This is a genomic window from Peribacillus sp. GL_122 (genome assembly GCF_057835005.1).
This window is the reverse complement of the sequence record NZ_CM174415.1, coordinates 4,040,390-4,098,060: the sequence shown is the minus strand read 5'-3', so window position 1 is coordinate 4,098,060 and position 57,671 is coordinate 4,040,390. Positions and strand designations below refer to the sequence as shown.

Sequence of the window (57,671 nt, the reverse complement as noted above, 5' to 3'; positions counted from 1 at the left end):
AACACACTTGGGGAAATTGCTTTTGAGAAGGCGGGCATCATTAAAAGCGGGGCGCCGATCATTAGCGGAGTCACAGCCGGGGAACCAGCAAAAGTAATTGAAGAAAAAGCGTCGTCATTAGGCGTACCTTATTACCAATTAGGCAAAGACTTTCATGTAGGCAAAATAAAGCAAAGTGAACGTGGGCAAAGTTTCTCCTTTTCGCTTGCAGACAGGTCCATAGAAAATGTGGAAATGCGGATGTTAGGCCGTCATCAAATGGAGAATGCGGCACTGGCCATTGCTGCTGTCACATTAGGAATGGAAAATATCGATGAAAAAAGCATACTTAAAGGAATAGGGGAAGCGAAATGGGATGGCCGCTTTGAAAAAATATCGGATGGGCCGTTGGTGATCATTGATGGTGCACATAATCCTGCCGGCATCGACGTACTGAAGGAAACGCTAAAAGTGCATTACCCCGACTATAAGTACCGATTCGTATTCAGTTCATTTAAAGATAAAAATTATTCCGAGATGCTTCATGGACTGGAAACGGAAGCGATGGAAATCATCATTACCGAATTCGACCATGAACGGGCGGCGGATGCGAAAACGCTTTATGAAAAGTGCAGTCATCCAAATAAAAGGATAAACAGGGATTGGCAGGCGGCAATAACGGAAGGCAGAAGGAAAACAGGGGAAAAAGAGATTCTTGTCATCACAGGGTCCCTTCATTTCCTTTCACTTGTGAGGGAGTTCCTGATCAGAGAAGATGCCTAAAGGGAGGTGTCTTTACCGGCGGACTAATTAATTTTCCCGAATGCATATTTAGAAAGCATCCTCTTCACCTCAAGTTTTATTAATTCTATTTTTAAAACAATAAAGACTTTAGGCAAAAGGATTCTATCTATAAGTTAAAACAAAGTTGATTGGAGCGGGTGTTCGAGACTCCTGCTTAGAACAGCGAGTCCAGGGGAGACCCCGCAGGCGCAAAGGCGCCGAGGAGGCTCACGGACCGCCCGCGGAAAGCGAGTGCCTCACGTTCCAATCAACGTTCAAATTGCACAAACGCCTAAAGAAACTGTAGACAAACTCGGTTTTCATCGAGTTTGTCTACAGTCTGGGAAAGGGATCTTTTCAAAGGTCCTTTTCTATTGTAAACAGAGTCTCTTGAAAAGAAAAAACTCTAATAGAGTGATTGATAACAAATCACCAAGTATATTTGTTAAAATATGTTTATATATTGATTCTATTTGACTGGTGAATAGTAGGATCTACTTAATAAAATAACGGAAGGAATGATAATCATGAAGAACCTAAGTGATTATTACATAGCGGAAGGGACTTTTATATTAGGGTTTCAAAGAAAGGCAATCGAATCCTCATGCACTATGTATAAATGATGGTTATCCATATCTATCTCTTCGTTTTGGGCTTAATTTTAGGCTCATTCTTCAACGTTGTCGGTTTAAGTGTTCCAGCTAGTCATTCATTTGCTAATCGTCGCTCCGCCTGCCCTTCTTGCGGGCGTACATTGACATTCTTCGAGTTGATACCGGTTATTTCTTATATGTTGCAAGAAGGGAAATGCCGTGGCTGTAAAACAAGGATTTCACCCCTTTATCCGGCAGTGGAAATGCTGACCGGTGTTTTGTTTACCTCTGCTCCCATATTCCTTGGCTGGTCGAACGAACTCTTGATTGGCTGGACATTGATTTCATTATTTATGATCATCTTCGTGACTGATGTCGCCTATATGCTCATTCCTGATAAAATACTGCTTTTCTTTACGGTGATTTTTATCGTTCTAAGAGTCCCATTTCCGCTGTCGCCCTGGTGGGATTCAATTGTCGGGGCAACGGTTGGCTTTAGCCTGCTGTTATTGATTGCTGTCGTGAGTAAGGGTGGCATGGGTGGTGGTGATATCAAGCTATTTGCAGTGATTGGTTTTGTACTGGGAATGAAGATGGTGCTATTATCGTTTCTTTTTGCGTGCTTTTATGGGGCGTTCCTTGGCATCATCGGGTTGCTGACCGGAATCCTAAAAAAGAAAACACTTATTCCTTTCGGACCTTATATCGTTTTTGGGACATTGACTGCTTATTTTTGGGGCGATGTCCTTTTACATTGGTATGTAACCTTTTTAAGATGAGTTTAAAGGGCCATCCTCATGCAAGAGGAATTTGTCAAAAATCACCTGAATAATAGCGGAGTTGGGAACTATCCCCAAATGGCTGCAAGTGAAGATTACATGAAAGAGGAATGTATGTAATTGGTGAGAGGTGATATTGAATGGTTCATGAACCAGAAGTACCAGTACCTGGAAACCTTGTTTAGTTACCCATATATGAATAGGGAAATTTGACGAAACCTATTAATGACAAGACGACAAAAGTCTTGTTATTTTTTTTTACCTCTATGTTAGGATGAACAAAATGATCTGGAGGGGAGGAAAAAAATTGGGCAAGCCGGAACAAAGCAAGGGTGTAACGATTAAAATAAATGGGGAAGAAAAAGTATTTCCAGATAAAAAGATTGAAAGTCAAGAGGCGGCGAGTAAGGAGCAGGGGCAGGAACACACTGATGAGAGTTTCGAATGGATACTCCCTGAGGATTCAAACGAAAACAAAATCGTATTGGTTCCCTCACCGCCGAAGAAGAAAATGCCGAAGTTCATCGGTTTTGGCACCAGTTCGCTGAAAAGCTCGGATAACAGACCGATCAAGACATTCATGATCGCTGTCATTTGTGCCGTCTTTTTTGGGTCGATTCTTGGCTTGATCGCCGTTAAAACGATTACAAAGGAAAAAGCAGAAGTATCTTCGGTCGAGACCCCGATTCCAACGGAAGCCACTGTTGAGGATAAAAAAGCGGCAGTGACTGAACCAGGAAACCAGCTGAAGACATTCCTTGTACAGGGAGGAGTATTCAGCAGCGAGGATGCAGCAAGGCAAATACAAAAGAAAATCATTGAAAAGCAGGTTCCTGCTGAAATTTTCAAATTGGAAGACAGCTATTATCTATTCTTGGGAACGGCAGAGAGTCTAGCTGCAAGTAAGGAGCTGGCCTTGTTCTTAAAGTCCTATGATGTGGACGTATATTGGAAGGAAATCAATTTTGAAGCGGCCGGGACAAGCCAGGAAGATGAGAAAACCCTCGATAAGATGAAGGCGATATACGCTTCGTTGGCAGAAACATCCGCAACAAAGCTTCGTGGAAAGGGAGGGATGGTAAACGAAGAAACCCTGAAAAAAAACATGGATGAACTGAAGACGGTGAAATTATCGCCGGAGTTTTCGAAAATGAACGATGACCTGACTGCTGCCGCAAAGTCGATTGACGAATATGGGACTTCCAAAAATGAAGAAAAGCTATTCCAGGCTCAAGAAAGTCTGCTTGATTTTTTATTGAATTTCCAAAACATATCGAGTTAAGTAAAGAAAAAAAAGGGGAGCTGCCTAATGGGACAAGCTCCCCAATATGAAACCATCTGTGACACCTTTTTTATTTTCCGGGAAATACTTACAGGCATTTGTCGATTCCTAGTAAACAATAATTGTGGATTGCAACATAATTTGGTAGGATAGATATTGTATCTCCCTATGTAAAGAAAGGTGACTTTTATATTATGCATCCATTGATTTTAGCTTCTTCATCACCACGTCGTAAAGAACTTCTACAATTTCTTCAAATCCCCTTTGAAAGCATGAATTCCAATGTCGATGAAAGTATTGATGAAAACATGTGTCCTGATGCAGCGGTGAAAGAACTGGCCTCCCGTAAAGCGGAAGCCATCGCAGCAAAATTTCAGGAAAGCTGGGTGATCGGCTCGGATACCGTTGTTGTCCTTGATGGTGAGATATTGGGTAAGCCGACAAGCCGGGCGGATGGAAAAAGAATGCTGGAAAAGTTATCAGGACGGACACATGAAGTATACACAGGTGTCGCCATCCTATTCGGCAAGCATCGCAGAGTATTCGCAGAAAAAACGGAAGTGACATTTTGGGAGCTGCCAGAAGCTGAAATCGAACGTTATCTGGATAGCGGTGAACCCTTTGACAAAGCTGGCGGCTATGGGATTCAAGGATACGGATCTCTTCTTGTCGAACAAATCAAAGGGGACTATTTCTCAGTCGTTGGGCTTCCGGTCTCAAGACTGGCCCGGGAACTTAAAGCGATGCAGGAAGAGTTAGGATAAGATAATTTGATTTCGTCTGGCATCTTCCCTTTTCTAAGGAAGGGTTGATCTTTTGAGCGAAAAAATGTTAATACGGGATTACCCGAAAGAAGAGAGGCCGCGCGAAAGGTTTCTGCAGGACGGGCCGCAAAGTCTCTCCAATCAGGAATTGCTTGCTTTGCTACTCAGGACGGGGTCAAGGGAGGAATCAGTCCTGCAACTATCCGGCAGGCTCATCAATTCCTTCAAGGGCCTGCGCTTGCTAAAAGAAGCCTCTGTGGAAGAACTGACCGTGATCAAAGGGATTGGTGAAGCAAAAGCGATTCAAATCCTGGCCTCTGTCGAACTTGGCAGGAGAATTAACAATTTGAATGATCAAGACCGTTATGTGATTCGATCTCCTGAAGATGGAGCCAATTATTGCATGGAAGAAATGCGGTTTTTATCACAGGAACATTTCGTCTGTCTCTATTTAAATACGAAAAATCAAGTGCTTCAAAAAACTACGGTATTCATCGGCAGCCTCAATGCCTCGATCGTGCATCCGCGCGAGGTTTTTAAAGAGGCTTTCAAAAGGTCCGCTGCCTCTATCATCTGTCTTCATAACCACCCCTCCGGAGACCCCTCTCCCAGCAGAGAAGATATTGAAGTGACGAAAAGGTTAGTCGAATGTGGTAAAATAATCGGGATTGAAATATTGGACCACATCATTATCGGGGAACATAAATATGTTAGTTTGAAGGAAAAAGGTTATTTATGACACTATCAAAATTTTTGACGATACGATATAATATTGTTTATGATTTTTAAAAGAGGAAACTTTTTCAAAGGGTCTTATTGTCAAAAAACGACAAATTATTATTTGAACTTATAAAAAGGCATTTTTGTTTACGAAAGGGAGATACCATAATGTTTGGAATTGGCGCTAGAGATATAGGGATTGATTTAGGAACGGCGAATACGCTTGTTTATGTAAAAGGAAAAGGTATCGCTGTACGTGAACCATCGGTTGTAGCTGTGCAAACAGATACAAAGCAAATCGTTGCAGTCGGAAACGATGCGAAAAACATGATCGGCCGTACACCTGGTAACGTGGTAGCCCTTCGCCCGATGAAGGATGGAGTAATTGCTGATTATGAAACGACGGCTACCATGATGAAGTACTATATGAAGGAAGCTCAAAAGAAGGGCGTATTCGGCAACAAGCCATATGTCATGATTTGTGTGCCTTCTGGAATTACGGCAGTTGAGCAGCGTGCAGTCATCGATGCAGCTAGACAAGCAGGAGCCCGTGACGCATATCCTATCGAAGAACCGTTTGCAGCAGCAATCGGTGCAGACCTTCCGGTTTGGGAGCCTACAGGAAGCATGGTCGTTGATATCGGCGGAGGAACGACGGAAGTGGCAATCATTTCCCTTGGCGGAATCGTTACAAGCCAATCGATCCGTATTGCCGGTGACGAAATGGATGATGCCATTATCGTTTATATCCGTAAGAACTACAATTTGATGATCGGTGAGCGGACTGCTGAAGCGATCAAAATGGAAATTGGTTCTGCTGGAGACACGGAAGGCGTAGAAAACATGGAAATTCGCGGACGTGACCTATTGACTGGATTACCGAAAACGATCGAAATCACAGCTGAGGAAATATCCAAAGCATTAAGCGACACAGTTTCTGCAATTGTGGATTCCGTGAAAAACACTTTAGAGAAAACACCACCTGAATTAGCCGCTGACATCATGGACAGAGGCATTGTATTGACAGGCGGGGGTGCTTTGCTGCGCAATCTGGATAAAGTCATCAGTGAAGAAACGCAAATGCCGGTGATCATCGCTGAAAATCCGCTGGATTGTGTTGCAATCGGAACGGGAAAAGCGCTTGACCACATTCATTTATTCAAGACTAAATCAAGAGATTCGCGATAAGCATTACTTCTCAAATAGGGCCGGCTCAACAAAAGGTGCAATTTTGAGCCGGTTTTTCTTATGTTTTGCAGTTTAATTAAATCAAAGTGTAATTTTAAGACAATAGAGTAAATTTTAGATAGAGGTGTAATCACCATGCCACAGTTTTTTAATAAAAAGCTCCTTCTCTTGCTCGTTAGTATTATCGTTCTCGTGGCATTGATCGGTTTTTCATTAAGGGAGAGAGAAGAGTTGACTTGGCCGGAGCAATTCCTGAAAGATACGACTGGCTGGGTAGGAAATGTGTTTAATAAGCCAGTATCGGGTATAACAGGTTTTGTAGGGGGCTTAAAAGACCTTCAACATACATACGATGAAAACAAAAAATTGAAAGCCCGCTTGGATGAATACGTATTATTGAAAACCCAAGTCCAAGATTTAAAGGAAGAAAATGAAGAACTTCGCGATAACCTCAAAAAAGAAGATGACCTGCGGAAGTATTCGCCCACTCAGGCGACGGTCATTGGACGTAATCCTGACCGCTGGCATGAAATGCTGACGATCAATAAAGGGAAGCGTAATGGGGTAGAAAAAAATATGGCAGTCATCACGTCCAATGGGTTAGTCGGTAAGGTGAAATCAGCGACGGATTTCACGGCCTCGGTTCAACTTTTAAGTTCGATCGATAAAGCCAACCGTGTCTCAGCCATCGTTCAAGGTGATGATAAAGCATATGGCTTGATTGAAGGATTCGATGATAAAAAGAACCTTTTGCTGATGAAACGAATTCCATATGATAAAAAGATCAAGAAAAATTCATTGGTCATCACATCCGGTTATGGAGGGATCTTTCCGAAAGGTCTGCTGATCGGGAAAGTTGTCGATGTCAAAGTGGATCAATATGGATTGAACCAGACCGCATATATTGAACCTTCGACGGATTTTTATGATATTAATAATGTTATGGTCGTTCAGCGCGAAGTGGACGGTGTACCGAAAGAAAGTGAAGGGGAGGATGAAGCTGAGTGAGATATTTCATCCTTTCTTTTATAGCCTTGGTTTTTTTTGTTTTTGAAAGCATCTTCGCCCAGATGTTCGCTGGAGATGCATTCGGGTCCGATAAAATCCTCGTGCCCCATTTCATGATGATTTTCGTTTTTTTCCTGACCATGTACGGGTCCAGGAAAATGGGTATGCTTTATGGGGCGATTCTTGGGTTGACTTATGATGTTGTATATACGGAAATCCTTGGGACTTACATGTTCCTGCTGCCTTTTCTTGCCTATCTGATATCGAAAAGCATGAAAATCCTGCAAAATAATATTTTGATTGCCTGCCTTACTGCGCTTTTATTCACGGCAGTTTTAGAGGTCGTCATTTTTCAGATGAATATCATCCTATCTTTTGCAGATATGGGATTTGGTGAATTTGCGGAACGGAGATTGATTCCGACATTATTATTGAATCTAGCGTTCATTATCATCAGCTGCTATCCTTTAAAGAGAATGATTGAAAAGCTTGATTTGCAAAGAGAAACGGAATAACGTTCCTGTGTCTTAAGAAGCAGGTGGGAAATGTATTTTCTCTTTTCCGTGTACGTAGAAAAAGGAAATTTGTTTTCCTATGTCGAATTATATTTCATTGAGGTGAAACAAACGTCATGAATAAAAGAATTCAGCAAAATGTCATGATTAAGGGAACAAAAGACGGGTTTATGCTTCATCTCGATGATTCTTGCTCATTTTCCGAATTATTGAAAGAGTTAGAAGTGAAGCTTTCGGCAAACTATCAGTTTCAAGAAAATGACCCGTCCATTTCCGTAAAAGTACATACAGGGAACCGCTATCTTGATGAACAACAAGAAGAAAAGATTAAAGAGGTCATCCATAAAAAGAAGAAGCTTTTCGTAGATGAGATGATTTCGAATGTCCTGACGAAGGATGAAGCGAAACGATGGAAAGATGAAAACCAAGTGACGACCGTGACCAAGGTCATAAGGTCGGGACAGGTTTTTGAAGTTCCCGGAGACTTACTTTTAATTGGGGATGTCAATCCCGACGGAACGGTTCGTGCGGGTGGCAACATATATATCATGGGACAGCTAAAGGGAATAGCCCATGCCGGTTATAAAGGGAATAATGAGGCCATAATAGCAGCCTCTGTCATGAAGCCTGCCCAACTGCGCATTGCCGGACAAGTGAATTTATCTCCTGACCAATATACGAAATGGGGACATGACTTGGAATGCGCCTTCATGGATGAAGAAGAAAATATCATTATAGAAAAACTGCAAGTCTTAAAGAAATATAGACCTAATTTAAATAGATTAGAAGGGGGTCTCTAATCGTGGGAGAGGCAATAGTTATAACATCCGGTAAGGGTGGTGTCGGGAAAACGACCACCTCCGCCAATTTAGGAACATCTTTAGCTCTTCTAGGTAAGAAGGTTTGCTTGATTGATACGGATATTGGTCTTCGGAATTTGGATGTGATCATGGGATTGGAAAATCGCATCATCTATGATTTGGTCGATGTGGTCGAAGGGCGCTGTAAGATACACCAGGCGCTCATTAAGGATAAACATTTCGAGGATTTGCTTTATTTGCTTCCAGCTCCACAAAATAGTGATAAAACAGTGGTGAATGAAGAGCAGATGAGGAAACTCATAAGCGATATGAAGCCTGACTATGATTATGTCATCATTGATTGCCCTGCAGGCATTGAACAGGGCTTCAGGAATGCCATAGCTGGTGCAGATAAGGCAATCATCGTTACGACTGCAGAGAGACCGGCTGTCAGGGATGCAGACCGTATTATTGGCTTGCTTGAAAAAGAAGAGCATATTGAACCGCCTCAATTGATTATCAACCGGATTCGCGGCCATTTGCTACATGAGGATGAAGAAATGGACATCGATGGAGTTGCCGATTTTCTTAAGATTGATTTGATCGGCGTTATTCCTGATGATGACCAAGTCATTGTGGCAGCGAATAAAAAGGAACCCATTGCCTATAATCCGGACAATAGAGTTTCGCTTGCCTATCGGAACATTGCCAGAAGGATCCTTGGTGAATCTGTGCCCTTGACTCCAATTGGCAGCGAACCAAAGGGCTTCATGTCCAAATTGAAAAAATTCTTTAGCGTGCGGTAAATCTATATTCTTTTGTCAGGAAGCGGGGAGCATTTGATGCCCTCGCTTTTTTTTTATGCTTCTTGCAAAATAAAAAAGGCAAGCCATATACTGGCCTGCCTGATCTATATGCTAAAAATGCAGCGCGGGTTATCCGCGTCTTCCGCCTCTTCCGCCGCGTTTTGACTCGGTGCTGCGTTTAAGAGTCGATAAATTTTCTTCACTAGTCTTTAAAAAGCGAACCATTTTATCTTCGAAATTTTCCTTTGGTTGGAAATTACCTTTTGAACGAAAATCTTTAGAACGGCTATCCCCTTGGCGTGGTGGGCGTTTGGTATAAGAAGAGGTTTGCCCTTCGGGTCTATCTATAGCCTTTTTGATGGACAAGGCAGTTTTTCCGTCTTTCTCACTAATCACTTTTACTTCAATTTGGTCGCCTACTTTAAGATGGTCATTTACGTCTTTTACATAGCTATCTGCTACCTCACTGATATGCACAAGACCTGTTGAGCCTCCTGGTAATTCTACGAATGCTCCAAAATTAGTGATACCTGTTACTTTACCTTGTACTTTGCTGCCTATTTCGATTGACATAAAAAAATGTTCCCCCTCGATAATGTTAAAACCACTTTATTATAACAAATTTCGGGGAACAATATCAATCTCAATTATTCGATTTTCTGAATCAATAACCGAATCTCCTTGGAAATTCATAAGTTTCCGGATGATTTTTCATTGGAAAAAAATTTTTCAGGGATGTGAAGAAAGAAAATCTTTTCTCCGTCATAGTCTGGACAAGTTGCTCATACGTTGTAATATAGCGCTTTGACATGAGCAGGGGGGAAATCTGGAATGGATGATCGCAGGAAAGATATCCGAAATCGTATCGCCAAGAGACGCAAGTTCAATGATAAACCGGCAGGTGGCAGTAGTTGGACGGAGATCAATAATGAGGAACCATATGGGATTGATTCATATAACGGGTATTCCGAGAAAGATCATCCGCTCTTCAAGAAAGAATATTTTTTCTTTAAAATCCTTGCCAGTGTATGCCTGTTCTTGATTATCGCTGTGATGTTCAAACACCCTTCTGTAAGGCTGGACCCTGCCAGAAGTTTTGTCACGGAGAATATGAACAAGGAATTTCAATTCGCTTCAATCTCCAACTGGTATGAAAGTGCGTTTGGTAAACCGATCGCTTTTTTACCGAATGAAGCCGATAAGGAAACCGTTGATTCGAATGGAGAATATGCAATGCCAGCCTCTGCGAAGATTACCCAAAACTTCGAGACGAACGGTGAGGGAATCATATTGGAAACGAGCAAAGGCTCAAAGGTCGAGGCCGTCAATGAAGGGGTAGTCATTTTTGCCGGTGAAAAGGAGGGGATTGGAAAGACGGTCGTCATTCAGCATGCCAATAAAAGTGAATCTTGGTATGGGCAGCTGGAAGGAATTGATGTGAAATTGTATGAGTTCGTTAAAAAGGGCAATGAAGTCGGACAGGTTACACTAAGTGAAGATGGATCCAAGGGCAGATTTTATTTGGCGATAAAAGAAAATGATGCTTTCGTCGATCCTAAAAAGGTGATTTCCTTTGAGTGAATATGGGAAATTACTGTTTAAAATCAGGGTGCACCCGACATTGTGGTTTGTCATTGGCATCGCCATCCTCACTGCCCATTTCGTTGAAGTGATGATGCTGTTGCTCATCGTCTTCATTCATGAAATGGGGCATGCTGTCTGTGCCCAGCATTTCAAATGGCGGATAAAGTCAATCCAGCTGCTTCCTTTTGGCGGGGCTGTCGAGACTGAGGAGTACGGAAATAAGAGTTTGAAGGAGGATTTGGCGGTGGTCCTTGCCGGTCCGCTTCAACATGTTTGGCTCATTGGTGCAGCTTTTTTGCTCTATTTCTTTTCTATCATTCCATATGAGCTGTATCAGCCCTTTTTGTATATGAATCTTATGCTGCTGATTTTTAATCTGCTGCCAATTTGGCCCTTGGACGGGGGACGGCTGCTATTCATCGGTGTATCCCTATACTGCACCTTTCTGGAAGCGCAGAAACATACACTTCACTTTTCTGCAGTATTCGCTGTCCTGGCTTTTTTGACCTGGATCATTCTGGATCCGCTCAATTTGAACATCTGGCTCATCATCTTTTTCATAAGTCTCTCACTCGTCATGGAATGGCGGCAGAGGTATTATGCTTTCATCCGCTTTCTTTTGCAGCGCCATTACGGGCATACGAATGATTTAGCGAAACTGAAGCCAATCTCGGTGGATTCACAAGAACCGATTTATAAAGTGCTGGAACTGTTTCAACGCGGTTGTAAACACCCCGTCATCATCATGAAAAACGGGAAAGAGAGCGGCTCGTTGGATGAAACGGAAATCCTTCACGCCTATTTTTCCGAGAAAATGACAAACGGGAAAATCGGCGACCTATTATATTCTTATTAAATATGTTATCCTTTCTTCAAATTGAGGAGAGGATTTTTTTTGATGAAAAAAATGATCGCGAACCTAGCTTCACGCGAAAAAAGAGTGGCTGTACTAGAGAATGGTGTTTTACGTAAACTTGAAATCATGCCGCCTCAAAAGCGCAGTACGGTCGGTAATATTTATCTTGGGAAAGTGACGAAGGTTTTACCGGGAATGGATGCCGTCTTCATTGATTATGGTGCAGAGAAGAATGGTTTTTTACACCGTGACGAGATTCCCTCTTTCCAGCTGACAAAAAAAAGTGATGGGAAAACATCCATCGGTCAATTTGTCCATCAGGGAGAAAAGCTGCTAGTTCAGGTGACTCGGGATGAAACGGGCACCAAAGGAGCTAAATTGACTGGGTTGATCGAGTTTTCAACAGATTCCCTCGTATACATACATGGAATAGATTATGTTGGTGTTTCAAAGAAATTCAAAAACAATGATCTTCAAAAGCAGTGGCGGGAAACGGCCTTGCAGCATAAAAATCCTGATGAGGGATTGATTGTCCGCACCTCGATGGAGAACGAAAGTGAATCGGTATTCCTTGACAGGTTAACTGGATTGCGGGAGCTCTATAAAGGGCTTGAAGTTAAGGCTGCGTCCTTTAAAGCCCCGTCCATACTCTATGAGAGGGACGCATACCTTGACATGATCATTTCTGAAATGTCGGGAACGGCGACCGGGGAACTTGCCATCGATGATTTCGAGGCTTATCTGGAGTTGAAAAAGTGGATACAGGAAAACCGTAAGGAGTGGGATATATCCCATGTATCGGGTCCAAAGAATATTTTTTCCGAATGGAATGTCGAAGCGCAAGTTGAGAAAATGGCCAAGAAAATCGTTTGGCTAGAGAATGGCGGATATTTAATTTTTGAAGAAACGGAAGCTTTCACCGTAATCGATGTCAATTCAGGTAAGTTCACCGGCAAGGTGGCGAAGGAAGCAACATTGTTTGCGGTTAATCAGGCTGCGGCGAAAGAAGTCGCCCGTCAACTGAGATTGAGGAATATCAGCGGGATCATCTTGATAGATTTCATCAATATGGACAATTCACGGCATGAGCAGGAAATCATCGATATCGTCAAAAAGGAAGCGGTGAGGGATGAGAAGCGAATCCAGGTCATCGGCTTTACGGAATTGGGCATTTTACAAATGACGAGAAAACGAACCTCCCCGTCTTTAAGTGAAATGATGTCGGTACCATGCCCGGTGTGCAGTGGAAGCGGTAAAATCGAGAGCCCGGAAACGGTGGCCTTCCGGTTGGAACGGGAACTGCTGGAACACAGGAAGACGGATGATGAAGCAGTCTGGGTGGAGGTCAGTAAAGCGGTGGCGGACGTGCTGCTTGGTGAAAAAGAATCATATCGGCCGACACTGGAGGAATTGATCGCTAAAAAGATATACCTATCTTTTATCCCAGGTTCGAGGAATGCCTATTCCATCAAGCGCTTCGGAAGCATTCAGGAAATCGGGAGGGCTTTCGAGTGAAGAGCGGGAATTCTAATAAATATATTGACAGCCTTTCCTGTTTCATGTTAGGATTTTAATGTTATGTTTGTAGCACCCGTGCTACAACCGCTCAACAACAGGTTTTAAGCTTTTGCCTTTCTGGTAAAACGCCTGTGATTGGCGAGTCTGAGACATTTAAGGAGGTGCAAGTATGTACGCAATTATCGAAACTGGCGGTAAACAAATTAAAGTAGCAGCTGGCGAAGCGGTTTACATTGAAAAATTAAACGCAGAAGCAGGCGAAACTGTTACATTTGACAAAGTTTTATTCGTAGGTGGCGAAGACGTGAAAGTCGGTGCTCCACTAGTTGAAGGCGCTACTGTAACAGGTACTGTCGAAAAACAAGGTAAGCAAAAGAAAATCACTGTTTTCAAATACAAAGCGAAAAAGAACAATCGTAAAAAACAAGGTCATCGTCAACCATACACAAAAGTTGTTATCGAAGCAATCAACGCGTAAGGGCTGATTCTAGATGATTAAAGTTGTATTTGATGCTCCGCAGGAACGGATTGCTTCGTTCACCTTAAGCGGACATGCTAATTTTGCTAAAAAAGGTTCTGATATCGTTTGTGCAGGTGTATCGGCTGTTTCCTTCGGGGCAGTCAATGCGATCATGTCCTTAACGGACGTAGAGCCTGAGATTGAGCAAGGGAGAGAGGGCGGCTATCTTCGCTGCGTTATTCCGGGGAATCTTTCACCGGAATCCGAAGAAAAGGTGCAGCTGCTCTTGAACAGTATGCTCATATCGCTGCAAACTATCGAACGTGATTATGGTAAATACATGAAAATTATCCTCAACCAATAGGAGGTGGAACAAATGTTAAGATTAAATCTTCAGTTCTTCGCTTCGAAAAAAGGAGTAGGTTCTACAAAGAACGGACGTGACTCTCAATCTAAGCGTCTTGGCGCTAAACGTGCAGATGGTCAATTCGTTTCTGGTGGTTCTATCCTTTACCGTCAACGCGGAACAAAAATCTATCCAGGTGAGAACGTAGGCCGTGGTGGAGACGATACTCTATACGCTAAAGTAGACGGTGTTGTTAAATTCGAACGTTTCGGACGTGACCGTAAAAAAGTAAGCGTATATCCAGTTGCACAAGAAGCATAATTGGCATCTTTGAACAGAGGCTGACTCAAAAGGGTCTGATTCCTTCTACAAGACACTATATACCGCGTCATTTTTAATAATGGTATGCTATATAGTGATGAAGGGGTCCGGCCCTTTATTTATACTATAGGAACGAACCAGCATTTTGCAGGAGACTTTAGTCATTAGTATAAGGAAAACAACCTCTGACTTACAAATGGCTCGCCAATAGGCGGGCTTTCTTAAACTTTCAGGGGGGAAATCCAAGAATACTCATCCATCCGATTTGGTTAAACCAAATAGACACTCCAATTCAACTATAATATCTCCAATTGGTGCATAAATAAGGCCCATTCTCTTTTTTAGTTCAAATGGCTCTACCATCGTCCAAAGAACTCAGGGTGTGCGGCTGTATTTTTTGGACGGGGGCTTTCATGTGAAGGCATGTGAATCAAGCTTCATTTCCTGTTTGTTGTTTTTTTGATATACTGTACAAATGGAAGTATTCAACATGATAGAGCTGAAAAAAAGTTTCTTTATCATAATTGAAGGTGTTAATAATGGATAAAAATTGGACGACTATTGAAACTCTGCGTCAAACCAGGCATGACTGGCTGAATAAAATTCAAATCATCAAAGGGAATCTGGAGTTGAACAGAATCGATCGTGTCAAGGGCATCATTGATGAAATCATTGTTGAAACCCAGAATGAAGCACGCCTTTCCAGTTTGAATTTACCTAAATTCACCGAGATGCTGTTGACGTCGAATTGGAATAATGGATCCTTTTATTGCGAATATGAAATCATTGATGTTTTTGAAGGCTCAACTGAGATGGACGGGCTGATGTATCGCTGGACAAACGATTTCTTCAAAATTCTGGATAAGAATCTGGACCCGTTTTTTGAAAATATACTGGCTGTTTCCTTGTGTAAAAAAGAAGTGAGCGATATGCACTGTTCATTTCATATGCAAGGCAGGTTCATTGATCAATCACCAGTGATCGAGTTTTTGGGAAGTTCATTAACGGCTGAGCAATCAATTGAAATTCTTGAATGTAATGAGGATGAAATATTTTTTAAGATGGATATTAACTTTTAGAGAAGTATACAGCAAGAAATGACTTGCAGAAAACAAGGAAGTGATAGCATGTTTGTCGATCAAACGAAAGTCTATGTAAAAGGCGGAGACGGTGGTAACGGGATAGTTGCTTATCGTCGTGAGAAATTCATACCTAAAGGCGGACCTGCCGGCGGAGATGGCGGTAATGGGGCCAATGTCGTTTTTGAAGTGGAAGAGGGCTTGCGTACATTAATGGATTTCCGTTATCAACGTCACTTTAAGGCACCTCGCGGAGAACATGGCATGTCCAAAAACATGCATGGTGCGGCTGCAAAGGATATGGTCATCAAGGTTCCACCAGGCACGGTTGTCATTGATGATAAAACGAAGGAAGTCATTGCTGATTTAGTTGAGCACGGGCAACGCGCCATTATCGCAAAAGGTGGCCGCGGAGGCCGGGGAAATTCCCGTTTTGCCACACCTGCCAATCCTGCACCTGAAATCGCGGAGAACGGCGAACCGGGCCAAGAACGCGATATAGTCATGGAATTGAAACTATTGGCTGATGTCGGTTTGGTTGGTTTCCCAAGTGTAGGGAAATCCACGTTGCTTTCTGTCGTATCCGCAGCAAGGCCTAAAATTGCCGAATACCATTTTACGACGATCGTACCGAACCTGGGAATGGTGGAAACGGAAGATCACCGCAGCTTCGTCATGGCCGATTTACCTGGTCTGATCGAAGGCGCTTCAGAAGGTGTGGGCCTTGGACATCAATTCCTGCGCCATATTGAAAGAACGAGGGTAATCGTTCATGTAATCGATATGTCGGGTCTTGAAGGCCGAGATCCATATGAAGACTATCAAACAATCAATAAAGAGTTGGAAGAGTATAACCTGCGCTTGACTGAACGTCCGCAAATCATTGTAGCAAGCAAAATGGATATGCCGGACTCAGAAGATAACTTAGCGGCATTCAAAGAAAAGCTGGAAGAAGACTATCCTGTCTTCCCGATTTCTGCCGTGACGCGTGATGGGATCCGTGAGCTTCTTTATGCAATTGCCGATAAAATCGAAGAGACGCCTGAGTTCCCTCTTGAACATGAAGAAGAGAATACTGGAATCCACCGGGTTCTATATAAACATACATCACAGTCTGATGAATTTAACATTGAACGCGAACCCGATGGCAGTTTTGCCGTATCAGGATTCAAGATCGAGCGTCTATTCAAAATGACTGACTTCACCCGTGATGAGTCCGTGCGTCGTTTCGCCAGACAGCTTCGGTCATTCGGAGTCGACGAAGGCCTTCGCCAAAAAGGTGCGACAAATGGCGATATCGTCCGTATCCTTGAATATGAATTTGAATTTGTTGATTGATTGTAAACCATGATGGCAGGCAAAAGGAGGCGTGCGAAGTTTGAATAAGGCCGATCAGAAGTTTTTCCTCGTTCGAGAGGATGTCCTTCCCGAAGCGATGAAAAAAACGCTGGATGCAAAAGAAATGATTGAACGGGGAAAAGCAGAATCAGTTTGGGAAGCGGTAAAGCGAGTGGACCTAAGCAGGAGTGCATTTTACAAATACCGTGACACGGTTTTTCCGTTTCATACAGTTGTTAAGGAAAAGCTGATTACACTGTTCTTCTATCTCGAAGATCGTTCTGGTACTCTATCGGAGCTCTTACGGCTCGTCGCCTCATCCGGTTGCAACATCATGACCATCCACCAAACGATTCCTTTGCAGGGACGTGCAAATGTCACCCTATCCCTTAATACGGGCGGGATGACGATGGATATTGATGATCTGCTTACTAAACTGCGTAAAATGGAGTTCGTCGAAAAAGTCGAAATCATTGGTAACGGCGCATGAAAACAGCCTGTACATTTCAGATGTACAGGCTGTTTTCATTTGTAAGAGGAAATTAACGATTAAGTATTGTAAAAAATCAGAAAATGGCATAACATAAACAGTAGATTTTCCGTGAGAAGGAGTTTATAATATGACATCAAAAATTGCATTTCTTGGACCAAAAGCAACATTCACGGATTTAGCTGTATCGCGACTATTTCCTAATGATATAAAAATACCGATGAACACGATTCCGGACTGCCTTGATGCTGTTCGGGACGGGGAAGTGAATCACGCGCTCGTGCCGATCGAGAATGCTTTGGAGGGCTCGGTAAATATAACGATGGATTACTTAGTCCATGAAGTCACATTACCTATGAAAGGCGAAGTGACGATTCCAATCCAACAGCATTATATGGTGCATCCAGATCATGCATATCCTGGTTTCAAACCTGACATGGTTTATTCGCATTCCCATGCCATTGCTCAATGCCGCAAATTTCTACATAATGAGCTAAGGGGCATTCCATATGAGTATGTCACATCCACTGCAGCCGCTGCGAAGATGGTGATGGAGAATCCCGATATCAATATTGCTGCGATTGCAAATGATATGGCTGCGGAAGAGTACGGTTTGACGATTGTAAAACAAAATATTCACGATTACGAACATAATCACACCAAGTTTATCGTGGTATCCAACAGTGAAGTCGACTTTGAAGGGCATTTGACCATTGAAGGGGACAAGAAAACGACCTTGATGATTCAGCTGCCTGCTGACCACTCAGGACAGCTGCACCAAGTCCTTTCCGCTTTTTCCTGGAGGAAACTGAACCTTTCCAAGATTGAATCGAGACCAATGAAAACAGGATTGGGCAATTACTTCTTCATCATCGACATCGAAATGTCTCTTGATGATGTCCTCATCCCAGGAGCGATCTCTGAGCTCGAGGCTTTAGGATGTACGGTTTCAATCATGGGAAGCTATTCATGCTTTAAAGTCCGAACTGGTGTACCGCAACGATGAATGATAAATGGTTTAACCTCAGCTAAGTTTTATACAATGAATAAGAAGGGTGCCCCGGGAGTATTTCCGGGGCATTTTTTGTGTTCGTTAAGATTTATAATTCAATATATAGCAATAGGCAGGAAGAAATGCTATTCATTATTTGATTTTGAGGAAGATGGCTTTAAAGTTTTTCATGATAAAAAGAGCCTATGATTCTGGATGGAAAACAAACACCGATTGTGATGAAAGCAAATACAATAAGTAAATCCCGTTAGTCCGACTGTGGAAATAGGAACAGTAATACATACGTTGATGACTAAATCAGTGGAAGCACCTTTTTTATCAAAAATGCAGAGAGAGGGTGGTAGTCAGCAGAGATGGATAATCAATTCAATTTTGTTGCAGGCGATTGGGAATTAGATGCAAGCGATAGGCGGAATTGCCGAACTTAAAAATAGTGTTCTAGAAAAAGACCAAGAAAAGGATGAAAAGGAAGAAGAGCAAGATAAGGAGCAGGAACTACAAAATATCAATATCCTTATATGGAAGAGAAGTCATCTGATGCTGAATTAATCCAAGCGACGGGGGGCTGGGTTCAGGCGGTCGGTTCCGTCATTAGTCTTATCGGGCAGTTGAGAAGTAACGAGGAAGAAAACTCTGGGGAAGGCAGCTCAAATAAAAGCAATTCCGTTGATGAGTGAGCATAATGGCCAATAAAAAAATCCTCAAAAGATATGGCTTTTGAGGATTTTGCGTTCATTCAATCGACTAAAATGCCAGCATCCCTTAGAGCACACTCCGCTTCGTCGAGCAATTCTTCAGATGCTGCGCTCAGTGTATGGAGATGGATGCCGCTCGTCAGTTCCGATAAAAAAGATGCGTTCGTTGCCGTCACCCTTGAAAGGAATTGCTGAACTTCCTTCCGGCTGCTGACCATGATGGAAGCGGTTAGGTCGCCGTATACGGGGTGCTCGATTTTGACATCTTTAACCGTGATGCCGATATCCACGAGTAAATATAGCTCTTCTTGGGTCCGCGAAGGATCGTGTTGGCAAGCAATGATCCTTTCCGGCTTTTGCGTGCTCCCCGTTTGTAAGTACAGATAGCCTTGGCTCGTGGCAATGATAGGTTCATTCCGCGCTTTCAGGAGGGTTATGTCACCAACGATAACCTGCCGGCTTACATTCGTTATCTGCGAAAGCTCGCTGCCCGTTACAGGCTCCGCGCTTGTTTGCAATAAATGTAAGAGTTTCGTCCGTCTTTCTTCCCCGAGTAATTTCTTTCTTTCCATAAACATTCACCTCTTTAATTACAAACATTCTAACACAGTTTGGAGGGTTTTATCGAATGGCAGCTATTCCTTCGATGCATTCCGCCAACTTGTGAATGTCGTCCGCCGTCGTGTTTTTGCCAAAGGAAAGGCGGACGAATTGATGGGCTTCATCTTTGCTTTTCCCAATGGCCATCATCGTTTTTGAAGGATCCTGTTTACCGATTTGACAGGCGCTTCCCGTCGAAACAGCGAATCCTTTCTGGTTTAATTCCAGCATGATGTACTGTCCTTGCAATCCAGCGAAGGTCAGCGCCAGAATGTGAGGCAATTGCTCGCTTTTTGCTTCGATGATTTGAAAATCAATTTTCCTTTCCGTTAGCCGTTGGATCAATTGCATCCTAAGTGTAGAAATCCGTTTCCGTTCATCTTCCATGATATCCCCCAATTTCTTGGCAGCGGTTACGAAGGAAGCAATTCCGGGGACGTCCACTGTTCCTGGTCTGAAACCATATTCATGAGTGATATTCGGTACCGAAGGCTTCAACCGGTGGATGTCCGGGAAAATGACGGCCCCAGTCCCTTTTGGACCATAAACTTTATGACTGGAAACGGATAATCCATCACATGAGGCAGCTATCTTCCCAAGCGGTAATTTAGCAAATGATTGGACACAATCCACATGAAAAAAAGCCTGGTGTTTTCGAACGATTTCACTTATTTGTTCAATGGGTTGAATGACCCCGATTTCCGAATTCACATGCTGGACAATGACCAAGCATGTTTTCTCCGACATACATTCCTGCAGATGTTCAATATCAACCCGGCCATCTTTCAAATGCCTTAAATAAGTAACCTCGAATCCTTCTTGTTCAAGTTTTTCAACGTAATTGGCAAGAGATGCATGTTCAGTTCTGCTTACAATCAAGTGGTTCTGCCAGGATGGTTTCGAAGCGATGAATGTATCGATGGCAAGCATGTTGCTTTCTGATCCGCCGCTCGTAAAGATGATTCCTTCCTTTTTTATGTTCAGCATTTCTGCGAGTTGCTGCCGTGACATATCCAATAAACGTGCCGCTTCAGAGCCAATATCATGCAAACTGCTCGCATTCCCGAAAAACTTCCGGGATGCTTGGCTGAATACGTCGAGAGCCTCCTCATCAATCGGAGTTGTTGCGGCGTAATCCAAATAAATCAAGAAATCACTTCCATCCTTTAATCTTAAAAAACTCTTGATAATAGTTTAATAATATGTAAATATAGTTGTCAAGACACCTGTCGTAAACAGGAGGAATGAAATAATGGTAAAAGCGGAAATCATCGTGATAGGCAGCGGGATTGCTGCCTTGAAAACGGCATTGGAAGCAAGTGAACATAAGCATGTGATACTCATCACAAAATCAAATATCCGTCATGGTAATTCTTATTTAGCACAGGGCGGGATTGCTGCTGCAATATCTGATCGTGACCGAGTATCCTTTCATAAAAAAGATACGCTGGCGGCTGGTCAGCGATATAACAAGGTGAAGGCAGTGGAAAAACTCGTCGAAGAGGCACCTTCGGTTATAGCTGAACTTATTGATTCGGGTATGCGATTTGACCATGATGATGACGGAACTCTATTGCTTGGCATGGAGGGCGCCCACAGTGAACGGAGAATCCTTCATAGTCACGGGGATGCTACAGGAAAGTACATGATGGAACATCTTATAGGGCGCTTGAAAAAATCATCGATTACTGTGATGGAGAATGTTGCTGCAGTGGAATTGATCATAGGGCAAGATGATTCTTGCATAGGAGTCAAAACACTTGATAAGGCAGGGGATCTTGTTGCCTATCATGCGGAACATACGGTTTTGGCTACAGGCGGCTGTGGTTCCCTATACCATTTCACTTCAAATTCACAAACGGTTTCAGGTGATGGAATCGCACTTGCATTCAAGGCCGGTGCAAAAGTTCGTGACATGGAATTCATACAATTCCATCCGACCCTGCTTTTTGTGAATGGCAAAGCGAAAGGGCTCGTTTCAGAAGCGGTTCGCGGGGATGGTGCGAGATTAGTGACGGAAATGGGAAGGCCGATCATGGAGGATGTCCATAGCTTAAAAGATCTAGCACCAAGGCATATTGTTGCACAGACGATTTTTTCTTATTTGCAGCGTAGTGAAAAGGTATTTTTGGATATTTCGATGATTAAGGATTTTAAAAATCGTTTTCCGACAGTGAGCTCATTGTGTGAAAAAAGCGGGCTGGACCTTCAATTGGGAAAAATCCCGGTTGCACCAGGAAACCATTTTCTAATGGGAGGGATTGAAGTGGATGAATCGGGGCAAACCTCTGTACCCTCTTTGTATGCAGTTGGTGAAGTGGCATGCACTGGTGTACATGGTGCAAACCGATTGGCAAGCAACTCCCTTCTCGAAGGATTGGTTTTTGGAAATACGCTTGGCCGTTTCCTAGCTAAAGCCCCGGCAAGGTCGATACCGGAAGAGAAAGAGCAGTCCAAGAGTTCCAGTCAAATTTCCTTTTTACCTGATCTCACGACATTGCAGGAAAAGTTAATGAATGAAGCGGGAATCGTTCGAAATGAAGCGGGTTTAACTCGACTGAAGGATTATCTTGAGACATTTAATATCGAAAAATTGCTGCATATGGAAGTAACGGCATTATCGATACAAGAAATAACGAAAATCAATGCCATAATCGTGGCGTGGCTGATTGCCGAATCCGCATTGACCAGAACGGAAAGCAGGGGCGGTCATTTCCGCAGTGACTATCCAAACGAGGATGACGCCCAATGGCTTGAAAATTCGGTTATCCTTGCTTGCACGGATGTAAAAAACCGAGTGAAAGGGAGACGACTATATGAATATATTGAAGCTTAAGCAGATGCTGCAACAATTTTTAATGGAAGATATAGGGGAATGCGATGTAACGAGTGATACGATTTTTGATCAAGGTGAACAAGGAACTTTGACATTCATCGCAAAAGAAGGCGGGGTCTTTAGTGGAGGGGACGTCATCAAGACGGGATTTGCATTGTTGGATGAGCAAATCGAGGTTTTCCTTTTTGTTCAAGATGGCGAAGTTTTCGAAGAAGGACAGCAGCTTGCGAAAATGACCGGCGATATGGCCTCCCTTTTAAAAGGGGAACGGGTCGTTTTGAATCTAGTGCAGCGTATGTCTGGCATTGCGACACAGGCTCATAAAGCTGCCATGATTTTAGAGGGGACGAAGACGAGAGCATGTGATACGAGGAAAACTACGCCAGGCCTGCGGATGCTTGAAAAATATGCGGTCCGTTCCGGCGGGGCATTCAATCACCGATATGGTCTGTATGATGCAGTCATGATAAAGGACAACCATATTTCTTTCGCTGGGTCCATAACGAAAGCGGTTCAAACGGTAAAATCCAAACTGGGGCATACCACTAAAGTGGAGGTGGAAACGGAATCACCACAACAGGTGCTTGAAGCTGTGGAAGCCGGTGCAGATATCATCATGTTCGATAACCGGAGCCCTGAAGAAATCAAGCAACTGATTAAATTGGTTCCCGCCCACATCATAACTGAAGCTTCGGGAGGGATCCATTTAGACAATCTAGCCTCATATCGGGAAACAGGGGTAGATTATATTTCGTTGGGCAGCTTGACGCACAGTGTCAGAGCACTTGATATTAGCGCAAAGGTCAAAGAGCAGGAGGAGATATTGAAATGAACATTTTGGAGATGGCTAAAACAGCAGGAAATGCATTGCCTGAAAAGTATAAAACGATGACAAAGGAAGAGATGGAGAATCGGGTCCATGAGATTAAGAAACGACTGGGGAACCGTCTTTATATCCCAGGTCATCATTATCAACGGGAGGAAGTCATTCAATTTTCGGATTCAACGGGGGATTCACTTCAATTGGCCCAGCTTTCCGCGCAAAATCGCGAAGCGGATTATATCGTGTTTTGTGGCGTGCATTTCATGGCTGAAACAGCGGATATTTTGACGGAAGAAGGGCAGACGGTTATCCTTCCTGACATGCGTGCAGGCTGCTCCATGGCGGATATGGCCGATATTGAACAAACGGAACGGGCGTGGACAAAGCTTCAGGATTTATTTGGCGATACGATCCTTCCGCTAACTTATGTGAATTCCACTGCGGCCATCAAAGCTTTTGTAGGGAAAAATGGCGGGGCGACGGTGACGTCTTCCAATGCACAGGGGATGGTCTCGTGGGCCCTCTCGCAAAAAGAAAGAATCCTTTTTCTTCCCGATCAGCACCTTGGGAGGAATACCGCCTTTGACCTTGGAATCCCATTGAATGAAATGGCTGTCTGGGATCCGCATAAGGATGAATTGATCTATGAAGGGGAACTGGAAGATCTGAAGGTACTTCTTTGGAAAGGACATTGTTCAGTCCATGAAAATTTCACTACGGCGAATATTGAAACGCTTAGAGCGGAGCAGCCTGAAATGAATATCATCGTTCATCCCGAATGTCGCCGTGAGGTAGTCGCCTTGTCAGATTATGCGGGTTCGACATCGTATATTATAAATATGATCGAAAAAGCCGAACCAGGTAGTTCTTGGGCAATCGGCACGGAAATGAACCTTGTCAAGCGTCTTATCGCCAATAATCCTGACAAGAACATCATCTCGTTAAATCCGAATATGTGTCCATGTCTTACAATGAACCGGATTGATCTGCCTCACCTGCTATGGGCGCTTGAATCCATTGAAGAAGGTATCATCATCAATCCGATAAAAGTGGAAAAGAACATTGCGGATAATGCCATCCTAGCATTAAACAGAATGCTGGAGCGCGTTTGAGTCAGTGCTTTCTAAAAAGATTTTGGATCATAATAAAAAGGGGGATTAGACCCCCTTTTTATTATTATGTAATCGAAACAGGTAAGAACTTTTAAAGGTTATTCGCTTTAAAAGTATTGCCTTCATTCATATCACCGGATTTAAATCCTTTATTGAACCACCGTTTCCTCTGTTCGGAAGTACCATGCTGCGTGAAGCTGTCTGGCACCACGTACCCTTGTGCTCTTTCTTGGATACGGTCATCCCCCACACCACTTGCTGCATTCAAGGCCTCCTCAAGATCGCCTTCTTCAAGCAAATTCTCTCCTTGGACATGATGTGCCCAAACTCCAGCCAAATAATCGGCCTGTAATTCAAGACGGACAGAGAACCTATTGTATTCGGTCTCGCTGACCTTTGAACGATCGGGCATTTCCTTTTCCGTTGTCCCTAAAAGTGTCTGAACGTGATGTCCGACTTCGTGGGCAATGACATAGGCCATGGCGAAATCCCCGGGTGCCTGGAATTCTTGCTTTAACTCTTGATAAAAGCTGAGATCAATATATAGTTTCATGTCACCCGGACAATAAAATGGCCCTACCGAAGAAGCTGCCATCCCGCATGCCGATTCGACACTACCCGAATACAGGACAAGGTTCGGTTCCTTATATTCCAGTCCATTTTTACGGAATTCTTCTGTCCAGACCTGCTCCGTTTCTGCAAGGACGACAGATACAAACTGCGCAAGTTCCTTCTCTTCATCAGTTTCGACATAAGAGCCGCCATTGTTTGATTCAGTGGAATTCAAGCTTGGATTACCGCCAAGGAGCGTCACGATCAAGACAATTACCAATCCGACCCCTCCGCCGATTCCGGCCATGCCTTTTGTGCTCATGCCTCTTTTGTCCTCGACGTTCGAGCTGCCCTGTCTACCTTTCCATTTCATTATTATTACCCCCAGGGATGTAAGATAAGTACCTGAAGACAAAGCCTTAGGTCATTACTTTCTTATACCCGGATTTCCCTGAGTTTAGACAGAAGCCTGAAAGAAGCGTTTCAGGAATGGAATCCAAAGGGGTGAATTTCCTTTTACGAGATGTCCCATCATTTATTTCGTCTCCAAAAAAGTACCTTCTATGTCCCTAAATCATTGATCCAATCATAAAAGTCATTTTTCACGCATATGTTTTCATGATAAAAATAATAGCAATTCACCCACTGCTTCATAGAATATATGGACATATGCACAGGAGGGGTTAACAGCGTGAAAATTCATATAGTCCAAAAAGGCGATACACTTTGGAAACTCGCCAAAAAATACGGCGTCAGTTTTGAAGAACTTAAAAAAGTTAACGCACAATTAAGCAACCCGGACATGATGATGCCTGGAATGAAAATTAAAATACCAGGGACATCCGGAGCTGTAATAAAAGAAACGGGTAAACCAAACGTGAATATTCAGCCGGGAATGAAAGAATCCCAAACTCAACAGTTCCAGCCTCAGTCAGCACCTAAGAAAGAGCAGCAAATTATGCAAAAACCGGCTGTTAAAGAACAGCCGAAATTTCAACAACCAGTAAAAGAACAGCCGAAATTTCAACTGCCGGTAAAAGAGCAGCCAAAATTTCAACAGCCGATAAAAGAGCAACCTATCATTCAAAAACCAGTAAAAGAGCAGAAAATCGTTCCACAGCCAGTTAAGAAAGAGCAGAAAATCGTTCAGCCAAAGCCAATCATTAAAGAAAAGCAAGTAATCGTTCCAAAAGAAGTGCCAGTGCCCATGCCGGTGATTCCGGAGATCGACGTCAATAATTATTATATGGTCAACATGACCAATATGAGTGTGCAAAAGCCTCCAGCACCACCACCTTTACCAAAGAAAAAAGAAGAGCCAGTAACCAAAAAGAAGAAAAAGCCAGCTGTACAGCCAGCTCAGGAATATAGTGAGCCGGTGGATGATTGTATTCCAGTAACGCCAATCTTGCCTGGAAGCGGTTATTGTATTCAGCCGCCACCATGGGCGCAAATGCACATGCAAGGTATGCAACAAGCACCATATCAAGGCGCACAAGGGTATCAGGCGGCTCCGGAAATACAAGGTTATCAAATGATGGAAGAGAGCTCTGATGCTTGGGGGGAATCTCCTGACATGCAAATGATGGATCAAGGATTCGTCCAAGGGGCGAGCATGAATGCAACAAGCCAGCAACATTATCCATATCAAGCCTCCGCACCGGTTCCGCACCATTATTATGGAGGGATGAATCAACAAGCTCAGGCAGCAGGTTCATATATGCAACAAGATTATGAGTCACCAGGCGAATCGCCTTCTTCATACAATCAAAACTACCCTCAGCATTATTCCCAGACTGCCGGTGAGGATGAGGAGGATTGCGGCTGTAATAAGGGGTTACTTGGAACTTATGGGCCGGAAGTGAAGGGGCAGTATCAAGGGAACAAAAAAATGGATGCCAATGCACATCACCATCCAGATTATCACCAATATCAATCCGTTCAATCACAGCAGCAGGCCCCATACCCAGGGATGTCACCGAAACAGTCTCAGATGGGAATGGAGATGCCATTCCAATATGAAGATGAGTCAGAAGAATCATATGATGGATTCATGATGATGGGCGGCCAAAACCCAGGCCAGCCAGGTATGATGATGGGCGGCCAAAACCCAGGCCAGTCAGGTATGATGATGGGCGGCCAAAACCCAGGCCAGCCAGGTATGATGATGGGCGGCCAAAACCCAGGCCAGCCAGGTATGATGATGGGCGGCCAAAACCCAGGTCAGCCAGGTATGATGATGGGCGGCCAAAACCCAGGCCAGCCAGGTATGATGATGGGCGGCCAAAACCCAGGCCAGCCAGGTATGATGATGGGCGGCCAAAACCCAGGCCAGCCAGGTATGATGATGGGCGGCCAAAACCCAGGCCAGCCAGGTATGATGATGGGCGGCCAAAACCCAGGCCAGTCAGGTATGATGATGGGCGGCCAAAACCCAGGCCAGCCAGGTATGATGATGGGCGGCCAAAACCCAGGCCAGCCAGGTATGATGATGGGCGGTCAAAACCCAGGTCAGCCAGGTATGATGTTCGGCCAAAACCCAGGTCAGCCAGGTATGATGGGTGGTCAAAACGGAGGCCAGCCAGGTATGATGGGCGGCCAAAACCCAGGCCAGCCAGGTATGATGATGGGCGGCCAAAACCCAGGTCAGCCAGGTATGATGATGGGCGGCCAAAACCCAAGTCAGCCAGGTATGATGATGGGCGGTCAAAACCCAGGTCAGCCAGGTATGATGGGCGGCCAAAACCCAGGCCAGCCAGGTATGATGATGGGCAGCCAAAACCCAGGTCAGCCAGGTATGATGATGGGCGGCCAAAACCCAGGTCAGCCAGGTATGATGATGGGCGGTCAAAACCCAGGTCAGCCAGGTATGATGGGTGGTCAAAACGGAGGCCAGCCAGGTATGATGTTCGGCCAAAATGGAGGCCAACCAGGGATGATGCCGAGACAATTTGGTGGTCAGCCGGACATGATGATGGGCGGCCAAAATGGAGGCCAACCAGGGATGATGCCGAGACAATTTGGTGGTCAGCCGGACATGATGATGGGCGGCCAAAATGGAGGCCAACCAGGGATGATGCCGAGACAATTTGGTGGTCAGCCGGACATGATGATGGGCGGCCAAAATGGAGGCCAACCAGGGATGATGCCGGGACAATTTGGTGGTCAGCCAGACATGATGCGCGGTCAGCTTGGTGGTCAGCCGGAAGCTATGTTACCTGGACAAATGGGAGGCCAGCCAGGCCAATTCGGGGGCGTTCGTGCGCCTGAAACATTTGGGATACCGACATATGTAGATGAAAGCGATGACTACTAATTATCAAGGAGACAGTGTCTTTAACACTCGTCTCCTCTCTTATTTAAATCGTAAGCCAAAGAAAGTCCACCATATTCAAAGCAGTGTCTATTTATTAACTTTTGAAAAGGGTCATCCTATGATCCTTAAAGGATTCGACAGTTTTGAAAAATGGGATCGGCAAAGGGAATTGACTTCTTTGTTAAAACAAAAGGGATTTCATCAAACGTATTATATTCATCAGAATCTAATGCCCTTTCAATTTAAAGAGAAATGGTATGGCAGTATGGACTATTTTCCGCCGAGTAAGAAAAAATTCAGATACTCCAATAATAAGGACCGCTTAGAGGGCATTCAGTTACTGGAAAGCTTCCATGATGTGTCGGAACATATCTCCATTAACGCTCCTGTGTTCAATCAATCAAAAAAGTGGAAAGAACGCTTATCACTATTTAAAAAGAACTTTTCATATGTTCGCCAATATGTTTCCGAAGATATTATCAAGGAATGGATTAGATGGGGTGAATGGTCGCTAGAGGGGTTTGATAAAAATCAGTCTTTATGGAATAAGGAAAAGAAAGTCATCATTCATGGTGATTGTGCCCACCATAATTTCTTGCGGAGGGCGGACGGCACTTTGACCTTAATCGATTTTGACTTAATGGCGAAAGCCCCGAGGTGCATTGATTATTTACAGTATGCAAATCGAATTTCGCCTCATTTGGATGATGCGGCCACCGAACTGTGGGAAGTTCCGCAGATGCAAAGGTATCAGTCAGACCTGGCCTTTTTATATGCTTTAACTTATCCTACCGATATTTTCCGTGAATGGAATCGTCTTAATAAAAGTTCTTCCCAGCTTCATTCGGTCTGGAAAATGACCGTGGAAGGTTTTTCGGAGCGGATGGAGATGAATGAAAAATTGGCGGAAAGGATTTCTTCCCTTAATAGGAATTAAAACGGGATTTTGGCCGTATCTTACAGAGTACATTTCCCGTTCGACACCCATGCTAATTATGAGCGGAATATAGCTCATTCTATTGCAATGGGAGGGTTATTGGTGCAGAAAATAAAATGGGCACATCCGCTTTGTACGGTATTGGCCGCCGTCAGTTTGGTTGGATGTGCTAATAATAATGCAGCGGAAAATGAAAATATCACCAATGATACAGGGTACAATAAAAAAGATGCATTGGTACGCAACATCAATTATGAGAATATGGTGCAAGGTTTATACGATAAAGATGATGCGTACAGTAAGAGTGATCGTAACTACCATGGACATGAAAGTAAACCGCTTAAGGCAAAATCATCTTATTATAATTCTTATGAAGGTGCTTTTGCCGATAAAGTAAATGGTATCGCCAATAAAATGGAGCCGGTCATCGATGCCAGGACAATCATCATGAAAGATGAAATGCTGGTAGCCTTGCGGCTTGATGACTACAGCCAAGCAAAAGATGTTAAAGAAAGAATCAAGACGGAAATCGGACCCCTTACCAATGGCCGTACCCTATATGTAACCACCGATGAAGGTGTCTATTTCAGGACGATGACACTTGATAACAATCTTCGGGATGGCGATACGAGGGAAATGATCATTTTGGATGCCAATGACTTGTTCGATAACCTTAACATTCACGAAAATCACTTGAAATAATTAGTGCGCTGACCCAATACGGAGTCAGCTCTTTTTGATTTTTTTCTGGTTAATAATCCTTATTTGGGGTCAAACTACATAAAAAGTAAACGCCTTAAGAGGTGAATATATTGATTAATCAACTTAGAATCCAATTTTTCGTGACGCTTTTCATATTGCCAATTTGCTTAACCGTTTTTGCCGAAGAAACCGTTCAAAAGGAAAATGATCCTATTGAAAGGAAGGTCATTCTTCAGCGTATGTATCTGGATGGCGAATTAAGTGAAGAGAAATTGACAGAAACAATTTGGTCGATGGAGGATTTTTGGTCAAAATATGAAGGGTGGAAAGTGGTCGATCAAAATGAAGAGCAGATTGTCATGAAGAAAATTGAAAATGACATATCTCCGCTTTTAAAAGCGAATGGTTACCTTGGGATGAGGGAAGATGGTACGTTATCCATTTTTATCGGAAGGCCCGAGCATGCCAAGATCATTCATACTTTCTACCAAATAGACGTTGGTAAACTTGAAGCATACAAGCAGGAGGAACTGCAAAAAGGGATTCCAATCATGAATAAAGACCAATATAAACAGCTCATTAAAGAGTATGAGCCATATTCGTTAAATTAGGATGGGATGACACCCATCCTCCAGACTGTAGGTACACTCGATGAAAATCGGGTTTGTCTGCAGTTTTTTAGGGTTTGTACAATTTGAACGTTGACTCCAGGCACTCGCTTTCCTCCCTCTGCGCCTTTATGCCGCGGTCTCCCCTGGACGCACTTTTCCCGCAGGAGTCTCGCACACCCGTTCCAATACCTTGTTTAAAATATAGATAGAACCCCATTTGTCTACAAACTGTAGGAAGGGATAATACCTCAAATGTAATGAAACGGGATATCCTTTATTGTAAAAGTCTTTGCGCCTACTAAATAACTTTTAATGAACAACACCCCCTTTTTATGATAAAATGAGAGGTACAGCAAAATCAGGGAGAGAATTAATTTGTATGATTATATAAAAGGCAAGGTCGATTATATTGGGCCTGAATACATAGTTGTGGAAAATGGGGGGATCGGATATCAAGTGATGACACCGAATCCTTTTATTTTTTCCGCTCAATACCAGAAAGAAATTCAAGTATTCCTGTATCATTATGTTCGTGAGGATATGGCCGCATTATACGGGTTTCAGACTCGTCAAGAAAAGGCGTTATTCACAAAATTATTGAATGTAACGGGAATCGGGCCGAAGGGTGCTCTAGCCATATTGGCATCAGGCCAGGTTGATCAGGTGGTACAGGCGATCGAAAATGAAGATGAATCGTTTTTGGTGAAATTCCCGGGAGTCGGAAAGAAAACGGCACGGCAGATGATTCTCGATTTAAAAGGGAAACTTGAGAACATTATTCCGGATGCGTTTCCAAGCTTGTTTAACGAAGGCGTAACGGCTGCACTCAGTCCAAATGGCTATACGGAGGAATTGGATGAAGCCATTCTTGCATTGAAGGCTCTTGGTTATTCTGAAAAGGAAATCCAAAAGGTTGCCAAGAAATTGCAGGCTGAAGATATGACGACCGAGCAATATATTAAGAAAGCATTGCAAATGATGTTAAGATAAGGAGTGGCGCAATGGAGGAGAGAATATTCAATCAGGAAGCCGATTTGAACGAACTGTCCTTTGAACAAAGCCTGCGGCCGCAAAACTTAAAGCAATATATCGGACAGGATAAAGTGAAAGCGAATTTAAGTGTATACATCGAAGCGGCAAGGATGCGTGAAGAAACGCTCGATCATGTACTTTTATATGGACCGCCTGGTCTTGGAAAGACGACTCTTGCCGTCATCATCGCCAATGAAATGGGTGTAAATATCCGCACGACTTCCGGTCCCGCCATTGAGCGGCCGGGAGATCTGGCGGCCATTTTGAGTGCACTTGAACCAGGTGATGTATTGTTCATCGATGAGATTCACCGTCTTCCACGTGTAGTTGAAGAAGTGCTATATCCGGCTATGGAGGACTTCTGTCTGGATATTGTAGTCGGTAAGGGACCGGAAGCCCGTTCGATCAGGATCGACTTGCCGCCGTTTACCCTCGTAGGGGCCACGACGCGTGCAGGCTCATTGTCTGCACCGCTCAGGGACCGTTTTGGCGTTTTGAGCCGTCTTGAATATTATACGGAAAACCATTTGACTGATATCATCATCCGTACAGCAAGAATCATGGATACGGAGATGGATGATCAAGCAGCAGCCGAGCTTGCAAGAAGGTCAAGGGGCACCCCGAGAATTGCCAATCGGCTTTTACGGAGGGTCCGGGATTTCGCCCAGGTGCGCGGCGATGGTACGATAACGGCCGAGCTTGCCGATTATGCGCTTGAATTAATGCAGGTCGACCGTTTAGGACTCGATCATATTGACCATAAATTACTTAAAGGGATCATTGAAAAATTCCGTGGCGGACCAGTGGGTCTGGAAACGATTGCGGCAACGATTGGCGAAGAGGCACATACGATCGAAGATGTGTATGAACCATATCTGTTACAAGTCGGTTTTCTTCAGCGTACCCCAAGAGGCCGGATGGCAACACAGCTAGTTTATGAGCATTTCGGCATGGAGATGCCTGAATGATGAATATACCAAAGATGGTTATGATTCTGGGTGTAATTATATTCGTGATTGGATTTGCGATGAAATATATTCATCTCGGCAGGCTGCCGGGAGATATTTTTCTGAAAAAGGGGAATACGACGTTTTACTTTCCTATCGTTACATCAATCATCGTCAGTGTTGTGTTGTCCGCCATTTTTTATTTGATCGGCCGTTTTAAATAATGATTACAGCTTGATAGACACGTAAGGAAGTGGAACAGATGAAATTGGATATGTTTGATTTTCATTTACCAGAGGAACTAATTGCCCAAGTTCCTTTGGAAGATAGGGAAGCCAGCAGATTGATGGTGCTGGACAAAGAAACCGGTAAGCTCCAGCATGATGTATTCAGCCATATCACGGAATATATCAAACCGGGAGATTGCCTGGTGTTGAATGATACGAAGGTGCTTCCGGCCCGACTATACGGCAGTAAAGAAGGAACTGGTGCAAAAATCGAAGTATTGCTGCTTAAGCAAGAGCATGATGATGTATGGGAAACGCTTGTGAAGCCGGCCAAACGGATTAAAGTAGGCTCGACAATCGTTTTTGGCGATGGTAAGCTGAGTGCCGTCTGTACAGGCGTGCTCGAGCATGGCGGCCGAATCCTTGAATTTAAATATGATGGCATATTTTATGAAATACTGGAGAAGCTTGGCGAAATGCCGTTACCTCCATACATCAAGGAACAGCTCGACGACCAGGACCGCTATCAAACGGTATATGCGCGTGAACGGGGATCTGCAGCGGCACCTACCGCTGGCCTGCATTTTACGGAGGATTTGCTTGAGAAACTTAAAGGGATGGGTGTCCACATCGCCTTCATCACGCTGCATGTCGGGCTTGGTACATTCCGTCCAGTAAGTGTCGACGATATTGACAGCCACGAAATGCATTCGGAATTTTATCAAATGACGGAAGGCACAGCCAGATTACTGAATGATGTGAAAGATAAAGGCGGGAAAATCATTACGGTCGGCACAACGTCCACAAGGACATTGGAAACGATTGCGTCCCGCAATGATGGGGTTTTCAAGGAAGAGAATGGCTGGACGAGCATCTTCATTTATCCTGGTTATGAGTTCAAAGGGATCGATGCGATGATAACGAACTTCCATTTGCCCAAATCGACTTTAATCATGCTTATTTCTGCACTTGCAGGCAGGGAGCATGTCCTTCATGCCTATGAAACGGCTGTGGAAGAAAAATACAGGTTCTTTAGTTTTGGAGATGCAATGTTAATTAAGTAATATAAGAGTGAGAAGCTCTTGAAGGGAGTTATTGCGTTGACTGCAATACGATATGAGTTAATCAAAACATGTAAACAGACAGGGGCACGGCTAGGCCGGGTCCATACGCCGCATGGTTCTTTTGAAACGCCGGCATTTATGCCGGTTGGAACGATGGCTACTGTCAAAACGATGTCCCCGGAAGATTTGAAACAAATGGGGGCAGGCATCATCCTGAGCAATACGTACCACCTATGGCTGCGTCCGGGGCATGAAATCATCAAGGAAGCTGGCGGATTGCATAAGTTCATGAACTGGGATCGGGCGATTTTGACCGACTCAGGCGGCTTTCAAGTCTTCAGTTTGAGCGAGTTCCGCAAAATTGAAGAAGAGGGCGTGCATTTCAGGAACCACCTGAATGGCGATAAATTATTTTTATCTCCGGAAAAAGCGATGGAAATACAAAATGCGCTTGGCTCGGATATTATGATGGCATTTGATGAATGTCCGCCATTTCCGGCGACTGAAGAGTATATGAAGAAGTCGGTAGAACGGACATCGCGCTGGGCGGAACGCTGTTTGAATGCACATGAGCGCCCAAATGACCAAGGGCTGTTCGGAATCGTTCAAGGCGGGGAGTTTGAAAATCTTCGCAAACAAAGTGCAAAAGACCTTGTCTCCCTTGACTTCCCGGGTTATGCTATTGGAGGACTATCCGTAGGGGAGCCGAAGGATATCATGAACCGCGTCCTTGAGTTTACAAGTCCGCTTTTGCCAACTGACAAACCGCGTTACCTTATGGGGGTCGGTTCACCGGACTCATTGATCGATGGTGCACTCCGCGGTATCGATATGTTTGACTGTGTACTGCCGACGCGAATTGCGCGTAATGGTACGCTCATGACGAGCAATGGGCGGCTGGTTGTGAAAAATGCGAAGTATGCACGCGATTTCGGTCCAATCGATGAAAATTGCGATTGTCATGTTTGCAAGAATTATAGCCGGGCATATATCCGCCATTTGATTAAATGTGAAGAAACCTTTGGGATTCGTCTTACGACTTACCATAATCTTCATTTTCTGTTAAACTTGATGGAACAGGTCAGACAAGCTATTCGAGAAGATCGCCTTGGAGACTTTAGGGAAGAGTTTTTTGAGCAGTATGGTTTCAATGAACCAAATGCGAGAAACTTCTAATTCCATACATATTTTAATGAACGAAAGGAGTGAATATACAAAATGGGTTCTTTAACACAAATACTTCCGTTGATTTTAATGTTCGTATTGTTCTATTTCTTATTGATCCGCCCGCAGCAAAAACGCCAAAAGGCTACGCGAAACATGCAAAGCAGTTTGAAAAAAGGTGATAAAGTTGCTACTATCGGCGGCATGCACGGAACAATCGATGCAATCGATGAACTGCAAATCGTCATTAAATCACCAGACGGTACAAAACTAACTTTTGACCGTGCTGCAATCCGTGAAATTACGGAAAGCGCACCGAATAAAGAAGCAACTCTATAAGACAAACGAAAAAACCGGGCCATGTGCCCGGTTTTTTTGCTGTGTTTTTTAATCGGTGCGGGAGTCCGAACTCATGTTGACCCCAAGTACGCCGCCCATCATGGCCGTAATCACGAAACAGCCATAGTATATCCATTGCTTGATGGTGAAAAGTGCATCGTGACCTAAATATTGAAAAAGGAACACGACCAACAGATAAAGCAGCCCAGTGCTTCCGCCCAAGAATAGTCCTTGCTTTTTCCCTTTGCCTCCTGAAATGAATCCGCCAATGAACAGCGATAAAAAGGACACGATCATGATCACGTATGTCAGGGATGATTCCGTCAGTGAAGTAAAACGAAGAAGGATGGAAACGATTAAACTAGCAATCATCGCTATGGCAAAGATGGAGCCTACGCCATAAATTACGGCGACACTCATTTTTTTAGTTTCGATGGGTATTCCTCCTTTTTGAAAGGCTGATACGTATAGCCTGTTTATGTGTTTGTACAAGCATATTCCCGATATCGAACCTTTAGACCAGGTTTAAGAAGCTTCCCGCAAAATTAGAAAAGAATATGGAGTAATTTTTCAGTTCCCAAGCCATGCTATGGATGAAGGATGTGGTATTGAAGTGGATATCCTGGCTATTATTTTTAGAACAACAGTGATCTATCTAGTCATCTTAATCCTTTTTCGAATGATGGGTAAGCGGGAAGTTGGGGAATTGAGCATTCTTGATTTAGTGGTATCCATCATGATAGGGGACATTGCCGTTCTATCCTTTGAAGATTTGGATAGACCATTTTTCAGGCAAATCATTCCGATGTTCGTTCTTGCTTTCATCCAAATAATATTGGCTTTCATTTCATTGAAAAGCATTAGATTTCGAAACATCGTGGACGGTACGCCGCAGATCATCATCAATCAAGGGAAAATAGATGAAAAAGCGATGCGTAAGCAACGATATACTTTCGATGATTTATTGACCCAGCTGCGAGAACAGGGAATTAATGATTTAAATGAGGTGCAATTCGCAATCCTCGAATCTACCGGGAAGCTTTCGATCATCAAGAATACCAAAGGCAAAAGGTCTAAAACGAAGGAAACACCTTATCCCCTTATAATTGACGGGGAGATACAGGAGAGGAATCTCGATAGAATTGGCAAAAATCATTTTTGGCTCCGGCACCAGTTGAAAAAGCTGGGAGAAACGAAGATTAAAGAGATTTCGATTTGTGGGTACATAGATGGCCAATTTTATATCGATAAAAATGAAACGAAGAAATGACCGAAGCCTTTTAATGCTTCGGTTCATTTTATTTCCAAGCGAATTTTGATAAAAAGCCGCCCACTACAGGAATCCTGATCAGATCCGCCTTTTTTATGCTGCCGGTCATGAGCAGGAAAAATGTGAATAGCATGATAACGACCGTCACGGAAAAAATAAGCCTTGTGCCAAGTGGCAGTGAGGAAAGCGGGAATTGATAAAGATAATAACCGCCCCATCCTGAAATTAAAGCAAGGACCAGAGCTGAAATATAGCTGCGGAAATGAAGCGTGAAAGGGACGACCTTCAGCACGGTTGAAAAATGCAGGAAGGTAACGAGCATCGTACCGACAGCTATCCCGATTGCGGCACCCATGATCCCGAAACTTTCCTTTGACGCCAGCAGCCAGATCACACCGATTTTAAGGATGTTCCCAGCCAGGCTGTTGAACATTGCGGCCTTTGCAAGATCCAGTGCTTGCAGCATAGATTGCAGCGGATATTGAAAGTAATAAAGGATGAAAAAAGGTGCCAGGAATTTAATGAAAACAGCAGCATGCGAAGAGCCATACATGACTTGTAAAATCGGTTCGGCAAAGATGAACAGAATGACGATAGCTAAACAGCCTGTGATAAAGGTGATTTTCAGGGCCTGCTGAAGCCTGTGTTCAACGAGTAAAAAGTTTCCGGTCGTCCGGGCTTCACTCACTGCCGGGACAAGTGCCGTCGCCAGTGATGATGTAACGAAAGAGGGAAGCATGAGCAATGGCAGTGCGTACCCTGTCAGCTCACCGTATTGACTGGTGGCTGCGGCCGCGGTGACTCCGGCAATAGCCAAACTCTGAGCGACCACTATCGGTTCGAAAAACCACGAGATGGATCCTATCATCCTGCTCCCAGTTGAAGGCAGGGCGATCCCCATCAATTCAGTGAACGTTCCTTTTCCGGATTTGACATTCTTGAAGAAACCTTTCCGGAACTTAAAATGTTTCTTTAGTTTAAAGCTGGTCAATAAGTAGAAGAGAGATACAAGCTCACCGATGATTGAAGCTAACATCGCCCCGGCTGCTGCATATTCAATTCCATATGGCAAAAAAGCCTTCGTCAGGACGGCTATGAAAGTGATTCTGGCCACCTGTTCGATAACTTGTGAGAAAGCGAAGGGCTTCATATTTTGCTTGCCTTGGAAATAACCGCGCAGTACGGATGAAATGGCGATGATCGGTACGATCGGGGCAATCGCCATGAGCGGCCATAATGTCCGTTCATCAGTGAAAAGGTATTCTGAGAGAACCGGCGCAAAAACCAGCATCGCAGGAGTGAAAATCATCGAAAGAGTAAAGGTGCAGGCCAAAGAGACGACAAGGATTTTCTTGATTTTCCGCTCATCCCCTCTGGCATTAGCCTCAGCCACGTATTTCGAAATGGCAATTGGCAGGCCTAACTGGGTTATGTTCACGACGAGAAAGAGGGTCGGTAAAGCCATCATATATAAACCAACGCCTTCTTCGCCGATGAAGCGGGCGATGACAATGCGGTTAATGAAACCAAGAACTCTTGTAATGAGGCTTGCGATTAATAATATCAGCGTCCCTTTTAAAAATTTGGACATTGAACTCCCTCCCTGCCTTCTCAAAAAAGCTGTTATGCTATACAATTATCTATATGCTTGTACTTGGACAAAGCATGACAAAAGTGTTTGTTTGCGTTCTAACAAATGATCGAAATCCTTCTAAGAAAATGCGCATTTATTTGAGAATCATTTTTACTGGAGGCAAAGTGATGGCAAAAAAGAATCATCCCTATCAAAGGTATTATCTAAAGGTACGTCCATTTTTGAAGAGCAAGCGTGAGGAATTCCAAATGGTCGGATTGAATGCCGTAACGGAGGAAGACATTTGGGGAACTTTAACCAAAAATAAATGGAAGCGTCCGCAGGAAAACATTCACCTTCATGAACTTGTCGCAGATATCGTGACATTTTCGAGTAACCAGTTCATGACCTTCCAAATGGTTGAAGCATATAAATCACCAAACCTATTAGAGCCGCTTTCTGAAGAAGAACTGAAGGAACTTTTTAAAGAATAAACACAAAGATATACTTAAATTGACAGCTGTTTGTATATGACTCATAATAGATATGGTTATGCTTTTTTTGGAAAAAGCAGGGAAGCTGTGTCCTTTTTCTCAAGAAGCAAAGGGTATGCAGTTATCATATAAACTAAAAATGACAGTTTTTTTAACTTCAGGAACAGGCGTATTATAGAAAGGGGCCTACTACATAATGGTAAAAAGAAGCAGAATCGTTGCGTTTTTTCTAATCGCACTATTGATTTTCGCAGCGATGGGGACGACTTCAAAAGGAATCCTAAAGGATATCAAGCTGGGTCTTGATCTTCAAGGCGGTTTTGAAGTGTTATATGAAGTAAAACCGCTGTCTGGGGAAAAGATCACCCCGGATGTTTTACGGGCTACAGTAAGCTCGCTTGAGCGGCGTGTCAATGTTTTGGGCGTTAGCGAACCTAACATTCAAATCGAAGGGAAAGACCGGATCCGCGTTCAATTGGCTGGAGTCAAAGACCAAAACAACGCTCGCGAAATCCTCTCGACACAAGCTAAGTTATCTTTCCGTGACTACAACGATAAGGAAATGATGACCGGTGCCGACCTTAAAGAAGGCGGCGCGAAACAAACGTTCCAAGATAATAAACCGGTTGTCGAAGTCACATTGAAAGACGTAAATAAATTTAAGGACATCACTCAAAAAATATCCTCGATGCAAAGTCCGACTAATGTACTTGCAATCTGGTTGGATTTCGAGGAAGGAAAAGATTCCATTAAGGATACAGCCTCACAGGACAATATGATATCCGCTCCGGCTGTCAGTGAAGTTTTCAATACGAAGAAGGTGTATATTACCGGTCAATTCACGGTGGAAGAAGCGAAAGAGCTTGCAGCCCTTCTTAATGCAGGTGCTTTGCCTGTAGATTTAAAAGAAAAGTATTCCACTTCTGTAGGTGCCCAGTTCGGTGCAGGTGCACTGCATGATACTATTTTTGCAGGAATCATCGGAATTGCACTTGTTTTTATCTTCATGCTTGTGTATTACCGCTTCCCGGGATTCATTGCAGTCGTCACTTTAAGCATATATCTTTTCTTGACGCTTTTAGTGTTTGATTGGATGAATGCGGTCCTTACGCTGCCTGGTATTGCAGCATTGGTACTCGGGGTCGGGATGGCCGTCGACGCCAATATCATAACCTATGAGCGAATCAGGGATGAATTGAAACTTGGCAGATCGGTTAAAGCCGCTTATAAAGAAGGTACCAAGAATTCACTTGCTACAATCACGGATGCCAACTTAACGACCCTGCTGGCTGCGGCTGTTCTGTTCTATTATGGAACAAGCTCGGTTAAAGGGTTTGCCACCACTTTAATCATTTCGATTTTAATGAGTTTCATTACAGCCGTCTATGGTACACGCCTCTTCATGAGCCTGTGGGTGAATAGCGGGTTCCTGGACAAACGTGCATCGTGGTTTGGCGTGAAGAAGAAATACATTCACGATATATCCGAGAAAATGGATTTAATGTCATTGCCAACACGCTTTGATAAAATCGATTTCGTCAAACATCGGAAAGTTTTTTATGGCATTTCAATCGGTGTCACCATTATCGGGATCATTTTCCTGCTCGTCTTCAGATTGAATCTTGGGATTGATTTCACGAGCGGTACCCGAATCGAGATTGCGTCCAAAGACGTCTTGACGACTCAGCAAGTCGAAACCGAAATGGAAAAGGTCGGTATTGACGCGGATGATATCAAGGATGTCAGGCTCGCTGGAAAAGACAATAAAAATGCTGTCGTGCGGACAGTCGGTGTCCTCGATAAACAGGAAATCGCTGAATTGAAGGACCATTTCAAGAAGGATTACGGAGCGGAACCGAATGTCAGCACCGTATCACCGACTGTAGGAAAAGAGCTTGCGAAAAATGCCATGTTTGCGTTAGCGATCGCATCAATCGGAATCATATTGTATGTATCGATACGATTTGAATGGCGAATGGCCGTACCTGCCGTGGTCGCGCTCATACATGATGCCTTCTTCATCATCACGATTTTTAGCTTGCTCCGGCTCGAAGTGGATATCACCTTCATTGCTGCGGTTCTGACGATCGTCGGTTATTCGATCAATGATACGATCGTAACCTTTGACCGTATTCGTGAAAACCTGCGCTTCAGCCGTAAAATCAAAACCGCCGAAGAACTTGAGAACATTGTGAACATCAGTATCAGGCAAACTTTGACGAGATCCATTAACACGGTTCTGACCGTTCTCATCACGGTCATCGCGTTGATGATCTTCGGCAGTGAAGCTATCCGTAACTTCTCCATTGCCCTGTTTATCGGGTTAATATGCGGCGTGTATTCATCGCTATTGATCGCTTCCCAATTCTGGCTTGATTTGAAAATCAGGGAATTGAAGAAGAAAGGTCCGCTGAATACAGCGAAAGAAAAGAAACAAAGTCTTGAAGGACAAGTTTAATATGTGAGAGGGGGCTGGCATGATTGCCAGCCTCCTTTTTGTTGAACTAAGCTTATCGAACAGGGAATTACAGCCAATTATGAGTTTAAAATAAAATTGAAACTGGTATATTCGTTTTGTATAATGAGTAAGTTGAGGGGTGAATAAATGTTAAAGCCAAAAACCCGGTGGAACTTACGAACTGCCGATGAAAACAAAGTTGCTGTACTAGCTGAAGAGCTTCATATCACACCTTTGGTTGCAGCCCTGCTTGTGAATCGAGGCCTGGATACGATTGAAAGTGCCCGATCATTTTTATTTGTAAAAAATCAAACTTTTCATGATCCATTTTTATTGAAGGATATGGATAAAGCAGTATATAGAATAAGAGAAGCGATTCAAAATGGAGAAAAAATACGTATATTCGGTGATTATGATGCGGATGGCGTGACATCGACGACAGTGATGATGACGGCGCTGACGAGATTGGGGGCCGATGTTGACTTTTATATCCCGAATCGGTTTACAGAAGGATATGGTCCGAATCCGATGGCATTCCGCCTTGCAGCCGAGCAAGGGGTGAAGGTATTATTAACCGTCGATACCGGAATTTCTGCAGTCGATGAAGCGAAACTTGCCGGCGAGCTTGGCATGGATTATATTTTGACCGACCACCATGAACCGGGACCGGAACTGCCTGAGGCATTGGCAATCATCCATCCTAAACTTGAGGACAGTTCCTATCCATTTAAAGAGCTTGCCGGAGTAGGGGTCGCATTTAAGCTGGCACACGCCTTGCTTGGGGAATTGCCTGAGGATTTGCTTGAGATAGCGGCAATCGGCACGATAGCGGATTTAGTGCCTTTACAAGGGGAAAACCGCATCATTGCTGCGAAAGGCATCGAGCAGTTACGTTTGACGCGCCGCCCGGGACTTGTTGCCTTAATGAAAGTGGCGAATGTTCAGCAGGAAGCATTGAATGAAGAATCGATCGGCTTTGCGATGGCACCGCGGATCAATGCTGTCGGGCGCCTTGGAGATGCCGATCCCGCTGTCGATTTATTGATGTCACAAAGTCTGGAAGAAGCGACGGAACTTGCCAATGAAATCAATGATATCAATAAAGAGCGACAGGAAATGGTTGCGGCAATGGCGGAAGAAGCGATTGCTGAAGTCGAGGAGAACTACCCGCCAGAGTCCAATGGAGTGCTCATCATCGGCAGGGAAGGCTGGAACGCCGGAGTTGTGGGGATTGTGGCCTCTAAACTTGTTGAACGCTTTTACCGGCCCACGATTGTATTGAGCTATGACCGGGAAAAGGGATTAGCTAAAGGTTCTGCTCGGAGCATCGCCGGTTTCGATCTATTTCAAAGTCTTTCCGCCTGCCGTGAAATACTGCCTCATTTCGGTGGACATCCGATGGCTGCTGGAATGACCTTGAAAATTGAAGATGTTCAGGAGCTCAGGGACCGCATGAACTTGATTGCGAAGGAACAACTGAACGAAGAGGACTTCACACCCATTACAAACTTGGACGGGGCAACGACTTTAGCTGAAGTTTCCATTCAAACGATTCAGGAAATGAGCTTGCTGGCGCCATTTGGGGTTACGAATCCTAAGCCGAAGATATTGATAGATTCCGTCCAGCTTTCAAGTGTCCGCAAAATTGGTGCCAACCAAAATCACTTGAAGGTCCAGCTGGAAGATGGTGAAAATCACAAACTTGACGGCGTGGGCTTCGGTCTCGGTCATTTTGTCGATGAAATAGCTCCGCACGCTGAAGTCTCGGTTATTGGTGAGCTTTCCATCAATGAGTGGAATAATATGAAAAAGCCCCAGATCTTTGTCCAGGATGTCTCGGTAAACCATTGGCAGTTATTCGATTACCGCGGCAAGGGACAGGCAGAGAAGTGGCTTGCCGACATTCCCGTACAAAACCGGAAGATCGTCATTTTCTCGGAAGATATTTATCGCAGATACCCATTTTTGCAAAACCATCCAGATCTTGTTCATATCAAGAATGAACTGGATGCAGAGCAGCTCGACTGCTTCGAAGGTCATTTGGCATTTATGGACATGCCGCCGTCCAGGGAATATTTGAAACGGGTGATTGCCAATAAGAACCCTTCGCGTATCTACGCTCACTTTTCCCATGAACAGGACCATTTCTTAAGTACGATGCCAACAAGGGATCATTTTAAATGGTTCTATGCCTTCCTTGCCAAAAAGGGTCCGCTGGACGTGAAAAGATATGGTGATGACCTGGCCAAATATCGCGGCTGGTCAAGAGATACTGTGGATTTCATTTCTAAGGTGTTTTTTGAGCTTGATTTTGTTACAATAGAGAATGGGTTAATTATGCTTACAACCAATGCGAAAAAACGCGATCTCAGTGAATCTGAATCGTATACAAGAAAGAAAGAGCAATTTGAGCTTGAACAAGAGCTTGTTTATTCTTCCTATCAGCAATTATTCGATTGGTTCAATCATTATTTAGTTCATGAGGCAACAGACCTTGAGGAGGAAACAAAGCAATGGATTTAAAGCAATATGTAACAATTGTGCAAGACTGGCCAAAACCGGGTATTGTCTTCAAAGATATTACAACATTAATGGATAACGGCGCAGCTTATAAATACGCAACAGACCAAATCGTCGAGTACGCACGCGATAAAAATATCGACTTGGTGGTAGGGCCGGAAGCACGCGGATTCATTATCGGATGTCCAGTCGCATACTCATTGGAAGTGGGCTTTGCGCCAGTGAGAAAAGAAGGAAAACTTCCACGTGAAACGATAAAGGTCGAATATGGTTTAGAATATGGCAAGGATGTATTGACAATCCATAAAGATGCCATTAAACCGGGACAGCGTATCTTGATCACGGATGATTTGCTTGCTACCGGGGGAACAATCGAAGCGACGATCAAATTGGTTGAACAGCTTGGCGGAATTGTAGCCGGGATTGCATTCCTTATTGAATTGACCGACTTGGATGGTAAAGATAAATTAGACGGCTATGATGTCTTGACATTAATGAGCTTTTAATAAACGAGAGCACTCTTAACAGGGTGCTCTTTTTCTGTTTTTACTCATTTTAGCTGGATTTTGTCGAATTTCCAGTGAAAAAATGCACTATTCTTAATAAAATACTCGTTTAACTCTTTACATCCTTGCCTTTTTTTTCGATAATAGTAATAATAAAGAGTTTTTCTGCTAATAAGTTTATTTGCACTTTTATCCGTTTAAGCGGATTTATTTTTTTTCGCAAAATTTGTCACGTTTTGCAGAATAAAGGGAAGTGCTACCAATCATACTCAATCCGGATCATATCCGGTGGCAGTTAAAGTGGGGTTAAGGTGATTAAATGGCTAATGATCAAATATTGACTGCCGAGCAGGTTGTGGAACGGGCCAGCTTATATCTTCAGCCGGAAGAAGCTGAATTTATCTATAGAGCGTTTAAGTATGCAGAGTATGCTCACCGAGAACAATTCCGTAAATCGGGAGAGCCGTATATTATTCATCCGATTCAAGTGGCGGGCATTCTGGCTGATCTTGAAATGGACCCTGCAACCATTGCGGCAGGTTTTTTACATGATGTTGTTGAAGACACGGAGATCACTTTGAAGGATATTGAAGAAAATTTCAGTCCTGAAGTCGCCATGCTTGTGGATGGCGTGACCAAGTTAGGGAAAATCAAATACAAATCACAGCAAGAGCAACAGGCGGAAAACCATCGGAAAATGTTCGTGGCGATGGCCCAGGATATACGGGTTATCTTGATCAAGCTAGCGGACAGACTGCATAATATGCGGACATTGAAGCATCTGCCGCAGGAAAAGCAGAGAAGGATTTCGAACGAGACGTTGGAAATCTTCGCACCGCTTGCCCATCGTCTTGGTATCAGCACGATTAAATGGGAACTGGAAGATACTGCACTAAGGTATTTGAATCCTCAGCAGTATTACCGAATCGTCAACCTGATGAAGAAGAAACGTGCAGAACGTGAAAACTATCTGGAAGAAGTCATTGATGAAGTGCGTAAAAACGTTGAGGAAGTCAACATTAAGGCTGACCTATCCGGCAGGCCGAAACATATATACAGCATTTATCGCAAAATGGCTTTGCAGAATAAACAGTTCAGCGAAATTTATGATTTGCTTGCAGTTCGGATCGTCGTCAACAGCATAAAAGATTGCTATGCCGTTTTAGGGATCATCCATACATGCTGGAAGCCGATGCCTGGCCGATTCAAAGACTATATCGCGATGCCGAAGCCGAATATGTATCAATCGCTCCATACGACGGTGATCGGACCGAAAGGCGATCCGCTGGAAGTGCAGATCCGTACTTCCGATATGCATCGCATTGCCGAGTTCGGGGTTGCCGCGCACTGGGCTTATAAAGAGGGAAAAGATGTTGGTGAACAGCCTTCACTGGAAGAAAAATTGACATGGTTCCGGGAAATTCTTGAATTCCAGGATGATGCGACTAATGCCGAGGAATTCATGGAATCCCTTAAAATAGATCTTTTTTCTGATATGGTATTCATTTTCACTCCAAAAGGCGATGTCATCGAACTGCCATCAGGATCCAACCCGATTGATTTCGCTTACCGGATTCACTCGGAAATCGGAAATAAAACGATTGGTGCCAAAGTGAACGGGAAAATGGTACCGCTGGATTATAAACTGAAAACTGGCGACATCATAGAAATCTTAACCTCGAAGCATTCATATGGTCCAAGTCAGGATTGGCTTAAGCTAACGCAAACATCTCAAGCGAAAAATAAAATCCGCCAATTTTTCAAGAAGCAGCGCCGGGAAGAAAATATCGAAAAAGGCAAAGAGCTTGTTGAAAAGGAAATCAAGGATATGGAGTTCGACCTGAAGGAAATCCTGGCTGCCGAGAATATCAGGCGTGTTGCGGATAAATTCAACTTCCTGAATGAAGAGGATATGTATGCAGCAGTCGGATATAACGGAATAACAGCCCTTCAGGTAGCTAACCGCCTTACCGAAAAATGGCGTAAGCAGAAGATGGTCGAGCAAGAAGCAGATATTTCTGAAGCGGTAGCCGATCTGAAAACCTTCTCCAATACATCTAAAAAACGTGACTCAGGCGTACAGGTACCGGGGATTGATAACCTGCTTATCCGTTTATCACGCTGTTGCAACCCAGTTCCAGGGGACGAAATCGTTGGTTATATAACCAAAGGCCGTGGAGTTTCAGTTCATAGACAAGATTGCCCGAACCTGGATAGCGGGGATGCCGATCATCGCCTCGTACCGGTTGAATGGGAAAGTACGATTAACGAACGCAAGGAATACATCGTTGAAATTGAAATCAGCGGCTATGACCGTCGCGGCTTATTAAACGAAGTGCTGCAAGCCGTCAATGAAACCAAGACCAACATTTCAGCGGTCTCGGGTAAATCCGACAGGAATAAGGTGGCGACCATTCACATGTCGATTTATATTCATAACATTGCCCATTTACAAAAGGTCGTCGACCGCATAAAACAAATTTCAGATGTTTATTCCGTCAGAAGGATAATGAACTAAGGAGTTTTTATTGCCATGCGTGTTGTTTTACAACGTTCCAAAGCGGCAAAAGTCGTTGTCGCAGACCAAATAATCGGGCAAATCGACAGCGGTCTCGTCCTGTTGGTTGGTATCACCCATGGGGATACCATCGATGACGCCGCCTATTTGGCCGATAAGATTGTCAATCTAAGAATATTTGAAGATGAAAATGAAAAGATGAACCATTCACTATTGGATGTGGGAGGTTCGATTTTATCAGTTTCACAATTCACCTTATACGGCGATTGCCGTAAAGGCCGTCGACCCAACTTCATGGACGCCGCCCGTCCTGAAGAGGCGAATGAATTATATGAAGCATTTAACGAGGAACTCCGCAAGAAAGGCGTCCATACGGAAACAGGTCAATTCGGTGCCATGATGGATGTTCAGCTTACTAATGACGGTCCCGTTACATTAATACTTGAAAGCAAAAAATAACCTGCTGCGGTAGGTTATTTTTTTTGGGTAAGAGAAGAAAAGCCAGCTTTGATGCGAAGCTGGCTTTTCTTCTTTTTATTTAAAATACCGCGCCAATCCATTATAGATGGCTGATGTGATTTTTTCTTGATACTCATTTGATGTTAACGTCAATTCTTCCACTGGATTACTTAAATAACCTAGTTCAATGAGTGTAGCTACCCGTTTATTTTCACGGATAACATGAAAATTCCCGTAACGTGTTCCACGATTGGGCACCTGCATGGTAGAACCGAGTGAATTGGCCAGTGTAGCCGCCAATTCACGCTGATAGTCATGATAGTAGTATGTTGTTATCCCGCTGGTGATCTGGTCCTTGGTGCTATCATAATGGAGGCTGATGAAAGCATCCGCGTTATGTATATGTGAAGTGCTGACCCGGGAAGGGAGTGGAACATAAGTATTTCCGCTTCTGGTCAGGATCACTTTAGCTCCTGCCGCCTGAAGTTTGTCCCGCAGCAATTCTGCCGTTCGAGTCGTCAGGTTTTTTTCAAGTGTTCCACCGACGCCGATTGTACCGCTATCCCTTCCGCCATGTCCGGGATCGATCACAATGGTTTTATCCTTTAAGTATTTCTCAACGCCAGGCCGTTGGATCTGCTCGGGATTCCCTTCGATCGTAACGATCCATCCGGCCACATAAGCTGTTTTTCCGCCCTTAAGTTTAATGGAATACCAGTCGCCTTCCATACCTGATGCGGAGAACGTTTCACCTGCATTGGCCTGCTTTACAATCTCTGAGTTGCCATCAGGCTCACTCCTAAGGATCGTACCATCATGAATGATGGTAATCTTGTTTCCTTTTACATCAACCTTTTTTTCCTTCGCCGTTTTTTCAACATTCTCTTTTTCCAGGTACCAATTCACGACCCAGCCCTTTTTTGAACCGGAGAGCTTTATCTGTGTCATATTACCCTTTGTTTGCAGCACGGCGTAAGTCTCATCCTTGTTCACCGAACCGATGACCTTGCTTGAGAGAGAGGCTTCTTTCCTGACATTTAATCCCGCAGCGGTCACCCTTGCAGTGGCGCCTGCCGTTTCATTTTTCATATCATCTTTATCTTCGCTTACTTGTATGTAAGGTTCAGCTACCCAACCGCGGACTCCTTGGAAATCAATTTCAGCCCATTCATTTTCAACCCTGTAAACGGTCACTGACGTATTTTTATTCAGCTTTCCGAGCGAGGCACTGCTTGTCGATGGTTCCGAACGGACATTGAGCCGGTCCACCAATGTTACACCGGTTTTTACGGATTGATTCGTTTCTTTTTCCTTAGTTGAATCTTTCTTCGCTGCATTTCCTGATGAGGCGGGAAGCTTTAAGAAGTCAGATGAGACCCAGCCTTCGATATCCGCCTTTTTGACCTTTATCCAATTTTCATTCTTTTCAATGATGTCAACAGCCGTTCCTTTACTTAAGGATCCAACCGTTTGAAATGTAGTGCCGGGACCTGTACGGACGCGGACGGAGCTGCCTGTTATCATGCCTTGTCCGGATTCCTTTTTGACCTGGTTGGTATCGGACCCCGTTTGTTTCTCCACTAACCAATTGGCAACCCATCCCGTTTTGCCGGCGCCAATCCGGATTTCGATCCAGTCGCCATCTTCATTCAGAATAGGATACGAGTCCCCTTTTTCCAGTTTTTTTACGATAGGGAAACTGAGGCCTGCACCTTCACGGACATTGACCACTTGGGTCGTCACGATATTTTCCCCTTCATCTTTTCCAAAAGCGTGATTGACGGGGAAAATCGCTGAGAATATCAGCATCAGTGTCAGGCCGAATAAACCCGATTTCTTCTTCATAAGTTGTCTCTCCCTTTTAATGTCTATATGTATTTATTCTCGTTCAATGAAAATTTCCCTCTTCCCCTGTGCAAAAAACATTTTTTTTAGGAAAGAATAGAGCTTATATAACTCAAGGAGGGAAACCACATGAAATTCAGCGAAAAAGATCAAACGAGCTTAAGCGGAGGCAATCAAGTACTGGGCGTCGATTTTCACGATTTCATTCAAAAGGAACAAAGCGCAAACCTTGTTGAATTGGCATCCGAATTCGGGGTCAATGTCCGGACGATCAAAAATTTGAAAAAACGTTTGAACCAATAAAATGCGACAAAATCCTCAGTCTGCCTTGACATTTGATGTTAACGTCCGTATGATTATAAAATATCAGACTCATTACTGCAATAACCAATGATGGAGAAGAGTAATTAAGAAACACATGAAAAGAGAGGAAATGCCGAGGCTGAAAGCATTCCACATGATGACTTAATGAAAGAACCCTCCGTAGGCTTCACTCCGAACGGATTTACTTAATAGGAGATGGACGTAAAACAGGCGTTAACTGTTTTTGAGCGGGGGCACTTTTTTTTGTGCTTCAACTAGGGTGGCACCACGGGATATCCAAACTCTCGTCCCTTGTAACGGATAAGTTACAAGGGGCGGGAGTTTTTTGTTTGGAAAAAATCAGTATAGCGCCGTATCAGAAAGGGCGTCTTGCTTTAAAGGAGGAAACACAAATGTCTATTCAGATTCCTAGAGGTACCCAGGATTTATTGCCTGGCCAAACGGAAATTTGGCAGTATATCGAGAACACAGCGCGTGAGATTTGTCACCGTTACCAATATAAAGAAATCCGCACACCGATTTTTGAGCATACGGAATTATTTTTACGTGGTGTAGGGGATACAACCGATATCGTACAAAAAGAAATGTATTCATTTCAAGATCGCGGTGAAAGGAACTTGACCCTTCGTCCGGAAGGCACCGCATCGGTTGTACGGTCATATATCGAGAACAAAATGTTCGGGTGGGCCAATCAACCGGTCAAGCTTTATTATATCGGGCCGATGTTCCGTTACGAACGTCCGCAAGCAGGCCGGTTCCGCCAGTTCGTTCAATTCGGCATCGAAGCTTTAGGAAGTAAGGATCCCGGAATCGATGCAGAGGTTCTGTCACTTGCGATGAACCTTTACAAGGAACTTGGTTTGAAAAAGCTGAAACTTGTGATCAACAGCCTTGGTGATAAGGAAAGCCGGACAGCGCATCGCAATGCGTTAATTAAACATTTCGAACCTCGCATCGGCGAGTTTTGCGGCGATTGTCAAAACCGTCTCGAAAAAAATCCTTTGCGTATCCTGGATTGTAAAAAGGATCACGATCACGAATTGATGAACACGGCTCCTTCCATCATTGAATATTTAAATGATGAATCCCGTATTTATTTCGAAAAGGTGAAACAGCACTTAACCGATTTGGAAATCGACTTCGTTGAAGATCCGACCCTAGTGCGGGGCTTGGATTACTATAATCATACCGCATTTGAAATTATGAGTGATGCAGAAGGCTTTGGCGCCATCACTACCCTTTGCGGAGGCGGCCGTTATAACGGGCTAGCTGAAGAACTTGGCGGACCGGAAACACCGGGAATCGGCTTTGCACTTAGCATTGAACGCCTGATTGCTGCCCTCCAAGCAGAAAACATCGAGCTTCCGATCAAAAAGGGAATTGACTGCTATCTTGTTTCATTAGGTGAATCAGCCAAGGATTATACCGTCAAACTTGCCCATCAATTGCGGAATGCCGGTTTTACCGTCGAAAAAGACTATCAAGACCGTAAAGTGAAAGCACAATTCAAATCAGCCGACCGCCTCGAAGCAAGATATGTGGCGACACTCGGGGATGATGAATTGGCAAATAATAAAATCAATGTGAAGTTCATGGAAACCGGTGAACAAGTCCAAATGGAACTTGCTACATTCGTTGAACAATTCAAAAAGCTACAGGCTTAAGGGGGAAATACCATGTTTGGCAGAACATACTTCAATGGTGAAGTGACAGAAGCAGCTATTGGTGAAAAAGTAACATTAAAAGGATGGGTACAAAAACGCCGGGATTTGGGCGGGGTCATCTTTATCGACCTACGTGACAGAAGCGGAGTCGTCCAAGTCGTTTTCAATCCGGACATCTCGGCAGACGCGCTGGCCACAGCCGAAAAGATTCGTAATGAATACGTCCTTGATATCCAAGGGACAGTCATCAAACGTGATGAAGCCAACTTCAATCCGAACGTAACAACAGGGACCGTCGAAGTTCAAGCTGAAAACGTTACAATTTTAAACGAAGCAAAGACCCCTCCATTCATCATTGATGAAAGAACGGATGTATCAGAAGACATCCGCTTGAAATATCGTTATTTGGACCTGCGCCGTCCAGCGATGTTCGAAACGTTGAAAATGCGTAACCAAACAACAAAAGCGATCCGTGATTACTTGGACGGTGAAGGCTTCCTTGATATCGAAACACCTATCTTAACGAAAAGTACACCTGAAGGAGCACGTGATTATTTAGTGCCTAGCCGTGTACACGAAGGTGAGTTCTATGCACTTCCGCAGTCACCGCAAATCTTCAAGCAGCTATTGATGGTATCCGGTTTCGAACGTTATTATCAAATTGCCCGCTGTTTCCGTGATGAAGACTTACGTGCTGACAGACAGCCTGAATTCACGCAAATCGATATTGAAACAAGCTTCATGAGCCAAGAAGATATCATTAACACCGCTGAAAACATGATGGCTAAAGTGATGAAAGAAGTAAAAGGATTGGACGTAACACTGCCATTCCCTAGAATGACATACAATGAAGCAATGAGCCGTTACGGTTCCGACAAACCGGATACACGTTTCGGAATGGAACTTAAAGATGTTTCCGAAATCGTCAAAGACAGTGATTTCAAAGTGTTCACCGGCGCTGTTGCAAACGGCGGACAAGTTAAGGCGATCGTCGTTAAGGACGGAAATGCGGATTATTCCCGTAAAGATATTGATGGATTGGCTGAATTTGCAGCGATTTACGGTGCAAAAGGCCTTGCATGGCTGAAAGTTGAAGAAGACGGAGTAAAAGGGCCGATCGCCAAATTCTTCGCAGAAGATCAAGAGCAATTAGTATCTGCATTGGAAGCTGAAGTGGGCGATTTAATCTTATTCGTCGCGGATAAGAAAGGCATAGTCGCTGATGCACTTGGAGCACTTCGCAACAAGCTTGGTAAAGAAAGAGGCTTGATCGATCAAAGCAAATTCAACTTCCTATGGGTGACGGACTGGCCATTATTTGAATATGACGAAGAAGAAGGACGCTACTATGCAGCACACCATCCATTCACAATGCCATTCCGTGAAGACATGGACAAACTGGAATCAGACCCAGCAAGCGTCCGTGCACAAGCATATGACCTTGTACTGAACGGCTACGAACTTGGCGGCGGATCACTGCGGATATTCGAACGCGACGTTCAGGAAAAAATGTTCAAAGTACTCGGATTCTCCGAAGAAGAAGCAAACGCACAATTCGGCTTCCTAATGGATGCATTCGAATACGGAACGCCTCCACACGGCGGGATCGCCCTTGGACTGGACCGCATGGTCATGCTGCTCGCAGGCCGCACGAACCTTCGCGACACCATCGCGTTCCCGAAAACAGCAAGCGCAAGCGACCTGCTCGTTGACGCACCGAGTACTGTAAGTGACAAGCAATTGGCCGAACTTAACCTAAGACTTGCTGCACTTAAAAAATAATTCATTTGGCAAAAATATGAAAAAATACCTAGGTGTTTTTTCTTGAAACAGAGTTAAGCATTATGATATGATGTCTTCAATAAGTAAGAGTCCTGATGTGTTCGTTCTTTAACCTATAAGTTTTGACCGAACACTTATAGTTACCGGGAGCACTAGTTTCCTGGCCGCGTAAAAGCCTCCCTCGAAGAGGACTTACAAACGCGAGGAACCGAGCACCCACCTGCGGAGAGCGGGTTCAAAACAAAGGCGTAAACGGCACAATTGGGACTCTTACACCTTACAAAGCAACTCATGTTAAACAACATGGGTTTTTTTGTGCGACAAAACAGTTAACTCACGAGTAAATGGTGCGAACTCACGAGTAAATGTCGTAAACTCACGAGTAAATGGTGCGAATTCACGAGTAAATGGCTCAAATCTACGAGTAAACGCAAATTCACGAGTAAACTGCTTATATTCACGAGTAAAACGCAAACTCACGAGTAAATGGCGAGAATTCACGAGTAAATGGTGCGAACTCACGAGTAAATGGCGCAAACTCACGAGTAAATGGCGCAATTTCACGAGTAAACTACGTAAATTCACGAGTATGGCGCAAACTCACGAGTAAATGGCGAGAATTCACGAGTAAACGCAAATTCACGAGTAAATGTCGCGAACTCACGAGTAAATGGCGTAAACTCACGAGTAAATGGTGCGAATTCACGAGTAAATGGCGTAATTTCACGAGTATGGCGCAAACTCACGAGTAAACTGCGTAAACTCACGAGTAAATAGTGCAAATTCACGAGTAAATGGCGTAAACTCACGAGTAAATGGCGTAAACCCACGAGTAAATGGCTCAAATCTACGAGTAAACGCAAATTCACGAGTAAATGTCGCGAACTCACGAGTAAACTACGTAAATTCACGAGTAAACTGCTTATATTCACGAGTAAAACGCAAACTCACGAGTAAATGGCGCAATTTCACGAGTAAACTACGTAAATTCACGAGTAAACTGCTTATATTCACGAGTAAAACGCAAACTCACGAGTAAATGGCGCAATTTCACGAGTAAACTGCGTAAATTCACGAGTATGGCGCAATTTCACGAGTAAACTGCGTAAAATCACGAGTAAATGTCGCAAACTCACGAGTAAGCTACAAATTCCATGAATTAAACAGAGCGAACTCCCGGTAAAACGTCTGATTTCAGATCCTAGCAGGAAAAAAGGGCATTTACATAGAAGCTAAATGGAGAAGGAGTTGATGAATGGATGCTAAAACCGTGTGAAATGCCTATGAAAATGCTCAAACTGGAGGCATTAAGCAGGAGGCTCTCAGCAAATCATCCAAAACAGGAAAGAATCAGGAACGATTTCCAGAAAATCCGTACAGGATATAACGGGGAGCTGAGTATCGGAAAAGAGCTGAAGAATCTTCCGAAAGAATATTGTGTATTTCATGATTTGAGATTAAGCCCCGATGGGAGCCGTTATTTTCAAATGGATTTCCTAATATTCACCCGGAATTACTGTATCATCATTGAAGTGAAAAATTTTGCCGGAACGCTCTATTTTGACCGCACCTATCCCCAATTGATTCGGACAAAAGATGGACAGGAACAGGCATATCTGGATCCGTTAATCCAGGTTGACGTGCAAAAATCCCGATTAAATGATTGGCTTACTTTTCACAAATTCCCCTCGCTGCCGATTGAAACGCTCATTGCCAATGCAAACTCGAATACCATCATCAGGACTACCCCAGGTTTTACCCCCATTTTCAAAAAGATCACGGGAAAAGAAACCCTGATTACCAAAATTCACACCCTAGAAGAAAAGTATCCTTCTGAGCAATTAACCCAAAGGCAGAGCAATAGGCTTTCGAACACGATTCTGCATAAAAACACTCCGCATAATCCTGATATACTCGAATTGTATCAAATTGATGAGCAAGATCTGCTCAAAAGCGTTCAATGTCCTGAATGCTCTGCTCCCCATATGCAATATCACTGGGGCAAATGGTCATGCAGTCAATGTTCTTACGCCGCGAAAGATGCCCACATTCAAACTCTTCGTGATTTTGCTCTCCTCATAAAACCCAATATAACAAATAAACAAGCACGGCTCTTTTTACAAATCGATTCAATTGATATCATGCAACGGATGCTATCTGCTTTGGAATTGCCTTATTCGGGGCAATTTAAAAATAGAGCTTATAAACTTGATGGATTAATTCACGAGTAAATAGTGCAAATTCACGAGTAAACTGCGTAAACTCACGAGTAAACTATGTAAACTCACGAGTAAATGGCCCAAATCTACGAGTAATCAAGCCAAACTCACGAGTAAATACCCCAAACTAACGAAAAAACCAAAAAAAACATTAATAAACTTCAAATAGTCCCATTTAAGTAACATTCCGCAATATAGATTCGTAAATTATAGTAAGGTTGAGCAATAGTCAGCCAAGGATAGAAAGTAGTGAGGGCTTTGAAAGATTTATTGTATGCAAAGAGGATGGAAATGCTTCAATTAGTGGAGCGGCTAGTGAATATAGATAGTGGTTCTCATACGAAAAAGGGTATTGATGAAATTGGTTCGATTTTAAAAACGAAATTTGAAAGTCTGGATTTTATTGTGAATACCGTCGAGCAACAGAATTATGGCAATCAGCTGGTCATCCAGCATCGTGATGCGCAACAACCGCATATTCTGCTCGTCGCCCATATGGATACGGTTTTTTCGGAAGGCACAGCGCAAAAACGTCCTTTTAAAGTGAAAGGAAGTCGGGCATACGGTCCTGGTGTAGCGGATATGAAGTCCAGTTTGGTTGAGCTTTTTTATGCGATCCTTTGCTTGAAACAGACGGGGCAGACAGGCTATAAGCATATCCAAATCATTCTTAATAGTGATGAGGAGATCGGATCTCCGTCGTCCGCTTCACTCATATCGGAAAAAGCGGCCAATAAGAAGTTCGCGTTAATTCTTGAACCGGCTAGGACGGACGGTTCGCTTGTCACGGCAAGAAGGGGCTGCGGTCAGTTTAAAGTGGATATCGTCGGGGTGGCCGCCCATTCAGGAATCGAACCGGAAAAGGGACGAAGTGCAATTGAAGAATTGGCCCATAAGATCATCGCCTTACACCAATTGAATGATCAACAGAAAGGAATCAGCGTCAATGTCGGCATGATTGAAGGAGGATCCGCTGTCAATATGATCGCTTCCCATGCGGCTGCTTTTGTGGATGTGCGGATTTCGGAAAAAAGGCAGGAAGGCATCATCCTCAAGCAACTGAAAAAAATCTGTGCTGAAACCTATATTTCAGGAACGATAACGACATTAAGCGGGAAAATGGACCGGTCCCCCATGGAAAAAAATGAGAAAACGAACTTGCTTTTAGAGACGATCCGTCAGGCTGGGAAGGAAATTGGCATCGAAATCACGGATACGGCCACGGGTGGAGGTTCGGATGCTTCCATCTCTTCTGATTTGGGAATCGCGACAGTGGATGGACTCGGGCCAATTGGAGGCAATGCACATAGTGAAGAGGAGTATATGGAAATTCCTAGCCTGACGGAAAGAACCCTTCTATTGGCAACCGTCATTCAAAAATTATCAAAAATGACCTAGTGCACCAATTCCGATTAGACTGCTCATATTTCGCTTGTCATTAATGATGTTTATGATATATTGTTAATTGGAAAGCTAAATAAGAACAGAATTTATTGGAGTTGAATATATATGCTGCATCAGTTTTCACGAAATGAATTGGCAATTGGCAAGGAAGGAATCGATATTCTGAAAAACACGACCGTTGCTGTCCTGGGGGTAGGAGGCGTTGGTTCATTTTCAGCCGAAGCATTGGCACGTTCCGGGGTAGGACGTATTATTCTTGTGGATAAAGACGATGTCGACATCACAAATGTAAACAGGCAGATCCATGCTCTATTATCAACAGTCGGTCAACCGAAAGCGGAATTGATGAAAAATCGCATTCAAGACATCAATCCCGACTGCGAAGTGATCGCACTTAAAATGTTCTATACAGAAGAGACGTTTGAAGAATTCTTCAGTTATGGCCTGGACTATGTCATAGATGCATCGGATACGGTCATTTATAAGATCCATGTGATGAAGGAATGCCTGAAACGGAATATTAAGGTGATTTCAAGCATGGGGGCCGCTAATAAGATGGACCCGACGCGTTTTCAAATTGCCGATATCTCCAAAACGCATACCGATCCGCTTGCCAAGGTCATTCGTACTAGATTGCGTAAGGAGGGCATAACAAAGGGAATTCCCGTTGTTTTCTCCGACGAGAGCCCTATTGTCATTCGTGAGGATGTCCGAAAAGAAGTCGGCAATGATGAGGCAAAAATTCGTAAAGCCCAAATGCCTCCGTCTTCGAATGCTTTCGTTCCATCCGTTGCGGGTTTAATTGCAGCAAGCTGGGTGATCAATGATATATTGAAAGACATTGAAGTTCGCCGTGTAAACGATTGATAAAAATCAACTGACTCTATAAAGGGTCAGTTTTTTTGTGTCGAATAGTAGATATTCCCTTTTAATAACTTTTTTATCCATATCATATAGACGGGGTCGAAAGAATGAGATACACTATTTTCAGAATATTATTTTTATTCAGATATTCTATTTGTTTAAAAGAACACACAAAACAAGGGGGTTTCAAATGAAGAAGAAAAAGCTAGCAGGAGTGTTTCTATCACTTTCATTGGTTGCAGGGGCGCTGGCAGGTTGTAGCGGCGACTCGAAAACTAGCAGTTCAGGCGGGGGTTCATCAAAATCTGGTGACACAATTAAAATTGGGGCCAACCTTGAATTGTCTGGAGGTACGGCATCATTCGGCCAATCGGCTGCAGATGGTTTGAAACTGGCCATCGATGAGATTAATAAAAAGGGCATCAACGGTAAAAAACTGGAAATCGTTAAGGTTGATAATAAATCAGATGCAGCAGAAGCTACAAGCGGTTCGATCAAGTTAGTCAGCCAGGACAAGGTTGTGGCTGTAGTCGGATCTGCGACAAGCACGAATACATTGGCACAGGTTCAAGTCGCACAGGATAATAAAGTTC

General features: G+C 43.8%; 57 protein-coding genes, 1 other RNA gene and 2 other annotated features (2 of these 60 running past the window's edge). Of the genes, 49 read left to right on the top strand and 9 right to left on the bottom strand.

Going from position 1 to position 57,671, the window contains the following annotated elements; all coding sequences use genetic code 11:
* From AC3ISB_RS19820 to minD, 10 genes are all read left to right on the top strand, one after another.
* Positions 1 to 762 carry the 3' portion of a bifunctional folylpolyglutamate synthase/dihydrofolate synthase gene (locus AC3ISB_RS19820; RefSeq protein ID WP_489273969.1) on the top strand. It extends 528 nt beyond the left edge of the window, so the window shows 762 of its 1,290 coding nt (coding positions 529–1,290); its start codon lies off the left edge, out of view; it ends in the stop codon at positions 760 to 762.
* A 619-nt stretch (positions 763 to 1,381) separates the two neighbouring features.
* Positions 1,382 to 2,134 (top strand): prepilin peptidase, encoded by a 753-nt coding sequence (locus AC3ISB_RS19815; protein ID WP_489273967.1) that lies wholly within the window; start codon positions 1,382 to 1,384, stop codon positions 2,132 to 2,134.
* Between the two features lie 307 nt (positions 2,135 to 2,441).
* Positions 2,442 to 3,416 carry a hypothetical protein gene (locus tag AC3ISB_RS19810; RefSeq protein ID WP_480338559.1) on the top strand — a complete coding sequence of 325 codons (975 nt, stop codon included), beginning with the start codon at positions 2,442 to 2,444 and terminating at the stop codon, positions 3,414 to 3,416.
* Between the two features lie 194 nt (positions 3,417 to 3,610).
* Positions 3,611 to 4,180: a Maf family protein gene (locus tag AC3ISB_RS19805; RefSeq protein ID WP_489273965.1), complete on the top strand. Its 570-nt coding sequence runs from the start codon at positions 3,611 to 3,613 to the stop codon at positions 4,178 to 4,180.
* Positions 4,181 to 4,244: 64 nt separating this feature from the next.
* Positions 4,245 to 4,919 carry a RadC family protein gene (radC, locus tag AC3ISB_RS19800; RefSeq protein ID WP_098370111.1) on the top strand — a complete coding sequence of 225 codons (675 nt, stop codon included), beginning with the start codon at positions 4,245 to 4,247 and terminating at the stop codon, positions 4,917 to 4,919.
* Between the two features lie 149 nt (positions 4,920 to 5,068).
* Positions 5,069 to 6,088 (top strand): rod shape-determining protein, encoded by a 1,020-nt coding sequence (locus AC3ISB_RS19795; protein ID WP_034308871.1) that lies wholly within the window; start codon positions 5,069 to 5,071, stop codon positions 6,086 to 6,088.
* A gap of 135 nt (positions 6,089 to 6,223) precedes the next feature.
* The gene (gene mreC / locus AC3ISB_RS19790) at positions 6,224 to 7,096 is read left to right on the top strand and encodes a rod shape-determining protein MreC (RefSeq protein WP_034308869.1); all 873 of its coding nucleotides are present in this window, start codon (positions 6,224 to 6,226) and stop codon (positions 7,094 to 7,096) included.
* A complete protein-coding gene (mreD, locus tag AC3ISB_RS19785) occupies positions 7,093 to 7,611 on the top strand; it encodes a rod shape-determining protein MreD (protein WP_098370073.1) in 519 nt (172 codons plus the stop codon). The genes mreC and mreD overlap by 4 nt, the downstream gene beginning before the upstream one ends.
* Positions 7,612 to 7,727: 116 nt before the next feature.
* The gene (gene minC / locus AC3ISB_RS19780) at positions 7,728 to 8,411 is read left to right on the top strand and encodes a septum site-determining protein MinC (RefSeq protein WP_063232834.1); all 684 of its coding nucleotides are present in this window, start codon (positions 7,728 to 7,730) and stop codon (positions 8,409 to 8,411) included.
* Between the two features lie 2 nt (positions 8,412 to 8,413).
* Positions 8,414 to 9,217, top strand: a complete 804-nt coding sequence (gene minD, locus AC3ISB_RS19775) for a septum site-determining protein MinD (RefSeq protein WP_034308862.1) — start codon at positions 8,414 to 8,416, stop codon at positions 9,215 to 9,217.
* 129 nt (positions 9,218 to 9,346) lie between these two features.
* Here the strand turns inward: minD and AC3ISB_RS19770 are convergent, their stop codons facing one another.
* On the bottom strand, positions 9,347 to 9,790 hold the full coding sequence (locus tag AC3ISB_RS19770; protein WP_034308861.1) for a S1 domain-containing RNA-binding protein: 444 nt from the start codon (positions 9,788 to 9,790) through the stop codon (positions 9,347 to 9,349).
* A gap of 258 nt (positions 9,791 to 10,048) precedes the next feature.
* Here AC3ISB_RS19770 and AC3ISB_RS19765 point away from each other — a divergent pair, with 258 nt between their 5' ends.
* From AC3ISB_RS19765 to AC3ISB_RS19715, 11 genes are all read left to right on the top strand, one after another.
* The gene (locus AC3ISB_RS19765; RefSeq protein WP_098370074.1) at positions 10,049 to 10,798 is read left to right on the top strand and encodes a M23 family metallopeptidase; all 750 of its coding nucleotides are present in this window, start codon (positions 10,049 to 10,051) and stop codon (positions 10,796 to 10,798) included.
* Positions 10,791 to 11,657, top strand: a complete 867-nt coding sequence (locus AC3ISB_RS19760; RefSeq protein ID WP_098370075.1) for a M50 family metallopeptidase — start codon at positions 10,791 to 10,793, stop codon at positions 11,655 to 11,657. Before AC3ISB_RS19765 ends, AC3ISB_RS19760 begins: the two co-directional genes overlap by 8 nt.
* A gap of 42 nt (positions 11,658 to 11,699) precedes the next feature.
* Positions 11,700 to 13,172, top strand: coding sequence for an Rne/Rng family ribonuclease (locus tag AC3ISB_RS19755; protein ID WP_489276974.1), 1,473 nt, complete (start codon positions 11,700 to 11,702; stop codon positions 13,170 to 13,172).
* Positions 13,173 to 13,247: 75 nt separating this feature from the next.
* Positions 13,248 to 13,331: a sequence feature (ribosomal protein L21 leader region), on the top strand.
* 13 nt (positions 13,332 to 13,344) lie between these two features.
* Entirely contained in the window at positions 13,345 to 13,653 is a 309-nt protein-coding gene (rplU, locus tag AC3ISB_RS19750) for a 50S ribosomal protein L21 (RefSeq protein WP_034308849.1), read from the top strand.
* Positions 13,654 to 13,666: 13 nt separating this feature from the next.
* Positions 13,667 to 13,999 carry a ribosomal-processing cysteine protease Prp gene (locus AC3ISB_RS19745; RefSeq protein WP_328131352.1) on the top strand — a complete coding sequence of 111 codons (333 nt, stop codon included), beginning with the start codon at positions 13,667 to 13,669 and terminating at the stop codon, positions 13,997 to 13,999.
* 12 nt (positions 14,000 to 14,011) lie between these two features.
* Positions 14,012 to 14,302, top strand: coding sequence for a 50S ribosomal protein L27 (rpmA, locus tag AC3ISB_RS19740; protein WP_034308845.1), 291 nt, complete (start codon positions 14,012 to 14,014; stop codon positions 14,300 to 14,302).
* A 539-nt stretch (positions 14,303 to 14,841) separates the two neighbouring features.
* Positions 14,842 to 15,381 (top strand): Spo0B domain-containing protein, encoded by a 540-nt coding sequence (locus AC3ISB_RS19735; RefSeq protein WP_489273960.1) that lies wholly within the window; start codon positions 14,842 to 14,844, stop codon positions 15,379 to 15,381.
* A gap of 48 nt (positions 15,382 to 15,429) precedes the next feature.
* Positions 15,430 to 16,719, top strand: coding sequence for a GTPase ObgE (gene obgE / locus AC3ISB_RS19730; RefSeq protein ID WP_347942549.1), 1,290 nt, complete (start codon positions 15,430 to 15,432; stop codon positions 16,717 to 16,719).
* A gap of 40 nt (positions 16,720 to 16,759) precedes the next feature.
* Positions 16,760 to 17,209, top strand: a complete 450-nt coding sequence (locus tag AC3ISB_RS19725; protein WP_098370079.1) for an ACT domain-containing protein — start codon at positions 16,760 to 16,762, stop codon at positions 17,207 to 17,209.
* 130 nt (positions 17,210 to 17,339) lie between these two features.
* Positions 17,340 to 18,215, top strand: coding sequence for a prephenate dehydratase (pheA, locus tag AC3ISB_RS19720; RefSeq protein WP_480338562.1), 876 nt, complete (start codon positions 17,340 to 17,342; stop codon positions 18,213 to 18,215).
* A gap of 402 nt (positions 18,216 to 18,617) precedes the next feature.
* Positions 18,618 to 18,770 (top strand): hypothetical protein, encoded by a 153-nt coding sequence (locus AC3ISB_RS19715; RefSeq protein ID WP_181762299.1) that lies wholly within the window; start codon positions 18,618 to 18,620, stop codon positions 18,768 to 18,770.
* Between the two features lie 187 nt (positions 18,771 to 18,957).
* Here AC3ISB_RS19715 and AC3ISB_RS19710 read toward each other — a convergent pair whose 3' ends face one another.
* Together AC3ISB_RS19710 and AC3ISB_RS19705 are read right to left on the bottom strand one after the other, a co-directional pair.
* Positions 18,958 to 19,488: a transcription repressor NadR gene (locus AC3ISB_RS19710; RefSeq protein WP_098370081.1), complete on the bottom strand. Its 531-nt coding sequence runs from the start codon at positions 19,486 to 19,488 to the stop codon at positions 18,958 to 18,960.
* A 49-nt stretch (positions 19,489 to 19,537) separates the two neighbouring features.
* A complete protein-coding gene (locus tag AC3ISB_RS19705) occupies positions 19,538 to 20,665 on the bottom strand; it encodes an IscS subfamily cysteine desulfurase (protein ID WP_489273957.1) in 1,128 nt (375 codons plus the stop codon).
* A gap of 103 nt (positions 20,666 to 20,768) precedes the next feature.
* On the opposite strand from AC3ISB_RS19705, the gene nadB reads away from it, so the two are divergent.
* The 3 genes from nadB to nadA are packed head-to-tail and all read left to right on the top strand — an operon-like array spanning position 20,769 to position 24,287.
* Positions 20,769 to 22,352 (top strand): L-aspartate oxidase, encoded by a 1,584-nt coding sequence (nadB, locus tag AC3ISB_RS19700; protein ID WP_489273956.1) that lies wholly within the window; start codon positions 20,769 to 20,771, stop codon positions 22,350 to 22,352.
* Positions 22,333 to 23,184, top strand: a complete 852-nt coding sequence (gene nadC / locus AC3ISB_RS19695) for a carboxylating nicotinate-nucleotide diphosphorylase (RefSeq protein WP_489273954.1) — start codon at positions 22,333 to 22,335, stop codon at positions 23,182 to 23,184. The genes nadB and nadC overlap by 20 nt, the downstream gene beginning before the upstream one ends.
* The gene (nadA, locus tag AC3ISB_RS19690; RefSeq protein WP_098370085.1) at positions 23,181 to 24,287 is read left to right on the top strand and encodes a quinolinate synthase NadA; all 1,107 of its coding nucleotides are present in this window, start codon (positions 23,181 to 23,183) and stop codon (positions 24,285 to 24,287) included. Before nadC ends, nadA begins: the two co-directional genes overlap by 4 nt.
* Before the next feature lie 91 nt (positions 24,288 to 24,378).
* On the opposite strand, the gene ypfJ is transcribed toward nadA, so the two are convergent.
* The gene (gene ypfJ / locus AC3ISB_RS19685) at positions 24,379 to 25,212 is read right to left on the bottom strand and encodes a KPN_02809 family neutral zinc metallopeptidase (protein WP_489273952.1); all 834 of its coding nucleotides are present in this window, start codon (positions 25,210 to 25,212) and stop codon (positions 24,379 to 24,381) included.
* 318 nt (positions 25,213 to 25,530) lie between these two features.
* Here ypfJ and safA point away from each other — a divergent pair, with 318 nt between their 5' ends.
* The 10 genes from safA (at position 25,531) to yajC (ending at position 35,178) form a co-directional block, all read left to right on the top strand.
* Positions 25,531 to 28,155, top strand: a complete 2,625-nt coding sequence (gene safA, locus AC3ISB_RS19680; protein ID WP_489273951.1) for a SafA/ExsA family spore coat assembly protein — start codon at positions 25,531 to 25,533, stop codon at positions 28,153 to 28,155.
* Positions 28,145 to 29,092 carry a phosphotransferase gene (locus tag AC3ISB_RS19675; RefSeq protein WP_179890969.1) on the top strand — a complete coding sequence of 316 codons (948 nt, stop codon included), beginning with the start codon at positions 28,145 to 28,147 and terminating at the stop codon, positions 29,090 to 29,092. The genes safA and AC3ISB_RS19675 overlap by 11 nt, the downstream gene beginning before the upstream one ends.
* Before the next feature lie 102 nt (positions 29,093 to 29,194).
* Positions 29,195 to 29,794: a YhcN/YlaJ family sporulation lipoprotein gene (locus tag AC3ISB_RS19670; protein ID WP_179890970.1), complete on the top strand. Its 600-nt coding sequence runs from the start codon at positions 29,195 to 29,197 to the stop codon at positions 29,792 to 29,794.
* A gap of 101 nt (positions 29,795 to 29,895) precedes the next feature.
* Positions 29,896 to 30,405, top strand: coding sequence for an intercompartmental signaling factor BofC (locus tag AC3ISB_RS19665; protein ID WP_098369651.1), 510 nt, complete (start codon positions 29,896 to 29,898; stop codon positions 30,403 to 30,405).
* A gap of 375 nt (positions 30,406 to 30,780) precedes the next feature.
* Positions 30,781 to 31,395, top strand: a complete 615-nt coding sequence (gene ruvA / locus AC3ISB_RS19660; protein ID WP_098369652.1) for a Holliday junction branch migration protein RuvA — start codon at positions 30,781 to 30,783, stop codon at positions 31,393 to 31,395.
* 11 nt (positions 31,396 to 31,406) lie between these two features.
* Complete coding sequence (ruvB, locus tag AC3ISB_RS19655; RefSeq protein ID WP_034308811.1) at positions 31,407 to 32,405, top strand: Holliday junction branch migration DNA helicase RuvB; 999 nt, start codon at positions 31,407 to 31,409, stop codon at positions 32,403 to 32,405.
* Complete coding sequence (locus AC3ISB_RS19650; protein ID WP_034308809.1) at positions 32,402 to 32,608, top strand: DUF2905 domain-containing protein; 207 nt, start codon at positions 32,402 to 32,404, stop codon at positions 32,606 to 32,608. The genes ruvB and AC3ISB_RS19650 overlap by 4 nt, the downstream gene beginning before the upstream one ends.
* 38 nt (positions 32,609 to 32,646) lie before the next feature.
* The gene (gene queA, locus AC3ISB_RS19645) at positions 32,647 to 33,675 is read left to right on the top strand and encodes a tRNA preQ1(34) S-adenosylmethionine ribosyltransferase-isomerase QueA (RefSeq protein WP_141994987.1); all 1,029 of its coding nucleotides are present in this window, start codon (positions 32,647 to 32,649) and stop codon (positions 33,673 to 33,675) included.
* 36 nt (positions 33,676 to 33,711) lie between these two features.
* The gene (gene tgt, locus AC3ISB_RS19640) at positions 33,712 to 34,851 is read left to right on the top strand and encodes a tRNA guanosine(34) transglycosylase Tgt (RefSeq protein ID WP_076365000.1); all 1,140 of its coding nucleotides are present in this window, start codon (positions 33,712 to 33,714) and stop codon (positions 34,849 to 34,851) included.
* A 42-nt stretch (positions 34,852 to 34,893) separates the two neighbouring features.
* Positions 34,894 to 35,178 (top strand): preprotein translocase subunit YajC, encoded by a 285-nt coding sequence (gene yajC, locus AC3ISB_RS19635; RefSeq protein WP_489273947.1) that lies wholly within the window; start codon positions 34,894 to 34,896, stop codon positions 35,176 to 35,178.
* A 48-nt stretch (positions 35,179 to 35,226) separates the two neighbouring features.
* On the opposite strand, the gene AC3ISB_RS19630 is transcribed toward yajC, so the two are convergent.
* Positions 35,227 to 35,598: a TIGR04086 family membrane protein gene (locus AC3ISB_RS19630; RefSeq protein WP_174524159.1), complete on the bottom strand. Its 372-nt coding sequence runs from the start codon at positions 35,596 to 35,598 to the stop codon at positions 35,227 to 35,229.
* 169 nt (positions 35,599 to 35,767) lie between these two features.
* Between AC3ISB_RS19630 and AC3ISB_RS19625 the strand changes: the two genes are divergently transcribed.
* Positions 35,768 to 36,448 (top strand): DUF421 domain-containing protein, encoded by a 681-nt coding sequence (locus AC3ISB_RS19625; RefSeq protein ID WP_098369656.1) that lies wholly within the window; start codon positions 35,768 to 35,770, stop codon positions 36,446 to 36,448.
* A gap of 28 nt (positions 36,449 to 36,476) precedes the next feature.
* Here the strand turns inward: AC3ISB_RS19625 and spoVB are convergent, their stop codons facing one another.
* Positions 36,477 to 38,039 (bottom strand): stage V sporulation protein B, encoded by a 1,563-nt coding sequence (spoVB, locus tag AC3ISB_RS19620; protein ID WP_489273945.1) that lies wholly within the window; start codon positions 38,037 to 38,039, stop codon positions 36,477 to 36,479.
* Positions 38,040 to 38,209: 170 nt separating this feature from the next.
* On the opposite strand from spoVB, the gene AC3ISB_RS19615 reads away from it, so the two are divergent.
* The 6 genes from AC3ISB_RS19615 to dtd all read left to right on the top strand — a co-directional run bounded on the left by AC3ISB_RS19615 (position 38,210) and on the right by dtd (position 46,976).
* The gene (locus AC3ISB_RS19615; RefSeq protein ID WP_179890971.1) at positions 38,210 to 38,515 is read left to right on the top strand and encodes a post-transcriptional regulator; all 306 of its coding nucleotides are present in this window, start codon (positions 38,210 to 38,212) and stop codon (positions 38,513 to 38,515) included.
* 196 nt (positions 38,516 to 38,711) lie between these two features.
* Positions 38,712 to 40,973: a protein translocase subunit SecDF gene (gene secDF / locus AC3ISB_RS19610; RefSeq protein ID WP_480338569.1), complete on the top strand. Its 2,262-nt coding sequence runs from the start codon at positions 38,712 to 38,714 to the stop codon at positions 40,971 to 40,973.
* Between the two features lie 147 nt (positions 40,974 to 41,120).
* Positions 41,121 to 43,496 carry a single-stranded-DNA-specific exonuclease RecJ gene (gene recJ / locus AC3ISB_RS19605; RefSeq protein WP_489273943.1) on the top strand — a complete coding sequence of 792 codons (2,376 nt, stop codon included), beginning with the start codon at positions 41,121 to 41,123 and terminating at the stop codon, positions 43,494 to 43,496.
* On the top strand, positions 43,487 to 43,999 hold the full coding sequence (locus tag AC3ISB_RS19600) for an adenine phosphoribosyltransferase (protein WP_061464220.1): 513 nt from the start codon (positions 43,487 to 43,489) through the stop codon (positions 43,997 to 43,999). The genes recJ and AC3ISB_RS19600 overlap by 10 nt, the downstream gene beginning before the upstream one ends.
* Before the next feature lie 319 nt (positions 44,000 to 44,318).
* Positions 44,319 to 46,517, top strand: a complete 2,199-nt coding sequence (locus AC3ISB_RS19595; protein ID WP_098369661.1) for a RelA/SpoT family protein — start codon at positions 44,319 to 44,321, stop codon at positions 46,515 to 46,517.
* Positions 46,518 to 46,532: 15 nt separating this feature from the next.
* The gene (gene dtd, locus AC3ISB_RS19590; protein ID WP_098369662.1) at positions 46,533 to 46,976 is read left to right on the top strand and encodes a D-aminoacyl-tRNA deacylase; all 444 of its coding nucleotides are present in this window, start codon (positions 46,533 to 46,535) and stop codon (positions 46,974 to 46,976) included.
* Between the two features lie 75 nt (positions 46,977 to 47,051).
* Here the strand turns inward: dtd and AC3ISB_RS19585 are convergent, their stop codons facing one another.
* The gene (locus AC3ISB_RS19585; RefSeq protein ID WP_489273939.1) at positions 47,052 to 48,821 is read right to left on the bottom strand and encodes an N-acetylmuramoyl-L-alanine amidase family protein; all 1,770 of its coding nucleotides are present in this window, start codon (positions 48,819 to 48,821) and stop codon (positions 47,052 to 47,054) included.
* A 129-nt stretch (positions 48,822 to 48,950) separates the two neighbouring features.
* On the opposite strand from AC3ISB_RS19585, the gene AC3ISB_RS19580 reads away from it, so the two are divergent.
* From AC3ISB_RS19580 to ssrS, 4 genes are all read left to right on the top strand, one after another.
* Positions 48,951 to 49,124, top strand: a complete 174-nt coding sequence (locus AC3ISB_RS19580; protein WP_034308777.1) for a hypothetical protein — start codon at positions 48,951 to 48,953, stop codon at positions 49,122 to 49,124.
* Between the two features lie 78 nt (positions 49,125 to 49,202).
* Positions 49,203 to 49,440 (top strand) — a binding site (T-box leader).
* A gap of 97 nt (positions 49,441 to 49,537) precedes the next feature.
* Positions 49,538 to 50,809 carry a histidine--tRNA ligase gene (gene hisS, locus AC3ISB_RS19575; RefSeq protein WP_480338572.1) on the top strand — a complete coding sequence of 424 codons (1,272 nt, stop codon included), beginning with the start codon at positions 49,538 to 49,540 and terminating at the stop codon, positions 50,807 to 50,809.
* A 12-nt stretch (positions 50,810 to 50,821) separates the two neighbouring features.
* Positions 50,822 to 52,591, top strand: coding sequence for an aspartate--tRNA ligase (gene aspS / locus AC3ISB_RS19570; RefSeq protein ID WP_098369665.1), 1,770 nt, complete (start codon positions 50,822 to 50,824; stop codon positions 52,589 to 52,591).
* 86 nt (positions 52,592 to 52,677) lie between these two features.
* A non-coding RNA gene (ssrS, locus tag AC3ISB_RS19565) (6S RNA) lies at positions 52,678 to 52,863 on the top strand.
* Positions 52,864 to 52,885: 22 nt separating this feature from the next.
* On the opposite strand, the gene AC3ISB_RS19560 is transcribed toward ssrS, so the two are convergent.
* Together AC3ISB_RS19560 and AC3ISB_RS19555 are read right to left on the bottom strand one after the other, a co-directional pair.
* Positions 52,886 to 53,176 carry a hypothetical protein gene (locus AC3ISB_RS19560; protein ID WP_489273936.1) on the bottom strand — a complete coding sequence of 97 codons (291 nt, stop codon included), beginning with the start codon at positions 53,174 to 53,176 and terminating at the stop codon, positions 52,886 to 52,888.
* Entirely contained in the window at positions 53,173 to 53,502 is a 330-nt protein-coding gene (locus AC3ISB_RS19555; RefSeq protein WP_489273934.1) for a hypothetical protein, read from the bottom strand. Before AC3ISB_RS19555 ends, AC3ISB_RS19560 begins: the two co-directional genes overlap by 4 nt.
* A gap of 348 nt (positions 53,503 to 53,850) precedes the next feature.
* Between AC3ISB_RS19555 and AC3ISB_RS19550 the strand changes: the two genes are divergently transcribed.
* The 4 genes from AC3ISB_RS19550 to AC3ISB_RS19535 form a co-directional block, all read left to right on the top strand.
* Entirely contained in the window at positions 53,851 to 54,822 is a 972-nt protein-coding gene (locus AC3ISB_RS19550) for an NERD domain-containing protein (protein ID WP_480338575.1), read from the top strand.
* 237 nt (positions 54,823 to 55,059) lie between these two features.
* Positions 55,060 to 56,208: a M20 family metallopeptidase gene (locus AC3ISB_RS19545; protein ID WP_489273932.1), complete on the top strand. Its 1,149-nt coding sequence runs from the start codon at positions 55,060 to 55,062 to the stop codon at positions 56,206 to 56,208.
* Positions 56,209 to 56,319: 111 nt separating this feature from the next.
* Positions 56,320 to 57,081, top strand: a complete 762-nt coding sequence (locus tag AC3ISB_RS19540) for a tRNA threonylcarbamoyladenosine dehydratase (RefSeq protein ID WP_034308767.1) — start codon at positions 56,320 to 56,322, stop codon at positions 57,079 to 57,081.
* A 187-nt stretch (positions 57,082 to 57,268) separates the two neighbouring features.
* Positions 57,269 to 57,671: the start of an ABC transporter substrate-binding protein gene (locus AC3ISB_RS19535; RefSeq protein WP_098369667.1), read on the top strand. Its footprint extends 785 nt past the window's final position; the window shows 403 of its 1,188 coding nt (coding positions 1–403); its start codon is at positions 57,269 to 57,271; its stop codon lies off the right edge, out of view.

Coding starts and splice junctions, on each gene's coding strand:
- AC3ISB_RS19580 (WP_034308777.1), top strand. CDS start 48,951: ATGAAATTCAGCGAAAAAGATCAAACGAGCTTAAGCGGAGGCAATCAA.
- AC3ISB_RS19630 (WP_174524159.1), bottom strand. CDS start 35,598: ATGAGTGTCGCCGTAATTTATGGCGTAGGCTCCATCTTTGCCATAGCG.
- obgE (WP_347942549.1), top strand. CDS start 15,430: ATGTTTGTCGATCAAACGAAAGTCTATGTAAAAGGCGGAGACGGTGGT.
- AC3ISB_RS19770 (WP_034308861.1), bottom strand. CDS start 9,790: ATGTCAATCGAAATAGGCAGCAAAGTACAAGGTAAAGTAACAGGTATC.
- AC3ISB_RS19625 (WP_098369656.1), top strand. CDS start 35,768: ATGGATGAAGGATGTGGTATTGAAGTGGATATCCTGGCTATTATTTTT.
- dtd (WP_098369662.1), top strand. CDS start 46,533: ATGCGTGTTGTTTTACAACGTTCCAAAGCGGCAAAAGTCGTTGTCGCA.
- ypfJ (WP_489273952.1), bottom strand. CDS start 25,212: ATGAAATGGAAAGGTAGACAGGGCAGCTCGAACGTCGAGGACAAAAGA.
- AC3ISB_RS19755 (WP_489276974.1), top strand. CDS start 11,700: ATGAAAAAAATGATCGCGAACCTAGCTTCACGCGAAAAAAGAGTGGCT.
- AC3ISB_RS19540 (WP_034308767.1), top strand. CDS start 56,320: ATGCTGCATCAGTTTTCACGAAATGAATTGGCAATTGGCAAGGAAGGA.
- mreC (WP_034308869.1), top strand. CDS start 6,224: ATGCCACAGTTTTTTAATAAAAAGCTCCTTCTCTTGCTCGTTAGTATT.
- pheA (WP_480338562.1), top strand. CDS start 17,340: ATGACATCAAAAATTGCATTTCTTGGACCAAAAGCAACATTCACGGAT.
- AC3ISB_RS19715 (WP_181762299.1), top strand. CDS start 18,618: ATGCAAGCGATAGGCGGAATTGCCGAACTTAAAAATAGTGTTCTAGAA.
- nadB (WP_489273956.1), top strand. CDS start 20,769: ATGGTAAAAGCGGAAATCATCGTGATAGGCAGCGGGATTGCTGCCTTG.
- minC (WP_063232834.1), top strand. CDS start 7,728: ATGAATAAAAGAATTCAGCAAAATGTCATGATTAAGGGAACAAAAGAC.
- ruvB (WP_034308811.1), top strand. CDS start 31,407: ATGGAGGAGAGAATATTCAATCAGGAAGCCGATTTGAACGAACTGTCC.
- aspS (WP_098369665.1), top strand. CDS start 50,822: ATGTTTGGCAGAACATACTTCAATGGTGAAGTGACAGAAGCAGCTATT.
- recJ (WP_489273943.1), top strand. CDS start 41,121: ATGTTAAAGCCAAAAACCCGGTGGAACTTACGAACTGCCGATGAAAAC.
- AC3ISB_RS19745 (WP_328131352.1), top strand. CDS start 13,667: ATGATTAAAGTTGTATTTGATGCTCCGCAGGAACGGATTGCTTCGTTC.
- queA (WP_141994987.1), top strand. CDS start 32,647: ATGAAATTGGATATGTTTGATTTTCATTTACCAGAGGAACTAATTGCC.
- AC3ISB_RS19815 (WP_489273967.1), top strand. CDS start 1,382: ATGATGGTTATCCATATCTATCTCTTCGTTTTGGGCTTAATTTTAGGC.
- yajC (WP_489273947.1), top strand. CDS start 34,894: ATGGGTTCTTTAACACAAATACTTCCGTTGATTTTAATGTTCGTATTG.
- AC3ISB_RS19585 (WP_489273939.1), bottom strand. CDS start 48,821: ATGAAGAAGAAATCGGGTTTATTCGGCCTGACACTGATGCTGATATTC.
- AC3ISB_RS19805 (WP_489273965.1), top strand. CDS start 3,611: ATGCATCCATTGATTTTAGCTTCTTCATCACCACGTCGTAAAGAACTT.
- nadC (WP_489273954.1), top strand. CDS start 22,333: ATGAATATATTGAAGCTTAAGCAGATGCTGCAACAATTTTTAATGGAA.
- AC3ISB_RS19595 (WP_098369661.1), top strand. CDS start 44,319: ATGGCTAATGATCAAATATTGACTGCCGAGCAGGTTGTGGAACGGGCC.
- AC3ISB_RS19600 (WP_061464220.1), top strand. CDS start 43,487: ATGGATTTAAAGCAATATGTAACAATTGTGCAAGACTGGCCAAAACCG.
- AC3ISB_RS19675 (WP_179890969.1), top strand. CDS start 28,145: ATGACTACTAATTATCAAGGAGACAGTGTCTTTAACACTCGTCTCCTC.
- AC3ISB_RS19650 (WP_034308809.1), top strand. CDS start 32,402: ATGATGAATATACCAAAGATGGTTATGATTCTGGGTGTAATTATATTC.
- AC3ISB_RS19765 (WP_098370074.1), top strand. CDS start 10,049: ATGGATGATCGCAGGAAAGATATCCGAAATCGTATCGCCAAGAGACGC.
- rpmA (WP_034308845.1), top strand. CDS start 14,012: ATGTTAAGATTAAATCTTCAGTTCTTCGCTTCGAAAAAAGGAGTAGGT.
- AC3ISB_RS19795 (WP_034308871.1), top strand. CDS start 5,069: ATGTTTGGAATTGGCGCTAGAGATATAGGGATTGATTTAGGAACGGCG.
- rplU (WP_034308849.1), top strand. CDS start 13,345: ATGTACGCAATTATCGAAACTGGCGGTAAACAAATTAAAGTAGCAGCT.
- nadA (WP_098370085.1), top strand. CDS start 23,181: ATGAACATTTTGGAGATGGCTAAAACAGCAGGAAATGCATTGCCTGAA.
- secDF (WP_480338569.1), top strand. CDS start 38,712: ATGGTAAAAAGAAGCAGAATCGTTGCGTTTTTTCTAATCGCACTATTG.
- hisS (WP_480338572.1), top strand. CDS start 49,538: ATGTCTATTCAGATTCCTAGAGGTACCCAGGATTTATTGCCTGGCCAA.
- AC3ISB_RS19710 (WP_098370081.1), bottom strand. CDS start 19,488: ATGGAAAGAAAGAAATTACTCGGGGAAGAAAGACGGACGAAACTCTTA.
- AC3ISB_RS19735 (WP_489273960.1), top strand. CDS start 14,842: ATGGATAAAAATTGGACGACTATTGAAACTCTGCGTCAAACCAGGCAT.
- radC (WP_098370111.1), top strand. CDS start 4,245: ATGTTAATACGGGATTACCCGAAAGAAGAGAGGCCGCGCGAAAGGTTT.
- AC3ISB_RS19550 (WP_480338575.1), top strand. CDS start 53,851: ATGCTAAAACCGTGTGAAATGCCTATGAAAATGCTCAAACTGGAGGCA.
- AC3ISB_RS19615 (WP_179890971.1), top strand. CDS start 38,210: ATGGCAAAAAAGAATCATCCCTATCAAAGGTATTATCTAAAGGTACGT.
- spoVB (WP_489273945.1), bottom strand. CDS start 38,039: ATGTCCAAATTTTTAAAAGGGACGCTGATATTATTAATCGCAAGCCTC.